Origin of the sequence: Kosakonia sp. MUSA4 (assembly GCF_013085925.1) — a bacterium.
Classification (GTDB): Bacteria; Pseudomonadota; Gammaproteobacteria; order Enterobacterales; family Enterobacteriaceae; genus Kosakonia; species Kosakonia sacchari_B.
Genome location: NZ_CP025697.1, coordinates 115,344 through 173,014 on the forward strand (window position 1 = coordinate 115,344; position 57,671 = coordinate 173,014).

Annotated in this window: 49 protein-coding genes and 1 pseudogene (1 of these 50 only partly in view); 16 read left to right on the plus strand and 34 right to left on the minus strand. The window is 56.6% G+C overall.

Annotated elements, in window-relative coordinates; all coding sequences use genetic code 11:
* Window positions 1-596: 596 nt before the first annotated feature.
* Window positions 597-1,910 (plus strand): glutamate/aspartate:proton symporter GltP, encoded by a 1,314-nt coding sequence (gltP, locus tag C0557_RS00520; RefSeq protein ID WP_035886913.1) that lies wholly within the window; start codon window positions 597-599, stop codon window positions 1,908-1,910.
* A gap of 33 nt (window positions 1,911-1,943) precedes the next feature.
* Here gltP and C0557_RS00525 read toward each other — a convergent pair whose 3' ends face one another.
* The 3 genes from C0557_RS00525 to fdhF all read right to left on the minus strand — a co-directional run bounded on the left by C0557_RS00525 (window position 1,944) and on the right by fdhF (window position 7,345).
* Window positions 1,944-3,140 (minus strand): MFS transporter, encoded by a 1,197-nt coding sequence (locus tag C0557_RS00525; protein WP_253073765.1) that lies wholly within the window; start codon window positions 3,138-3,140, stop codon window positions 1,944-1,946.
* 112 nt (window positions 3,141-3,252) lie between these two features.
* Complete coding sequence (locus tag C0557_RS00530) at window positions 3,253-4,983, minus strand: penicillin-binding transpeptidase domain-containing protein (RefSeq protein WP_208657133.1); 1,731 nt, start codon at window positions 4,981-4,983, stop codon at window positions 3,253-3,255.
* 214 nt (window positions 4,984-5,197) lie between these two features.
* Window positions 5,198-7,345, minus strand: coding sequence for a formate dehydrogenase subunit alpha (gene fdhF, locus C0557_RS00535; protein WP_081850744.1), 2,148 nt, complete (start codon window positions 7,343-7,345; stop codon window positions 5,198-5,200).
* A 256-nt stretch (window positions 7,346-7,601) separates the two neighbouring features.
* On the opposite strand from fdhF, the gene C0557_RS00540 reads away from it, so the two are divergent.
* Together C0557_RS00540 and fhuE are read left to right on the plus strand one after the other, a co-directional pair.
* Window positions 7,602-8,333 (plus strand): response regulator, encoded by a 732-nt coding sequence (locus tag C0557_RS00540; protein WP_208657134.1) that lies wholly within the window; start codon window positions 7,602-7,604, stop codon window positions 8,331-8,333.
* 130 nt (window positions 8,334-8,463) lie between these two features.
* Window positions 8,464-10,611, plus strand: coding sequence for a ferric-rhodotorulic acid/ferric-coprogen receptor FhuE (gene fhuE / locus C0557_RS00545; protein ID WP_208657135.1), 2,148 nt, complete (start codon window positions 8,464-8,466; stop codon window positions 10,609-10,611).
* Window positions 10,612-11,085: 474 nt separating this feature from the next.
* On the opposite strand, the gene C0557_RS00550 is transcribed toward fhuE, so the two are convergent.
* The 6 genes from C0557_RS00550 to C0557_RS00575 are packed head-to-tail and all read right to left on the minus strand — an operon-like array spanning window position 11,086 to window position 17,182.
* A complete protein-coding gene (locus C0557_RS00550; RefSeq protein WP_208657136.1) occupies window positions 11,086-12,090 on the minus strand; it encodes a carbohydrate kinase family protein in 1,005 nt (334 codons plus the stop codon).
* Complete coding sequence (locus C0557_RS00555; RefSeq protein ID WP_074780290.1) at window positions 12,090-12,950, minus strand: ketose 1,6-bisphosphate aldolase; 861 nt, start codon at window positions 12,948-12,950, stop codon at window positions 12,090-12,092. Before C0557_RS00555 ends, C0557_RS00550 begins: the two co-directional genes overlap by 1 nt.
* Before the next feature lie 11 nt (window positions 12,951-12,961).
* Entirely contained in the window at window positions 12,962-13,648 is a 687-nt protein-coding gene (locus tag C0557_RS00560; protein WP_208657137.1) for a D-lyxose/D-mannose family sugar isomerase, read from the minus strand.
* Window positions 13,649-13,694: 46 nt separating this feature from the next.
* Complete coding sequence (locus tag C0557_RS00565; protein ID WP_007372506.1) at window positions 13,695-14,636, minus strand: ABC transporter substrate-binding protein; 942 nt, start codon at window positions 14,634-14,636, stop codon at window positions 13,695-13,697.
* Window positions 14,637-14,676: 40 nt separating this feature from the next.
* On the minus strand, window positions 14,677-15,666 hold the full coding sequence (locus C0557_RS00570; RefSeq protein ID WP_208657138.1) for a ribose ABC transporter permease: 990 nt from the start codon (window positions 15,664-15,666) through the stop codon (window positions 14,677-14,679).
* Window positions 15,659-17,182, minus strand: coding sequence for a sugar ABC transporter ATP-binding protein (locus C0557_RS00575; RefSeq protein ID WP_208657139.1), 1,524 nt, complete (start codon window positions 17,180-17,182; stop codon window positions 15,659-15,661). Before C0557_RS00575 ends, C0557_RS00570 begins: the two co-directional genes overlap by 8 nt.
* Window positions 17,183-17,328: 146 nt before the next feature.
* Between C0557_RS00575 and C0557_RS00580 the strand changes: the two genes are divergently transcribed.
* The gene (locus C0557_RS00580; protein WP_208657140.1) at window positions 17,329-19,893 is read left to right on the plus strand and encodes an ATP-binding protein; all 2,565 of its coding nucleotides are present in this window, start codon (window positions 17,329-17,331) and stop codon (window positions 19,891-19,893) included.
* On the opposite strand, the gene alsK is transcribed toward C0557_RS00580, so the two are convergent.
* The 6 genes from alsK to alsR all read right to left on the minus strand — a co-directional run bounded on the left by alsK (window position 19,847) and on the right by alsR (window position 25,926).
* On the minus strand, window positions 19,847-20,794 hold the full coding sequence (gene alsK, locus C0557_RS00585) for an allose kinase (RefSeq protein ID WP_208657141.1): 948 nt from the start codon (window positions 20,792-20,794) through the stop codon (window positions 19,847-19,849). The genes C0557_RS00580 and alsK overlap by 47 nt on opposite strands.
* Window positions 20,778-21,473, minus strand: coding sequence for a D-allulose 6-phosphate 3-epimerase (alsE, locus tag C0557_RS00590; protein WP_043955589.1), 696 nt, complete (start codon window positions 21,471-21,473; stop codon window positions 20,778-20,780). Before alsE ends, alsK begins: the two co-directional genes overlap by 17 nt.
* Before the next feature lie 10 nt (window positions 21,474-21,483).
* Window positions 21,484-22,464 carry a D-allose ABC transporter permease gene (gene alsC, locus C0557_RS00595; RefSeq protein WP_208657142.1) on the minus strand — a complete coding sequence of 327 codons (981 nt, stop codon included), beginning with the start codon at window positions 22,462-22,464 and terminating at the stop codon, window positions 21,484-21,486.
* Complete coding sequence (alsA, locus tag C0557_RS00600) at window positions 22,443-23,975, minus strand: D-allose ABC transporter ATP-binding protein AlsA (protein WP_208657143.1); 1,533 nt, start codon at window positions 23,973-23,975, stop codon at window positions 22,443-22,445. Before alsA ends, alsC begins: the two co-directional genes overlap by 22 nt.
* Before the next feature lie 62 nt (window positions 23,976-24,037).
* Window positions 24,038-24,973: a D-allose transporter substrate-binding protein gene (gene alsB / locus C0557_RS00605; protein ID WP_208657144.1), complete on the minus strand. Its 936-nt coding sequence runs from the start codon at window positions 24,971-24,973 to the stop codon at window positions 24,038-24,040.
* 62 nt (window positions 24,974-25,035) lie between these two features.
* Window positions 25,036-25,926: a D-allose utilization transcriptional regulator AlsR gene (alsR, locus tag C0557_RS00610; RefSeq protein ID WP_064568752.1), complete on the minus strand. Its 891-nt coding sequence runs from the start codon at window positions 25,924-25,926 to the stop codon at window positions 25,036-25,038.
* 365 nt (window positions 25,927-26,291) lie between these two features.
* On the opposite strand from alsR, the gene rpiB reads away from it, so the two are divergent.
* Both rpiB and yjdP read left to right on the plus strand, forming a co-directional pair.
* Window positions 26,292-26,753, plus strand: a complete 462-nt coding sequence (gene rpiB, locus C0557_RS00615) for a bifunctional allose-6-phosphate isomerase/ribose-5-phosphate isomerase RpiB (RefSeq protein ID WP_208657145.1) — start codon at window positions 26,292-26,294, stop codon at window positions 26,751-26,753.
* A 71-nt stretch (window positions 26,754-26,824) separates the two neighbouring features.
* On the plus strand, window positions 26,825-27,133 hold the full coding sequence (gene yjdP, locus C0557_RS00620; protein WP_208657146.1) for a DDRRRQL repeat protein YjdP: 309 nt from the start codon (window positions 26,825-26,827) through the stop codon (window positions 27,131-27,133).
* On the opposite strand, the gene C0557_RS00625 is transcribed toward yjdP, so the two are convergent.
* The 13 genes from C0557_RS00625 to C0557_RS00685 all read right to left on the minus strand — a co-directional run bounded on the left by C0557_RS00625 (window position 27,130) and on the right by C0557_RS00685 (window position 36,336).
* Window positions 27,130-27,474 carry a low molecular weight protein tyrosine phosphatase family protein gene (locus C0557_RS00625; RefSeq protein WP_074780307.1) on the minus strand — a complete coding sequence of 115 codons (345 nt, stop codon included), beginning with the start codon at window positions 27,472-27,474 and terminating at the stop codon, window positions 27,130-27,132. The genes yjdP and C0557_RS00625 overlap by 4 nt on opposite strands.
* 196 nt (window positions 27,475-27,670) lie before the next feature.
* A complete protein-coding gene (gene phnP, locus C0557_RS00630) occupies window positions 27,671-28,429 on the minus strand; it encodes a phosphonate metabolism protein PhnP (RefSeq protein WP_208657147.1) in 759 nt (252 codons plus the stop codon).
* A gap of 60 nt (window positions 28,430-28,489) precedes the next feature.
* Window positions 28,490-29,041, minus strand: coding sequence for a ribose 1,5-bisphosphokinase (gene phnN / locus C0557_RS00635; protein WP_253073821.1), 552 nt, complete (start codon window positions 29,039-29,041; stop codon window positions 28,490-28,492).
* On the minus strand, window positions 29,038-30,174 hold the full coding sequence (phnM, locus tag C0557_RS00640; RefSeq protein WP_208657149.1) for an alpha-D-ribose 1-methylphosphonate 5-triphosphate diphosphatase: 1,137 nt from the start codon (window positions 30,172-30,174) through the stop codon (window positions 29,038-29,040). Before phnM ends, phnN begins: the two co-directional genes overlap by 4 nt.
* Window positions 30,171-30,857 (minus strand): phosphonate C-P lyase system protein PhnL, encoded by a 687-nt coding sequence (gene phnL, locus C0557_RS00645; protein WP_043955572.1) that lies wholly within the window; start codon window positions 30,855-30,857, stop codon window positions 30,171-30,173. Before phnL ends, phnM begins: the two co-directional genes overlap by 4 nt.
* A gap of 10 nt (window positions 30,858-30,867) precedes the next feature.
* A complete protein-coding gene (gene phnK / locus C0557_RS00650; protein ID WP_208657150.1) occupies window positions 30,868-31,626 on the minus strand; it encodes a phosphonate C-P lyase system protein PhnK in 759 nt (252 codons plus the stop codon).
* The gene (locus C0557_RS00655; RefSeq protein WP_007372524.1) at window positions 31,623-32,471 is read right to left on the minus strand and encodes an alpha-D-ribose 1-methylphosphonate 5-phosphate C-P-lyase PhnJ; all 849 of its coding nucleotides are present in this window, start codon (window positions 32,469-32,471) and stop codon (window positions 31,623-31,625) included. The genes phnK and C0557_RS00655 overlap by 4 nt, the downstream gene beginning before the upstream one ends.
* Window positions 32,464-33,528, minus strand: a complete 1,065-nt coding sequence (locus tag C0557_RS00660; protein ID WP_208657151.1) for a carbon-phosphorus lyase complex subunit PhnI — start codon at window positions 33,526-33,528, stop codon at window positions 32,464-32,466. Before C0557_RS00660 ends, C0557_RS00655 begins: the two co-directional genes overlap by 8 nt.
* Window positions 33,528-34,112: a phosphonate C-P lyase system protein PhnH gene (phnH, locus tag C0557_RS00665; protein WP_074780317.1), complete on the minus strand. Its 585-nt coding sequence runs from the start codon at window positions 34,110-34,112 to the stop codon at window positions 33,528-33,530. The genes C0557_RS00660 and phnH overlap by 1 nt, the downstream gene beginning before the upstream one ends.
* The gene (gene phnG / locus C0557_RS00670) at window positions 34,109-34,561 is read right to left on the minus strand and encodes a phosphonate C-P lyase system protein PhnG (protein ID WP_043955565.1); all 453 of its coding nucleotides are present in this window, start codon (window positions 34,559-34,561) and stop codon (window positions 34,109-34,111) included. The genes phnH and phnG overlap by 4 nt, the downstream gene beginning before the upstream one ends.
* 1 nt (window position 34,562) lies before the next feature.
* Window positions 34,563-35,288, minus strand: coding sequence for a phosphonate metabolism transcriptional regulator PhnF (gene phnF / locus C0557_RS00675; RefSeq protein WP_074780383.1), 726 nt, complete (start codon window positions 35,286-35,288; stop codon window positions 34,563-34,565).
* A gap of 181 nt (window positions 35,289-35,469) precedes the next feature.
* Window positions 35,470-35,907 (minus strand): VOC family metalloprotein YjdN, encoded by a 438-nt coding sequence (yjdN, locus tag C0557_RS00680; RefSeq protein ID WP_208657152.1) that lies wholly within the window; start codon window positions 35,905-35,907, stop codon window positions 35,470-35,472.
* A gap of 93 nt (window positions 35,908-36,000) precedes the next feature.
* Window positions 36,001-36,336: a zinc ribbon domain-containing protein YjdM gene (locus C0557_RS00685; RefSeq protein WP_007372530.1), complete on the minus strand. Its 336-nt coding sequence runs from the start codon at window positions 36,334-36,336 to the stop codon at window positions 36,001-36,003.
* Window positions 36,337-36,940: 604 nt separating this feature from the next.
* Here C0557_RS00685 and crfC point away from each other — a divergent pair.
* On the plus strand, window positions 36,941-39,295 hold the full coding sequence (gene crfC, locus C0557_RS00690; protein ID WP_208657153.1) for a clamp-binding protein CrfC: 2,355 nt from the start codon (window positions 36,941-36,943) through the stop codon (window positions 39,293-39,295).
* Window positions 39,292-40,164, plus strand: coding sequence for a diguanylate cyclase regulator RdcB family protein (locus tag C0557_RS00695; RefSeq protein WP_208657154.1), 873 nt, complete (start codon window positions 39,292-39,294; stop codon window positions 40,162-40,164). The genes crfC and C0557_RS00695 overlap by 4 nt, the downstream gene beginning before the upstream one ends.
* A 92-nt stretch (window positions 40,165-40,256) precedes the next feature.
* On the opposite strand, the gene kdgT is transcribed toward C0557_RS00695, so the two are convergent.
* Window positions 40,257-41,255 carry a 2-keto-3-deoxygluconate transporter gene (kdgT, locus tag C0557_RS00700; RefSeq protein WP_074780328.1) on the minus strand — a complete coding sequence of 333 codons (999 nt, stop codon included), beginning with the start codon at window positions 41,253-41,255 and terminating at the stop codon, window positions 40,257-40,259.
* A 657-nt stretch (window positions 41,256-41,912) separates the two neighbouring features.
* Here kdgT and proP point away from each other — a divergent pair.
* Window positions 41,913-43,415 (plus strand): glycine betaine/L-proline transporter ProP, encoded by a 1,503-nt coding sequence (gene proP / locus C0557_RS00705; protein ID WP_208657155.1) that lies wholly within the window; start codon window positions 41,913-41,915, stop codon window positions 43,413-43,415.
* Window positions 43,416-43,466: 51 nt separating this feature from the next.
* Here the strand turns inward: proP and C0557_RS00710 are convergent, their stop codons facing one another.
* From C0557_RS00710 to C0557_RS00720, 3 genes are all read right to left on the minus strand, one after another.
* Window positions 43,467-44,420 carry a nickel/cobalt transporter gene (locus tag C0557_RS00710; protein ID WP_208657156.1) on the minus strand — a complete coding sequence of 318 codons (954 nt, stop codon included), beginning with the start codon at window positions 44,418-44,420 and terminating at the stop codon, window positions 43,467-43,469.
* A 74-nt stretch (window positions 44,421-44,494) separates the two neighbouring features.
* Window positions 44,495-45,106, minus strand: coding sequence for a DUF2238 domain-containing protein (locus tag C0557_RS00715; protein ID WP_208657157.1), 612 nt, complete (start codon window positions 45,104-45,106; stop codon window positions 44,495-44,497).
* 62 nt (window positions 45,107-45,168) lie between these two features.
* A complete protein-coding gene (locus tag C0557_RS00720; RefSeq protein WP_217273277.1) occupies window positions 45,169-47,124 on the minus strand; it encodes a tetratricopeptide repeat protein in 1,956 nt (651 codons plus the stop codon).
* A gap of 358 nt (window positions 47,125-47,482) precedes the next feature.
* Between C0557_RS00720 and C0557_RS00725 the strand changes: the two genes are divergently transcribed.
* The gene (locus C0557_RS00725; protein ID WP_253073766.1) at window positions 47,483-48,283 is read left to right on the plus strand and encodes an alpha/beta hydrolase; all 801 of its coding nucleotides are present in this window, start codon (window positions 47,483-47,485) and stop codon (window positions 48,281-48,283) included.
* 245 nt (window positions 48,284-48,528) lie between these two features.
* Here the strand turns inward: C0557_RS00725 and C0557_RS00730 are convergent, their stop codons facing one another.
* A complete protein-coding gene (locus C0557_RS00730) occupies window positions 48,529-49,344 on the minus strand; it encodes a hypothetical protein (RefSeq protein WP_208657159.1) in 816 nt (271 codons plus the stop codon).
* Window positions 49,345-49,703: 359 nt separating this feature from the next.
* On the opposite strand from C0557_RS00730, the pseudogene tssB reads away from it, so the two are divergent.
* Window positions 49,704-50,120: pseudogene (gene tssB, locus C0557_RS00735) on the plus strand (type VI secretion system contractile sheath small subunit); the annotation flags it as partial.
* Between the two features lie 21 nt (window positions 50,121-50,141).
* Here tssB and C0557_RS00740 read toward each other — a convergent pair.
* Entirely contained in the window at window positions 50,142-52,085 is a 1,944-nt protein-coding gene (locus tag C0557_RS00740; protein ID WP_208657160.1) for a sigma-54-dependent Fis family transcriptional regulator, read from the minus strand.
* Window positions 52,086-52,356: 271 nt separating this feature from the next.
* On the opposite strand from C0557_RS00740, the gene ssuD reads away from it, so the two are divergent.
* The 5 genes from ssuD to C0557_RS00765 form a co-directional block, all read left to right on the plus strand.
* Window positions 52,357-53,529: an FMNH2-dependent alkanesulfonate monooxygenase gene (gene ssuD / locus C0557_RS00745; protein ID WP_208657161.1), complete on the plus strand. Its 1,173-nt coding sequence runs from the start codon at window positions 52,357-52,359 to the stop codon at window positions 53,527-53,529.
* 41 nt (window positions 53,530-53,570) lie between these two features.
* Window positions 53,571-54,968, plus strand: coding sequence for an FAD/NAD(P)-binding protein (locus C0557_RS00750; protein ID WP_208657162.1), 1,398 nt, complete (start codon window positions 53,571-53,573; stop codon window positions 54,966-54,968).
* 69 nt (window positions 54,969-55,037) lie between these two features.
* Window positions 55,038-56,444, plus strand: coding sequence for an LLM class flavin-dependent oxidoreductase (locus tag C0557_RS00755; protein ID WP_208657163.1), 1,407 nt, complete (start codon window positions 55,038-55,040; stop codon window positions 56,442-56,444).
* The gene (locus tag C0557_RS00760) at window positions 56,441-57,460 is read left to right on the plus strand and encodes a methionine ABC transporter ATP-binding protein (protein ID WP_208657164.1); all 1,020 of its coding nucleotides are present in this window, start codon (window positions 56,441-56,443) and stop codon (window positions 57,458-57,460) included. The genes C0557_RS00755 and C0557_RS00760 overlap by 4 nt, the downstream gene beginning before the upstream one ends.
* Window positions 57,457-57,671, plus strand: partial view of a methionine ABC transporter permease gene (locus C0557_RS00765; protein WP_208657165.1) — the start only. The gene runs 484 nt beyond the window's last position; only the first 215 of its 699 coding nucleotides appear in the window; its start codon is at window positions 57,457-57,459; its stop codon lies beyond the right edge, outside the window. The genes C0557_RS00760 and C0557_RS00765 overlap by 4 nt, the downstream gene beginning before the upstream one ends.

Genomic DNA, 57,671 nt, shown 5'->3' on the forward strand with positions numbered 1-57,671 from the left:
ATCACGCATTGATGAGATTCAGTAAAAAAGCAGCAAAATAAATGCGCTGGTGTAATGCAGAAATGAAAAATAGCGGCAGGGAGAAGAAAAATGACTCATAACAGCAGGTTATGGAATGTGACGGTTCGATTACACTTAATAGCGTTGCAGAATAACGCGCTGTGGCAAGCTGCTGAAAATACATCGCGGAACCAATAGCGTCATAATTATTTTTACCAGGTACTATTCACTGCGTTAATGACAAATGGCAGACGAAATTTCCGCTACGGAGCGACCTCTGCGACATTTCTAATGCTTAAAAAATACGCAAATGAACCAATTTTGTGGAATAATTTCCTGGCGGAAAGATTGGAATTCAGTGGATTGAAAATTTTTGTATAACAAATACTTATTATTAATAACTGAAATAAAAGACGGTTTTTAGTTAAAAAATCAGTCAAACCCCCTCCCGGTATAGGGTTGCACGTTACACCCTGCAAATGATACTGATAATGCGCGTTAAAAAACCCCGCAATACCGTGCGACGTTAATCATACCCTTTCAGTATGTGTCGTTCCCGAGCATGGAATGGCGCTTCATTGAGGAAGTCTGTAGTGATGAAAAACATGAAAATCAGCCTGGCCTGGCAGATTCTGCTAGCCCTTGTGCTGGGTATTCTTCTGGGTAGTTACCTGCATTATCAGAGCGACAGCCGCGAATGGCTGATTGCGAATCTCCTGTCTCCGGCGGGCGATATCTTTATTCACCTGATCAAAATGATCGTGGTGCCGATTGTTATCTCGACGCTGATTGTCGGGATTGCTGGCGTTGGCGACGCGAAACAGCTTGGCCGCATTGGCGCGAAAACCATCATCTATTTCGAAGTGATCACTACGGTTGCGATCGTGCTCGGTATTACGCTGGCGAATGTGTTCCAGCCGGGCGCGGGGATCGATATGTCGCAACTGGCGACGGTGGATATTTCGAAATACCAAAGCACCACCGCGGATGTGCAAAGCCACGCCCACGGCCTGATGGGGACGATTCTGTCGCTGGTGCCGACCAATATCATCGCGTCGATGGCGAAGGGCGATATGCTGCCGATCATCTTCTTCTCGGTGCTGTTTGGCCTGGGGCTTTCATCGCTGCCGGCATCGCACCGCGAGCCGCTGGTGACTGTGTTCCGTTCTATTTCCGAAACCATGTTTAAAGTCACCCATATGGTGATGCGCTATGCGCCGGTCGGCGTGTTCGCGCTGATCTCGGTAACGGTGGCGAACTTCGGTTTTGCCTCGCTGTGGCCGCTGGCGAAGCTGGTGATTTTGGTTTACTTCGCGATCCTGTTCTTCGCGCTGGTGGTGCTGGGCATTGTGGCGCGCATCTGCGGGCTGAGCATCTGGATCCTGATCCGCATCCTGAAAGATGAGTTGATTCTGGCCTACTCAACCGCCAGTTCAGAGAGCGTGCTGCCGCGTATTATTGAAAAAATGGAAGCCTACGGCGCGCCTGCCTCCATTACCAGCTTCGTGGTGCCGACCGGTTACTCCTTTAACCTCGACGGTTCAACGCTGTACCAGAGTATTGCCGCCATCTTTATTGCGCAGTTGTACGGTATCGATCTGTCGCTGTGGCAGGAGATTATCCTCGTGCTGACGCTGATGGTGACCTCAAAAGGCATCGCGGGCGTTCCGGGCGTCTCCTTCGTGGTATTGCTGGCGACGCTGGGCAGCGTCGGTATTCCGCTGGAAGGGCTGGCCTTTATCGCCGGTGTTGACCGTATCCTCGATATGGCGCGTACCGCGCTGAACGTGGTGGGGAATGCGCTGGCGGTGCTGGTTATTGCCAAGTGGGAACACAAATTCGACCGCAAAAAAGCGCTGGCCTACGAGCGCGAAATGCTGGGCAAATTTGATAAAACCGCCGGTCAGTAAACCGCTCAATCCCTCCTTCCCGGAGGGATTTTTTTATCTTCTTACCGTGTTGCCTTTGCCCATCATCGCCAGAAAACCCGCCACCACCGGCACCAGCGATCCCCACAGCACCGCATTCCAGCCAAAGGCATTGAGCAGCGCGCCGGAGGAGAAAGAGCCGACAATCATCACGCCAAAGACAATAAAGTCATTCAGCGACTGGACGCGGGTTTTCTCTTCCGGGCGGTGAAACTCAATGATCTTCGCCGAAGCGCCGGTAAAACCAAAGTTCCAGCCGATGCCAAGCAGGATCAGCGACAGCCAGTAATGCAGGATGTCAGTACCGAGCAGACCGGCGAGCACCGAAAGGGCGGTGATCAGCAATCCCGCTGCGCCAATGCGGCTGGCACCAAAGCGCTGAATCAATTTGCCGGTAAAAAAGCCCGGCCCGTACATCGCAATCACATGCCACTGAATGCCCAGATTCGCCGCCTGCTGAGAAAGACCGTGCTGATGCATCGACAGCGGCGCGGCGGTCATCAGGAAGTTCATCACCATATAGGCTACCGCGCCGCCAAATACGGTACGACGAAAGCCCGGCAGACGGGCGATCTCGTGAAGCGGGCGACCGCCGTGCTGCGCGTGACTGGTAACGGCAGGGGATTTGACGCCGAGCAGTACCGTTGCGGCCATCGCCGCGACCGCTGCCTGCGCGAGAAAGGTGACGGCAAAAGTATGCTCCGGCCAGGCGTTCATAGTGCCGGTGACCAGCATCGGGCCAAGTACGCCCGCTACGACGCCGCCGCCCATCACCAGCGACAACGCCCGCGCCCGTCGTTCGCTGCCCACACCATCGGTGGCGGCAAAGCGAAACGAGAGCGCAACAGCCGCGTATGCGCCGCCGAAAAAAGCCGCCAGGCAGAACAGGGAAAAGGAGCCGATCACGACCGCCAGCGAGGCCAGCAGCCCGGTCAACACGCCTGCGCCGGTGCCGGTCATAAAGGCCGCCCGTCTGCCCCGTCGGCGAGCCAGCGCGCCAAACGGCAGAATGCAGGCTGCCATCCCCAGAACAAAAACCGTGACGGGCAGCGTTGCCAGCGTACTGCTGGGCGCGAGGGTATTACCGACTATCGCGCCAGTGGCGTAAAAGACGACCGAGTTAGCGCCAGCCAGCGCCTGTGCTGTCGCGAGGCGCGCAATGTTATGGTTCTGCTGGCTGACCGGTAATTCTGCTTCTGTGGAGTTCAACAACGACGCTCTCATTATCAGGAGATGATGTTGATGACATTACACTACCGGGCGGTTTGTCACACCTGTCAGACGTTACGCCCCATCGTGACACCGCCGCGTGAGCCGCCCGGCATCAGGATGCATTGACGGAGGGTTTATTGCTGATGGCATCGGGCGCGATATTCATATGTTTCAGTACCGGGCCGATAATTTTGCCGAAAATCGGTGCCGCGACCGAGCCACCAAAGTGATCGCCCACTGTCGGATGGTTAACCATCACCACCAGCGCCACTTCCGGGTGGCTGGCCGGAGCAACGCCTGCGGTGTAGTTGACGTAGCCGCCATCGTACTTCCCGTCGGTACCCATTTTTTCCGCCGTACCGGTTTTCGTGGCGAGCTGATAGCCCGGTACCGCCGCGCGTAAACCTGAGCCGCCCGGTAAAACATCGCTTTCCATCATATAGACGACGGTTTTTGCGGTGACCGGATTCGCCACTCTGACGCCCATCACCGGCGGCGTGACTTTGGTGATGGAAAGAGGGCGATAGATCCCGAACGAGCCCAGCGTTGCATATTCCCGCGCGATCTGCAGCGGCGTTACGCGTAGGCCGTAGCCAAAAGAGAACGTTGCGCGTTCAATGTCGGCCCAGCGCTGGCGGTGTAAGGGAAAGTAGCCGACACTCTCGCCCGTTAAACCTAACCCGGTGGGTTTGCCGAGGCCAAACGCCTGGTAGGTATTGACCAGCGCCTGAGCCGGCATGGCAAGCGCAATGTGGGACGCGCCGGTATCGCTCGATTTCTGCAAAATGCCGGTTATCGTCAGGCGCGGCCAGTGCCCGACATCCCGTATCAAATGCCCGTTGACGACGTAAGGCGAGGTATCAAGAACCGAGTTCGGTTGGATTAAATGGCGCTCCAGCCCTTCGAGAACCACCAGCGGCTTCACGGTTGAACCCGGTTCATAGCTATCGTTAATCGCCGTGTTGCGCATTTGCATCGGGGTGGCGCTTTCGTAATTGTTGGGATTAAACGAAGGGTAAGACGCCATTCCCAGAATCTCGCCGGTGTCGATTTTTACCAGCACAGCCGCACCTGAATCCGCCTTGTTAAGCAGCACGCCATCACGTAATGCGCTGTAAAGCGTGTATTGATCGAACTTGTCGATACTGAGCTGAACGGTCGGTGGTTGCTGCGGCGGTTCGTAATTGACCACGGAAATCAGGTGGCCGTCACCGTCCTGGCGGTACTCTTCCTGACCCGGTTTGCCTTCAAGAATGGTGTTATAACTTTTTTCCAGCCCATTCAGCCCCGTGTTATCGGCGCCCACGATGCCCAAAAGCGGCGCGGCGGCTTCGCCCATGGGATAAAAACGGCTGTCGTCATATTCGGTCGTGATCCCTTTCAGATGCAGCGCGGCAATATCTTTGGCGATACCCAGTTCGATTTTTCGGCCCAGATAGAGGAAGTGCTTATTGGGATTCGCCGTAAGCTGCGCCCGCAGGGCTTGCGGGCTGACATTGAGCGCCGCAGCGAGGTAAGCCCACTTCGGGCTGGTAAAATCAGGATTCGCTTCGAGAATGCGTTTCGGATCGGCAATGATGTCGCGCGAGGGAACACTCAGGGCTAACGCCTGGCCGTCACGATCCACCAGCGTTCCGCGGTTGGTCGGTAGCGTAATGGTGCGTAATGAACGCTGATCGGCTTCATGCTCCAGCATCGGGTGATTGAGCAGTTGCAGGTCGGCAACGCGGGCCAGCAGGAGCGCCAAAAACACCAGAATCACAAGAGAAAGCAGGTGATACCTGTTCAGGTTAAATGAGGAACTGGGGTGATCTTCTCTGCGGTGTTTTTTTACAGGCGGCATGGGGTTTCGCGGCAATCGTCAATGAGCATATTCTCCTGTTAGTTATAGGTAAACATGGCAACAGATGACAGAAGAACTGTGTTTCAGTTCGTTAATAACGATGATTTTTCAGGAAGTTGATTGAGGCGCTGTTCACCCGGTGGTGTGACTAACGGAAGATAAATAAAAAAGCGGAGTGAAGATCACTCCGCTTTGGCTTCGACAAACGCGGCAATCAGCCCATCGCGCTTTCGCGCAACCGGGTTTTCAGCTTGTTATATTCGTCGATCACATACTGCTCGGCGGCGCGCTGATCGGCGATCGGCTCGATGCGCACGGCGCAGTACTTGTACTCCGGCGTTTTGGTTATTGGGCTCAGGTTCTCCGTCACCAGCTCGTTACAGGCACCAATCCACCACTGGTAAGTCATATACACCGCACCTTTGTTCGGGCGTTCGCTGACCTGCGCGCGGGTGATGATTTTGCCTTTACGCGAGTTAACCCACACCAGCGCTTCATCCTCAATGCCCAGCCTTGCGGCGTCGGCGGCGTTGATTTGCGCATAGCCTGGTTCGTCCGCCAGCGCGGCCAGCGCCGCACAGTTGCCGGTCATTGAGCGGCAAGAGTAGTGGCCCACTTCACGCACGGTGGAGAGCACCATCGGATACTCGTCGGTGAGTTTATCCATCGGCGCGACCCAGTCGCAGGTGAAGAATTTCGCCAGCCCGTTTGGTGTGTCGAACTTCTCTTTAAAGAGATAAGAGGTGCCCTGATCGGCCTCCGACGTATCGCGACACGGCCACTGGATGTAGCCCAGCTCACCCATTTTTTCGTAGGTGGCGCCGTAGAAATCGGGGCATAAATGACGCAACTCGTCCCAGATCTCCTGCGTGTTGTTGTAATGCATCGGATAACCCATACGGGTGGCGATTTCACTGATGATTTGCCAGTCCGTTTTCAGATCCCACTTCGGTTCAACCGCTTTAAAGAAGCGCTGGAAACCGCGATCTGCTGCGGTATAAACACCTTCGTGCTCGCCCCAGGAGGTGGAAGGCAGGATGACATCCGCCGCGGCTGCGGTTTTGGTCATGAAGATGTCCTGCACAATCACCAGTTCAAGCCCTTCGAATGCCTTGCGAACTGCCGACAGTTCGGCATCCGTTTGCAGCGGATCTTCACCCATAATGTACGCGGCGCGCACTTCGCCATGCTCAACGCGATGCGGCAGTTCGCTGATGCGATAACCGGTATGCGCTGGCAGGCTTTCCACGCCCCACGCTTTGGCGAATTTCTCGCGGTGCGCCTCTTCTTTCACATACTGATAGCCCGGGTACGTATCCGGCAGCGCGCCCATATCGCACGCGCCCTGCACGTTGTTCTGGCCGCGCACCGGGTTGACCCCAACATGCGGTTTACCCAGGTTGCCGGTCAGCATGGCAAGGCTGGTGAGCGAACGCACCGTTTCCACGCCCTGATAGAACTGGGTCACGCCCATGCCCCACAGGATGGCTGCGGTTTTCGCCCCGGCGTACATACGGGCGGCCTGGCGGATCTCCTGCGCGCTGACGCCGGTGATCTCCTCGACCGATTCCGGGGTGTAGCCCTCGACAATCTTCCGGTACTCTTCAAACCCTTCCGTCCGGCTGGCGACAAACGCCTGGTCGTAGAGGTTCTCTTCAATGATCACATGGCCCATGGCGTTAAGCAGGGCGATATTGGATCCGTTTTTCAGTGCGACGTGCATATCGGCAATGCGCGCGGTTTCAATTTTGCGCGGATCGCAGACGATGATTTTCGCCCCATTCTGTTTCGCCCGAATCACATGATTGGCGACGATAGGGTGAGAATCCGCCGGGTTGTAACCAAAGATAAACACTAAATCCGTGTTATCGATTTCATTAATGGCATTACTCATCGCGCCATTGCCGACCGATTGGTGCAGACCTGCAACCGAAGGGCCGTGTCAGACACGAGCGCAGCAGTCGACGTTATTGGTACCAATAACGGCGCGCGCGAATTTTTGCATTATGTAGTTGGTTTCATTACCCGTACCACGGGAAGAACCGGTGGTCTGAATGGCATCCGGGCCGTACTTCTCTTTAATGGCGCGCAAACGGCTGGCGACATAATCGAGCGCTTCATCCCAGGAGACCGACTCCAGTTTGCCGCCGCGCTGGCGACGGATCATCGGGCTTTTGAGCCGGGGCGTCAGGATCTGGGTATCGTTGATAAAATCCCAGCCGTAATAACCTTTCAGGCAGAGAGTGCCCTGATTGGTTTTGCCCTGTGCGGCTTCCGCCCGAACGATTTTGCCGTTATCGACCACCAGATGGATTTTGCATCCCGAGGCGCAATACGGGCAAACCGTGACGACTTTTTTCATCACTTTCGCTCCAGTTAACAGTGTCGCCCCCATTATGCATCTTCTATGCCATAACAATATTGGGGGTATTTACCGATATTACGCCGTAAATTTGGTCAAAATACTGACGAAAAACAGGCCATCGTCAAAAGTGACGTGACGAAGAGCGAGGGGGATGTGACCACGGTTAAAAATTCGGCATTTAGTCGCTGCATTTATAAATGACCGCCAACAGAATGGATCAGACTTACCCAAACGGGCCTGGCGGAAGCGGACGATGAAACCTGCAATTCTGGTGGTGGATGACGATAGCGCGGTGTGCGAACTGTTGAAAGAGGTGCTGAGCGAGCATGTCTTTACGGTTTACGTCTGCCATAACGGGCAGGATGCGCTAACGCTTAGCGCGCACCATGCGGATATCGCGCTGGTGCTGCTCGATATGATGCTGCCGGATATCAACGGTCTGCGGGTGCTGCAGCAGTTGCAAAAACAACGCCCGTCGCTGCCAGTGGTGATGCTCACCGGGCTTGGCAGCGAGTCGGATGTGGTGGTTGGCCTGGAGATGGGCGCGGACGACTATATCGGCAAACCGTTTAACGCCCGCGTGCTGGTGGCGCGCGTCAAGGCGGTACTGCGGCGCAGCGGCGTGCTGGCGGCGGAAATCTCAATGGAAAAGCTGCCCGGTTTTACTTTTAACGGCTGGCATCTTGACCCTGAACGCTGCGAACTGTTTAACCCGCAGCATCAGGTGGTTGGTCTGACGCAAGGCGAGTACAGCTTGCTGCTGGCGCTGGTGCAAAATGCGCGCCGGGTGCTGAACCGCGAACAGTTGCTGACCTTAACGCACAGCGAAAGCGTGGACGTGTTTGATCGCACCATTGATGTGTTAATCATGCGCTTACGCCGCAAAATCGAAGCCAATCCCCACCAACCGGCGCTGATCAAAACCTTGCGCGGCCTCGGCTATGTTTTTGCTGCCGACGTTGCGCACAGCGATAAAGCGGCGTAGCCGTACCGGCGAATTCCATCCCCTTTTACACTCTGTCCTCGCGTACCGTTACTTTTTATGGTAAATGATTATCGTTTGTATTCTCGTTAAATAAAAAATCAAATAATAACTTTCCTTACGGGGAACGCGTATGTCTTTTTATGGCAAAGAAAATGGCGCAGTGAATAACAAAATGCGGTTCGCGTTTTCACTGTTGGCGCTGGCGGTTGCATCAGCCATCCTCCCGGCACAAGCGGCGGAAGACGATATTATTGTTAACGGCAGTACGGCGGGTTCCGGCGATGCGACCTCACAGGATTACACGGTAAAAACCACCACCGCCGGGACGAAAATGAATCTCGCGCCGCGCGATGTACCACAATCCTTCAGTGTCATCACCGAACAGCGCATGAAGGATCAGAACCTGGAATCGGTGGGCGATGTGCTGGACAATACCACCGGCGTGGCAACGGAAATTATCGACAGCGAACGCTCGGCCTATTTCTCCCGCGGTTTTTACATCAACAACTACACCTTCGATGATATTCCCACCTCCGTCAGCGACACCTGGAACTTCGGCGATGCCAGCGAAGACACGGCCATTTATGACCGTATAGAAGTGGTGCGCGGCGCAACCGGTCTGATGACCGGCGCGGGCAACCCCGGCGCGTCGGTGAATATGGTGCGCAAGCATGCGGACAGCCGCGAGTTCACTGGCAACGTCAGCGTCAGTTACGGCAGCTGGAACAAGCAGCGCTATGTGGCCGATCTCTCTGCTCCGCTTAATGAAAGCGGCTCGGTGCGCGGACGCGTGATTGCCGGTTATCAGGATCAGGACAGTTGGCTCGATCGTTACCACAAGCGCAAAAAATTCCTTTATGGCGTGATTGATGCTGATGTGACGGATAACACCACCGTTTCGTTGGGATATGACTATCAGCAAAACGATACCGGCAACCCGACCTGGGGCGGCTTACCGACCTGGTATAGCAACGGTACGCGCACCCATTACGATCGCAGCACTAACGTCTCTGCCGACTGGAGTCGTTACAACATCAATTCCCGCAAGGTGTTTGCCAACGTGAAGCATGACTTCGACAACGGCTGGACGTTCCGCGTCAACGGCACTCACGGCGAGCAAACCTTCAACGATAAGCTGCTCTATATTATGGATTTCCCGGATGAAGCGACCGGGGAAGGCACCAGCGGGTTTGGCAGCCAGGATCGCGGCACCCGCAAGCTGGATTCTGTCGATACTTATGCCAGCGGGCCGTTTGCGCTGTTTGGCCGTCAACATGAACTGGTGGCCGGCGTCAGCTACAGCCGGCAGCACAATGCCACCTACAGCCAGGACGGTTCGCTGGACAGCTCGCAGATGGGTAGCTTCAGCAGTAGCTGGAACGGTAACGTCGCCGAGCCGGAGTGGGAAGGCTGGTATCAGAATGCTAACGATGTGGTGCGCCAGAAATCCGTTTACAGTGCGGCGCGTTTTTCGCTGGCCGATCCGCTGTCGCTGATCGTCGGTGCGCGTTACACCGAGTGGAGCACCACCGGCAGCAGCGGCGATATGCGTAAGAACAACATCACGCCTTATGGCGGCCTGGTGTATGACATCAATGATACCTGGTCGGCTTACGCCAGCTACACCTCTATCTTCCAGCCGCAAACCGAACGCGACAGCAGCGGTCAATATCTGTCGCCGATTACCGGTAAAAACTATGAAACCGGCCTGAAATCAGACTGGATGGATGGCCGCCTGACGGCAACGTTCGCCATCTTCCGTATCGAGCAGGAAAACGTTGGCCAGGAAGACGGCGACAATCATGTCAATGGCAGCAGTGAGCAGGCCTATTACGCGACGAAAGGGGCGGTCAGCAAAGGGGCGGAATTTGAACTGAACGGCGCACTGACCGATCGTCTGCAACTGACGTTTGGCGCGACGCGCTATGTTGCCACCGATTCTGACGGGCGTTTTAACAGCAACATGCCGCAAACTCAGTTAAAACTGTATACCCGTTATCAACTGCCGATGCTGCCGGATCTGACCGTCGGCGGCGGGGTGAACTGGCAAAACCGCACCTTCCAGGATGCTACCGGGCCGGACGGCGAAACGCAGCGCGTTTACCAGGGCAGTTATCCGCTGGCCAGCCTGTTCGCCCGCTATCAGATCAACAAGCATTTTGCCGTGCAGGCCAACGTCGATAACCTGTTTGATCGCACTTATTACTCATGGTTAAGCGATTACGGCGTTTACGGCGAACCGCGCAATTACTCGGTAAGTATGTCGTATCAGTTTTGATCGTACGCCGGAATAAGGCGAAGCCGGGCAATGCCCGGTGGCGCTGACGCTTACCGGGCCTACGTGTTTAGCGGGTTGACAAAGAGGTCTGAACCGTACGCCGGAATAAGGCGAAGCCGGACAATGCACGGTGGCGTTGACGCTTACCGGGCCTACGTGTTTAGCGGGTTGACAAAGAGGTCTGAACCGTAGGCCGGATAAGGCGAAGCCGGGCAATGCCCGGTGGCGCTGACGCTTACCGGGCCTACGTGTTTAGCGGGTTGACAAAGAGGTCTGAACCGTACGCCGGATAAGGCGCAGCCGGGCAATGCCCGGTGGCGCTGACGCTTACCGGGCCTACGTGTTTAGCGTGTCGACAAAGAGGTCTGAACCGTAGGCCGGATAAGGCGCAGCCGCCATCCGGCAAAATGCCCGACAATCAATATATGATCCGGCACTCGCCGAATAGCTCCTTATCCCCACAAACCCCTATTGCTACTGCGAATCCTCGATCTCCTGCTGCAACGCCTCCAGCGTCTTCGCGCCGTCGATCGCATTGGCGCACAGCAGGCTGGCGCGCGCGCAGGCATGCGCCAGTTGAATGCTCTTTTGCAGCGGCCACTCTTCGTGGCAGCCGTATAAAAAACCGGCGCAAAAAGCATCGCCCGCGCCGACACTGCCGATAATCTCCGACTGGCTTAACATGCGCGATGGGATCCACGCCCCGGCCCGATCTGCCGCTTCGCCCCATGCGCCTTCCGGGCAGTGGATCACCACCCGCTGGCGTACACCGGCGGCCAGCAGTTGCGCGGCGGCGGCAGCGATATGCTCAATATGCGGTTCATCGGTTTCGGTGCGCATGGGCAGCCCGCTAAATTCCCCGGCTTCCAGCTCGTTAATCACCAGAAAATCAAGGTGCTTCAGGCACGGCAGCACCAGCGGCTGGTAGCGAGGATCGCCCTTGCGCGACACCAAATCCAGCGAGGTGAGAAAACCCTGCTCGCGCATCTGCGCCAGCAGCCGCGCGCTGCGTGTTCCGTACTTTTCGTCCGGCAAATCGAGGCTATCAAGGAGCAAGAGGTAGCCGAGATGGAAAATCTTCATGCTGCCGTCCAGCTGCTCAAACGCCGATAAATCCAGCAGACGGTTCGCGCCGGGCGAGTGGAAAAAGGTGCGCTGCCCGGAAGGATCGGTCATCACCTGCGACATTGAGGTGGGCGCAGAAGAAGTGCGCTGCACCGCCTGACGATTGACGTGGTACTGATCCAGCATCGCCATAATGTAATCGCCGTCGTTGTCTTCGCCCACTAATCCCACCGCCTGCAACGGCATACCCACGTGCAACTTTGCCAGCGTCAGCAGCACATTCAGCGGCGCACCGCCCGTTGAGCGCTCGCTCTGGGTGATCTCCGCCAGCCAGCCGCGCTCCGGCCACTGCACGATCTGGTGAACATGATCGACCAGCATATTGCCAGCGGCGATAACGCCGTTGCGCGCCATCAGAGTTGCCCCGCGCTGCCGAAAATGCGCATCTGTGTGGCGACCGTATCGGTGATGGCTTCTTCGACGCTCAGCAGTAGCTGGGCGAACTCATCGTACAGCGGCTGGCGATCCGCCATGCGCTGCTCAATGGCGCCGAGCGCAGCCTGTGACATGCCAGTGTAGAAATTGATTTTATGGATACCCAGCGAAATGGCGCGGCGGAAATCCGCATCGCTGATGCCGGAACCGCCGTGCAGCACCAGCGGCAGCCCGGTCTGCTGGCGAATGGCGTCCAGGCGCTCAAAATCCAGCTTCGGTTCGCCTTTGTATTTGCCGTGGGCATTGCCGATGGCGACCGCCAGCGTGTCGATGCCGGTTCGGTCGACAAAATCCCGCGCCCGCGCCGGGTCGGTAAAGCAGGCTTCGTCGGCATGGCCATACAGCGCGCCGCCCTCATCGCCGCCAACCGCGCCCAGCTCCGCTTCCACCGACACGCCGACCGCATGGCACATCTTCACCACTTCCCGCGTCTGGCGAATATTGTCTTCATACTCCAGCACGGAACCGTCAAACATCACCGAGCTGAAACCGAGGCGCAGCGCGCGCACCACCGATTCAAAATGCAGCCCGTGATCGAGGTTCAACACCACCGGGATGTCATGGCGCGCGGCTTCGAACTTCACCGCTTCGACCAGCGACTCCAGCGAGACATATTTAAAATGGACTTCGGCGATGTTGATGATAAAGGGCGAGCGTTCCTGCTTTGCGGCGGCAAACAGCGCGCGTAAAAAGTGCGAGTCGAGCACGTTAAACGCACCCAGCGCATAGCGGTGTTCACGGGCGTGCGCCAGACCGTCGGCGAGTGAAATCAAAGGCATAGCATCCTCCTTTAGCCAAGAAACAGATGATATTCGTTACACAGCGCCAGCAGTGCCGGTTCGTCTTCCTGAATAGTGGTAAAGCGATCGACGGGGTGCAGGAAGTGGTTGTCGTGATCATCGTCATTCACCGACGACACTTCGCCAACCAGCACATCGCCAAAGCCCGGTTCGCCCCAGAAGCTGTGATACAGCCCCGGCGTCAGGCAAATACTTTCCCCTGGTGAGAGGCGCAACTGGCTGCCCGCCGCATGGGTCTGGAGGCAGCCATCAATGACCACGGTAACGTCGGAGGCAATCGTCTCTTCATGCGCGCCGGCGTTCCACAGTTCAATAATCAGATTACCGCCGCCGCGATTAATGATGTCCTCGCGCTTGCGCCAGTGAAAATGCATCGGCGTAAGCTGGCCATCGCGCACGTGCATGATCTTTTCCGCATAACATTTTTCATACGGCGTGCCGTTGGGCGAGCCGTTACGCAGAGTGAACAGCGTTAATCCCTGGGTAAAGAAATCGTCGCCGCCAAACGCGGTGACATCCCATCCCAGTTTCAGATCGAACACTTCACACCACGCCGCGCGATCGAGCTGTCGCCATTTGGTTGGCGGGAAGCTGGCGAAAGGGGGCAAATGGACATCGTGCATTGAGAAAAACTGCCGCGTGTGGCCGAGAATTTCATTAATGGCGGAGCGTTTCATTTCACCTCCAGAGAAGATCCCCCGCCGGATACAGCGGGGGAAAATTCTATTTCACCGTCCAGCCTTTGTAGCTGCCGACGTTCTGTTTATCGATCATCGTCACCGGGATCAGCACCGGCGCGGTTGGCGCAGGCTTGCCTTGCAGAATGTCGTAGCCGATCTCCACCGCGCGGGCGGCCATCACTTGCGGATCCTGCGCCGGAGTGGCGACAAACAGCGAGTTTTTGCGTTTTAACGCCTCTTCGCCATCCGGGCTTCCGTCGACGCCAACAATAAAGAACTCGTGACGCTGCGCCTGTTTGGCGGCCAGATCGGCACCGATAGCCGTCGGATCGTTAATCGCAAAGACACCGTCGATTTTCGGGTTGGCGGCAAGCAGCGAGGTCATCACTTCCAGCCCGCCTTCGCGGCTGCCTTTCGCGTTCTGGTTATCCGAGAGCACTTTGATATCCGGGTGGCGCTTAAACTCGGTCTGGCAGCCTTCGACACGGTTTTGCACCGCAGAGACCGGCGGTCCGTTGATGATCACCACATTGCCTTTGCCTTTCAGGCGGTCGGTAATGTACTTACAGGCCATTTCCCCCGCCTGGGTGTTATCGGAGGTAATGGTGGCGTCGGCGCCTTCTGCTGCCACGTCAACCGCCACCACCACAATCCCGGCCTCTTTTGCCCGTTTCACCGCCGGGCCGATGCCCTTGGAATCCGCGGCGTTGAGGATGATCATGTCCACTTTGGCGGCGATAAAGTTATCGATCTGCGCGACCTGCTGGCCCAGATCGTAACCGCTGGAGACCAGCGTCACTTTGACGTTATCGCCCGCCAGTTTGCGCGCTTCCAGCTCCGCGCCTTTGGTGATCTGCACGAAGAAGGGGTTCGCCAGATCGCCCACCGTAACGCCGATGGACTTCAGATCTTTGGCCTGCGCAAACGGCGCGCTGGTTAGCAGAGCAGCGGCGCAGAGCGCCGTGACAAGAGGTTTAAGACGCATGCTGTAATCCTCACTTATGTTACTGTTTTGTAGGGTATTGTTATGCTGCCTGATGATGCCGGGTACGGTATTTGTCGATCAGCACCGCTATGATGATCACCGCCCCTTTGATCACCAATTGCCAGAAGTAGGAGACGCCCATCAGCGTCATGCCGTTGTTAAGGGTGGCGATAATCAGTGCGCCAACCAGCGTGCCGGTAATGGTGCCTATACCGCCGACAAAACTGGTGCCGCCAAGGATCACCGCGGCAATGGCATCCAGCTCATAGCCGGTGCCGAGGTTGCCGTTGGCGCTGTAGAGCCGCGAGGCGCTCATCACGCCGCCAAGGCCGGATAGCAAGCCGCTCATGCCGTAGACGAACAGCAGCACCAGCCAGACTTTAATGCCGGTCAGGCGCGCCGCCTGCATATTGCCGCCCACCGCGTAGATATGAACGCCCAGCGTCGTGCGGCGCAGAATAAACCAGCACAGCACAATCACCGCCAGTGCAATCACCACCAGCCACGGTATCGGGCCAAGATAGTTGTTGCCGACCCACTCAAAACTGATATCGGAGTTAATCACCGTGGTGCCGTCCGCCAGCAGATAGGCCACGCCGCGCAGCGCGGTATAGGTGCCGAGCGTGACAATAAACGGCGGCAAACCGGCAAACGCCACCAGAGCGCCATTGAACAGGCCGAGCACCAGGCCGAGCATCAGCGCCGCCGGGACAGAGAGCAGGGCCAGTTCGGGCATCAGCGAAACCACCATCGCCGCGACCGCCGTGGTGCCGAGAATCGAACCCACAGAGAGATCAATGCCGCCGGTCAGAATGATGAAGGTCATTCCCGCCGCCAGCACGATGTTGATCGACGCCTGGCGGGTAATATTCAGCAGGTTGCTTTCGGTAAAAAAGTTTGGCGCGATAAAGCCAAAAACCGCGACGATCAGGATGAGAATCGGCAAAATGCCGACGGTTTGCATCAGATCGCCCATCAACATCTTTTTGGCGGAAGGGCTTTTCGCTGCGTTCTCTTTAGCATCAGTCATGGTGTACCGCCTGGTGGTGGGATTCGTTAACGCCGGTGGCCAGCGTCATAATGTTTTCCTGGGTGATTTCATGCTGTTGCAACTCGCCGACAATGCTGCCTTCGCGCATCACATACACGCGATCGCTCATGCCGACCACTTCCGGCAGCTCGCTGGAGATCATCAGGATCGCCACGCCTTTGCGCGCCATCTGGTTCATGATCCGGTAGATCTCGCTTTTGGCGCCGACATCCACGCCGCGCGTGGGCTCATCGAGGATCAGAATGCGCGGGCCGATCGCCACCCAGCGGGAGATCAGTAACTTTTGCTGGTTGCCGCCGGATAAGCCGCCTGCCCGCACCTGTGCGTGCGGCACGCGGATATTGAGTAATTTGATGGCGTCATCGGAGATCGACTGCGCTTTTTTACGATCCAGCATCCCCCAGGCCGCATCGCGCTCCAGCGTCGCCATGGTGATGTTTTCCTGCGCCGCCAGCTCCAGAAACAGGCCCTGCTCTTTGCGGTTTTCGGTCAGGAAACCGATGCCCAAATCGATGGCGGCGCGCGGCGAGTGGATCACCACCGGTTCGCCGTCCACTTCGATCATGCCGCCGGTGGCTTTGCGTACGCCGAAGATCAGCTGCGCCAGTTCGGATCGCCCGGCACCGACCAGCCCGGCAAGGCCGACGATCTCCCCGGCACGCACCTGCAAGCTGACCGGCTGGATTTTCTCGCCGTCCGTCAGGTGGTGAACGCTCAGACGCGGGTTGCCAAGCGGGATATCGCGCTCTTTGTTAAACAGGTCGCTTAACGGCCGCCCGACCATCATGCGCACCAGTTCAGAGGCATTGAGTTTGTCGCGCGTCAGGCTGCCGACATACTGGCCGTCGCGCAGGACGCTGACGCGATCGGAGAGTTCATACACTTCCGCCATGCGGTGGCTAATGTAGATAATCGCCATTCCTTCATCGCGCAGGCGCAGGATCAGTTCGAACAGGCGGTGCGTTTCGCGTGAGGAGAGGGCGGCGGTGGGTTCATCCATTACCAGAATGCGGCTGTTGCGGTGTAAAGCGCGGGCGATCTCCACCTGCTGCTGCTCGGCGATCGTCAGTTTCATCACCCGATCGGTGGCGTTGAAATTGGCGCCAAGACGGTCAATCACCGCCTGCGCCTGCGCCACCATCTCTTTGCGCTGCACCAGCCCGCCGCGGGCGATTTCGCTGCCAAGAAAGATGTTTTCCGCTACGGTCAGGTTCGGCGCTAACTGCATCTCCTGGTAAATCAGCGTGATACCGGCGGCGAGCGCATCTTTGGGGCTTTTGATGGCGTAAGGCTGGCCGTCAATCAGGATCTCGCCGCTGGTGGCGCTATAGGCACCGGCAAGGATCTTCATCAGTGTGCTTTTCCCCGCGCCGTTTTCCCCCATCAGCGCATGGATCTCGCCGGGCCAGACCGTCAGATCGACCCCTTTGAGGGCGTAAAATTTGCCAAACGCTTTGGCAATGTTGCGCATCTCCAGTACGGGCGTGTTGCTCATCAGCGGGCTTCCTCGGAGGAACGATATCCGCACTTCATCACACGTTAGTAAATGCACAATGTCAGGTTCTGTTCATATTTGTCATAGTTACCTGGAAACCGTTTCCTGCCGCCCTGCGTCAGGGTCAACATTGCACCGGAGCCACTATGTCGTATCGCGCGAACCCGTTTTTCACCAGCGCTCGCGGGCGTCTGCTGTTCTTCAATTTACTGGTGGTGGCGGTCACTTTAATGGTCTGCGGCGTCGCGGTGCTGGGATTTCGTCACGCCAGCCAGATTCAGGAACTGGCGCAGCAGCAGACGCTGGACGACATGACCGGCAGCATGAATCTGGCGCGCGATACCGCCAGCGTCGCCACGGCGGCCGTGCGGTTGTCGCAAGTGGTGGGAGCACTGGAGTATCAGGGCGAAGCCGAACGCCTGAAAGCGACGCAGAGCGCGTTGCAACACTCGCTCAGCCAGCTTGCCCGCGCGCCGCTGGCGCAGCAGGAACCGCAACTGGTGGCGCAGATCACCCGCCGCAGCCACGAATTGCAGCAAAGCGTCACCGTGATGCTGCAACGCGGACAACAGCGGCATCTGGAGCGTAATGCGCTGCTCAGTTCGCTGTACCAGAACCAAAGTTATTTGCGCCATTTACAGGCGATCACCGCCCGGGAAGCGAGCAACATTCCGGATAACCGCCTGCTCGCCGAGATGGACCGGCTGATCATCGCCGCCATTCAGACGCCGTCTCCCCGGCCGACAATCAAACAGATCTCCGACATCATGGGGCAGTTGCCGCTGCGCGCCGCCAGCCCGACGGTGGATTTTATCCTGCCGGATTTCAGCGCCGAGCTGCGCAAGCTGGGGCCGCTGTCGCTCCGGCTGGAAGAGAGCGATCTGGCGATTAGCTGGTCGATGTTTCATATCAAAGCGCTGGTGGCGCTGCTCAACAGCGACATCAACCAGTACGTCGCGCAGGTGGCGCAGGCATCGGAATTGCGCACGGCGCAAAGCCATGAGGAAATGCGCTCGATCATTCTGTTTATCAGCGTCTTCGCCTTGCTGGCGCTGGTGATCACCGGCTTTGCCGGGTGGTATATCTACCGCAATCTGGGCTCGAATCTGACGGCCATTTCGCGCGCCATGTCGCGGCTGGCGCGCGGCGAGCAGGACGTGTCGGTTCCGGCGCTGCAACGGCGCGATGAGCTGGGCGAACTGGCGCGTGCGTTTAACGTGTTTGCCCGCAATACCGCTTCGCTGGAACACACCTCTAAATTGCTGAAAGAGAAAAGCACACAGCTGGAAACCACCTTCCACGCGATGCGCGACGGCTTTGCGCTGTTCGATAACCGGGGTTGCCTGGTGGTGTGGAACCCGCAATATCCGTTGCTGCTGGGGCTGACGGCAGAGTCATTGCAGCGCGGCCAGCACTATCAGAGCCTGTTGCAGCAGGTGAGCGATCTCCCCGGCCACGTGCAGGAGAATCTGGCCCGCCCGCTGCCCAAACCGCAGGAATTACGGCTGGCGGACAACCGCACCATTGAACTGCGTTTTAGCCCTGTGCCGGGGCGCGGCATGGTTAACGTGGTGCTGGATCGCACGGAGCGTAAAGGTCTGGAAGAGGCGCTGCTGCATAGCCAGAAGATGAAAGCCGTCGGCCAACTGACCGGCGGGCTGGCGCACGATTTCAATAATTTGCTGGCGGTGATTATCGGCAGCCTTGAGCTGGTGACGCCCGGCTCGCCGGATGCGCCGCGTATCTCGCGGGCGCTGAAAGCCGCCGAGCGCGGCGCGTTGCTGACCCAGCGGCTGCTGGCCTTTTCCCGCAAGCAGTCGCTGCATCCCCATGCTGTGGAAATGCAGCCGCTGCTGGAGAATCTCGGCGAACTTATGCGCCACTCGTTACCCGGCACGCTGACGCTGGAGATCGAAGCGCAAAGCCCGGCATGGCCCGCGTGGATAGATGTTGGGCAACTGGAAAATGCCATCATCAATCTGGTGATGAATGCCCGCGATGCGATGGAGGGCGAGAGCGGTACCATTAAAATCCGCACCTGGAACCAGCGCGTCACCCGCAGCGATGGACGCCGCCAGGATATGGTGGCGCTGGAGGTGATCGATCGCGGCTGCGGTATGTCGCAGGAGGTCAAAGCGCAGGTGTTCGAACCCTTTTTCACCACCAAACAGACCGGCAGCGGCAGCGGGCTGGGCTTGTCGATGGTGTATGGTTTTGTTCGCCAGTCCGGTGGACGGGTAGAGATTGAGAGCGCGCCGGGACAGGGCACCACCGTGCGTCTGCAACTGCCGCGCGCAGCGGTGCAAGCGGTGGAAAGCCGCGCGCCGGATGCCGCGCAGGCGCGCGATAGCAGCGACACGCTGATTCTGGTGCTGGAAGATGAGGCCGATGTGCGCCAGACATTATGCGAACAGTTGCACGAGCTGGGCTATCTGACGCTGGAAGCGGAAACCGGTGAGCAGGCGTTGCAGTTACTGGCTGCTTCGACGGAGATTGGCGCGCTGGTCAGTGATTTAATGCTGCCGGGTGCGCTCAGCGGTGCGGAAGTGATTCACCAGGCGCGCCAGCACCATCCGCATCTGCCGATGCTGCTCATCAGCGGCCAGGATCTGCGCCCGGCGCACAACCCTGCGCTGCCGGACGTGGAACTGCTGCGTAAACCCTTTACCCGTGCAGAACTTGCGCAGGCGCTGCGACGGATTGCGGCGTAAAACGGCTGCGGGCGAGCGTTGCCGCGCCCTGTGCACCATTAAACGCCGATGATGAGGCAGCCAGAAAACGCACCGCTTCCCACGGTAATGGTTTACGCAGATACGTGCGGATCGCCGCGATCAACGCTTCGCGCGGAAACGCGGGCATATCCATGACGCCGCCGCCGAGGATCACCGCATCGGGATCGAACAGGTTAATGCTGGTGGCGATGGCGCGCGCGGCGTGATCCAGCAGATCGATGACAAAAGGATCCTGTGCCGCATGGATAAACAGGTCGCCAAGATCGTAATCGCGCGGCTGCTGTTCATACCAGCGGCGCAGCGCAAGGCCGGAGCAGACCGTTTCCAGACAACCCGCATTCCCGCAGCCGCAGCGCAGTTGCCTGTCGCCCTGCGGAATATGCCCCAGTTCGCCCGCCACGCCGTGCGCGCCTGTCCACGGCGCACCGTTCAGCCAGATGGCGAAACCCATGCCGGTGCCGAGATAGGCCGCTAACACCTGCTGCTGCGTGAGGTGATGCTCCTGCACATCAAAAGAGAGCTGCAGGTTCACATCACGGGAAAACTCCACCGGGCAGCCCAGCGCCTTTTCCAGTTGCCCGGCCAGCCCGCTCAGTTCACCCGGTGTCAGCGGTAAATTGGGCGTGGAGATAATGGTGCGTTTATCTTTGCCGACCAGCGCAGGGAAGCCCATGACCAGCCCGTAACAGCGGGCATTACGCGCGTCGAGCTGCGCCTGGATAAGTGCAGTAATGCCGTTTACCACGCCGTGTGCAATGACTTCCGCGGTGCGCTGCTTTTCACAATGCAGCACCTCGCCTGCGGCGTTTTGCAGGCAAAAGCGAATATGGGTCGCGCCCATATCAACGCCTGCCACCAGTTGATTATGCGGTTCGTGCATGAGGCAGTACCTCGTTTTTGGCCGCCAGAATCTGTTCGGTCATCACCGTCCAGGCGTCGTCGATGTTTTCCGCATGGTTGAATAACCCGGAGGTGCCGACGATAAAGACATCCGCGCCTGCGGTCATCAAACGCTGATAAGTGGCCTGGTTGCAGGAGCCGTCGATCTCGATTTCATAACTCAGCCCTTCGCGTTCGCGCCAGGCTTTCAGTTCGGCGACCTTGTCGAGCATTTCCGGAATGAACGGCTGCCCGGCAAAGCCTGGATCCACCGTCATCACCGTCACTTTGTCCGCCTTATGAATATAGTATTTCATCGTTTCGACGGAGGTTTCCGGGTTGAGGATCAGCCCGACTTTCATGCCGTGGCGGCGGATCTCATCGATCAGGCGAAACGCCTGGCCGTTGATCGTTTCCGGGTGCAGGGTGATAAAGTCTGCGCCTGCGCGCGCCAGTTGGCCGATATAGTCCTGCGGGCGCGTCACCATAAGATGGCAATCCAGCGGTTTGCTGGCCAGCTTCTTCACCTGGCTGACAAAGAATGGCGACAGCGTCAGGTTCGGCACAAAGTGGCCGTCCATAATGTCGATATGGAAATAGTCCGCGTGGCTGTCGATAAACTCGATCTGTTCTTTAAACTTGAGCAGATCCATACACATCAGGGAGGGGGAGATTTTCATCATTTATTCCTTACTTGCTGATAAGCCGGTCAAGCGCAACAGCGGCAATAATCAGCCCGCCCATTACCACCAGCTGGTAATACGTTTGAACTTGCAGGATATTCAGGCCGTTATTGATGGTGCCGATAATCAACCCGCCAATCACGACCGAGAAAATACGCCCCTTACCGCCGAAGAAGCTGGTGCCGCCGATAATGGCGCTGGCGATGGCGTAAGTTTCAAACCCCATTCCCGCCAGCGGCTCCGCCGCACCGAGACGCGCGGTGGAGACCACGCCCGCCAGCCCGGCGCAAACACCGGAGATAATGAACACCACCAGCACGTGAAACTTCACATCGATACCGGAGTAGAAAGCGGAGTTTTTATTGCCGCCCAGCGCGTAAATATTGCGCCCCAGCCGCATGCGTGTGGTGAGGAACCAGAGCAGCAGCGCCACCAGCAGTGAGAAGATCACCGGCACCGGAATGCCTGCCACGCTGGCGGCAAAGAAATTCACAAAGTCGAAAGAGAAGCCGTACACCGAGTTGGCGTCGGAAATAACCAGCGTAATGCCGCGGAAAATCGCGTTGGTGCCGAGGGTAATAATGAACGGGTGCAGGCCGGTCCAGTTGACCAGACAGCCGTTAATCGCCCCCAGCACGCCGCCCACCAACACGCCGCCGATCAGCGCCGCCAGCACGGGATCGACGCCCGCCAGCATCAGTTTGGCGGTGACCATGCCGGAGAGGGCAAGGATCGCGCCGACGGAGAGATCAATCCCGGCGATCAGAATGGCGAAGAACTCGCCCATGCCGATCAACACCGTCACCGAACTCTGGACAAAAATCTGCGTGATATTGTTGGTGTTGAGGAAGTACTGCGGCGACATCGTGCCGAAGATGGCGACGATGATCGCGAGGATAAAAAAGGTGCCGTATTTGTCCCAGAACAGCGCGAAGTTGAAGGGCTTTTTCTCGCTCATTTCGTTTTTTACTCGTGTGGTAATGCCCATGCCATAATCTCCTCTTCGCTCATGTCGTCGCGATTGGTCAGGATTTGCGTCAGCCGCCCTTCGCAGAACACGGCAATGCGGTCGCAGACGGCAATAATTTCGGGAAGCTCGGATGACACCATCAGGATGACTTTTCCGTCATCCGATAGCTGGCGCATCACTTTGTAGATCTCGGCCTTCGCGCCGACGTCGATACCGCGGGTCGGTTCATCGAAAATGATCACCTCGGGTTCGCAGCACAGCCATTTGGAGATCAACACCTTCTGTTGATTACCGCCGGAAAGCTCGGTGATGCTCTGCTCCACCGAGTGGCACTTCAGCGCCAGCAGCTCGCGCTGCGCTTCAGCAATCCGTCGCTCTTCGTGTTCGTTAAACAGCCCCATTGCGCCTTTATAACCACCGCGCTTAAGGCTTGTGCTGATCGCCATGTTTTGCGCAATCGAGAAATTGGGGAAGAAGCCATTGTCGCGGCGGCTTTCGGTGATATACGCCATGCCTTTTTTCAGCGCATCCAGCGGCGAGCGTGGGGAAATGGCGCGGCCATTGAGGCGGATTTCACCGCTGCTGCGCTTATCGACGCCGAACAGGCAGTTCATCAGTTCGGTGCGGCCGGAGCCGACCAGCCCGGCGAAACCAAGGATCTCGCCGCGGTTCACGCTAAAAGAGATATCACGGACTTTTTTCTTGTCGCGGCTGGTGACGTTTTTCACCTCAAACACCGTATCGCGCTCGATATTGCCGGTGCTCTCTTTCATCGCATTAAAGCGGTTTTGCAGTTCGCGCCCGACCATCAACCGCACGATGTCGTCATTGGTCACGTCGCTGACCATACCGCTGCAGACGCTGCTGCCGTCTTTCATCACCGTATAGCGATCGCAGATCCGGCGAATTTCCGCCAGCTTATGCGAGATATAAACAATGGCGGTGCCTTCTTTGCGCAACTGATTCATGATCAGGAAAAGATAATCCACCTCTTTATTCGTCAGCGAAGAGGTGGGTTCATCCATAATAATAACTTTGGCATCCAGCATTAATGTTTTGGCAATTTCCAGCATCTGCTTGTGGCTAATCGATAAATTTGCCACTTTGGTGTCGAGATCGACTTTTAAACCAACGCGCAATAACATCATTGCCGCCCGCACGCGCATTTCTCGCCAGTCGATAATATTGACGCCGCACACCTTTTTAGTGATATGGCGGCCAATATATAAATTCTCCAGCACGGTTAATTCATCAATAACGCTGAGTTCCTGATAAATAATACCGATGCCAAGTTGCGCCGCCAGTTTATGATCAAGTTTGTCGTAATTAACGTTATTAATAGTGATGGTGCCTTTGGTCGGGTCGTGAATCCCTGAGAGAACTTTCATTAACGTTGATTTACCGGCACCATTCTCTCCTAATAACGCATGAATTTCATAAGGATAAATAGTTAAATCAACGGACTTTAATGCGTGGACCGGGCCAAAGGATTTGCCGATACCCGCCATCGAGATATATGGCGTGACCATAAGTAACCTCTTTGCACACTCTTCAGTCCGGATGCGCGCAAGCGTCACCCGGCGTTGATGGCTTACTTAGTGACCAGAATCGAATCGACCAGCTTGAATTCCGGGGCTTTATCCAGCGGAATAACGTTGCCGGTTTTTGCCGCATCAACCATCATTTTCAGACCCGAAGCGCCAATATCCGCCGGGTTTTGCGCGACGGTGGCGGTCATCTGCCCGGCTTCTACCATTTTGCGCGCTTCCGGAATGCCGTCGGTGCCGACGACCAGCACTTTGCCGGTTTTACCCGCATTCGCCACCGCCTGGGCGACACCCATCGCCATGGTGTCGTTGGCGCAGTAGAAGGCTTTCAGGTTCGGGTTGCGTTGCAGCACGTTGGTGGCGACATCCAGCGCTTTAATACGGTCCCAGTCGGCGGGCTGGCTGGCAACGAGCTTAATCTGGCTGGCTTTCTTAAACGCCTCGCTGGCGCCGTTGCGGCGCGCTTCGCCCGAGGCGTTGCCTGCTTTACCTTCGATAATCGCCACTTCGCCGCCCTGTGCGCCAAGTTGTTCAATGATAAAGCTTGCGCCTTTTGCGCCGACCGCAACGTTATCGGTGGTAATAAAACCTTCGACATTCCCGCCGGCTTTTTTCAGGTTATCCATATCGATTTTTTCATCGAGGTTCACCAGATAAATGCCTTTTTTCCAGGCGCGGGCGACCGGCATCACCAGGTTAACGGAAGAGAGTGGGGCAAAGGCAATGCCTTTATAATTTTTATTGCTCAGATCTTCGAATAATTGTAATTGCGACTGAAAATCACCTTCCGACGGCGAGGCAAAAATATCCACACTGACACCCAAAGTTTTCGCTTCGTCTTCGATACCTTTTTTCATATCCACCCAGAACGGGTTGGATAATGTTTTTAAGACGACGGCGTATTCGGCAGCGGCAAATGCGCTGGTGCTCATCATCAGGCCGATAGCAGCCCCGCTGAATAATTTCAGATATTTATTCATAGTGGTCTTCTCATTGTAGGGTAATTTTACTCATCCCGTTGCGGCGGGATGAGTATTTGTTTTTACTTCAATGCGCCCGGTGAGAAAAAATCAACGATGGCACCGGTTTTTTGCATATTCTGTGTGGCCAGTTCAATGTTCTGTTGTGCAACCGAAACAAAAAAAGCATCAAGTAATGTTAATTGTAATATTCGTGCTGAGGCATTTCGCCCTAATAAAGGGGTCTCTGGTGCTGGCGAGCAAATAATAAAGTCGGCCATTTTGGCAATCGGCGAATGGTAGCTGTGAGTAATACAAATAATTTTTGCCCCATTTTTTTTCGCCAGCTCAACGGCCGCTTTTAAATCACTGGTGCGTCCGGAATGCGACACTACCAGTACGACATCGCCCTCTTTAAGCAGCGATGCGGACATCATCATAATGTGCGCGTCCTGGTAAGCGTGGCAGCGAACCCCGATGCGCAACAGCTTGTGTTCAATATCGGCGCAGATGGCGTTAGAGCCGCCAACGCCGTAGAGATCGCGCTGTTTGGCCTGATAGAAGAAGCGCGCCGCGCGGTGGATTTCATCCACATTGACGATCGACTGGCCTTCCATAATGGTGCGCAGCGTAATATTGAACACTTTGTTCACCACATCCTGCGGCGCTTCGTCAAACGACAGCTCGGCGGGCAGCACCTGCTGCGAGTGGGAGAAGTACTCCACCAGCGCGCTGCGCAGATTGCGGAAACCGCTAAAACCCAGCAGTTTCGACACTTTCACGATCATGGCTTCCGACACCGTCAGCATCTCCGCGACATCTTTAATGGCGGAGGCATCGCTGATATTGCCCGGGGTTAATAGCCAATCCACGATGCGGCTTTCGTTCTCCGTCATCCCTTCCTGCTTCATGCGCAGGTAAGGGGCAAGGCCGATGCCGTTGGGAAGACCGTGGTCGAATTCTGTCTGACTCATCGCTTTCTCTTGTCCTTGAAATGAAGACGACACTATATCACCACATCCGGAACCATAAATATGTCGACAACTTCACAGAATTAATTAATTCATAAAGTTTTATCTATTGTGAAGTTTTCTGTAATGTTTTTGTTGGTTGTTATTTTAATTTTTCCTTTAAAAATATCATGTTAGTTGAATTCGTGAAATGTGAGATGTCTGAAGTGTATGGGGTTTTATGCACATGAAGCTATTGATTTGTGAATTCAAGCCGTGTAGAACAGGCGCTGTTCCCGGTGGTTTTGCGGTTTTATTCAGCAGTGAACCGGTCAAAAATCACAAAACTCACCGGGTTCGTAAAGTTTGCACACTAACCAGGCGGATATATGAAGAAGATTGCGTTCGGCTGCGATCATGTCGGGTTTATCCTGAAGGCGGATATCCTGGCGCATTTGTCAGCAAAAGGTATTGAAATCATTGATAAAGGCACATGGTCGACGACACGCACCGATTATCCCCGCTTCGCCAGCGAGGTAGCACAGGCGGTACTGAATGGCGAGGCAGACGGCGGTATTTTGATTTGCGGTACCGGCGTTGGCATTTCCATCACCGCCAATAAATTTCCCGGTATCCGCGCGGTGGTGTGTAGCGAACCTTATTCCGCACAGCTTTCGCGCCAGCATAACGACACCAATGTGCTGGCGTTCGGTTCGCGCGTGGTTGGGCTTGAGCTGGCGAAAATGATTGTCGATAGCTGGCTGGGCGCAGAGTTTGAAGGCGGCCGCCATCAGCTACGCGTGGATGCGATTGCGCAAATTGAGAAGCAGCCACCTTCCGCCCGCAATTGAGATTCCTCCGCTACCCGCTAAGGCAGGCTCTGCACTAACGTACAGCCAGTCAACCCTTTGAGACTGGCTTTATGAAACGTTACGCGACCGCGCTGTTATTCGGCGCTCTTTCACTCAGTGGTCAGATGGCGCACGCCGATATTATCGACGACGCGATTGGCAATATTCAGCGGGCAATCGGCGACGCGTACAGCTCTGACAGCAGTCGCGACGATGAAAGCAGCAGCCGCAACGACGAGCAGTACCGGAATTACGACAACCGCTACCGGCAGCTTGAAGACAGGCGACGTCAGCTTGATGAACGCCAGCGTCAGCTCGATCGGGAGCGACGCCAGCTGGATGACGAAGAACGCAGGCTGGAAGAGGACGACGATCGCTAACGCGCCAGCGCCGGGACGCGCAAACCCAGGCGTTCCGGAACGATATCCTCAAGCAGCGTAACTAATTGCGGGTCCATAAAATGGTATTGATCCGGAATATCAAGCACATAAACAGGTTTATGCTGCACCAGGCGGCTAAAGTCGGCAAGGATGCTGTTTTTGTGTTTTTCTTCCATCACGCAGATGACGTCTGCCCAGGAGAGAATGGCGGGCGAGACAGTTTTTCTCGCATGGCGTTGTGTGCCAGCAGAGCGAGCATTTACCCCGGGGTAGCGACGAAACACCTGCTCAGCGGTCGGGCTGCGCCATTGGTTGCGGCTACAAATAAAAAGCACATTCATGGCAAGTCATACTCTGTAAGCCGCGATGTGCTAATTATTTATTGGTCACACGCGGGTATTTAAGACCCGGTTGCGTTATCCACAACCCTATCGGTGCGAGTCTGTACGCTTTATCCCTCAAACGACCTCTTTACAGGCTGCGTCTGCTTAACCCATGCCGGTAAGCAACGGGACGAATATATCCATATTGTGCGGTCTAATCCAGTACAATCCGCATGCCATCAAAACCCGCCTCAAACCCCGTCGGCAGCGCGTTATTCATCAACCAGACGTCAAAGCGATGCCCGATATGGGTTAGCACGACGCGCGGGCAGCCAATCACCTCATTCAGGGCGATAACGGTGCGCAGATCGTTATGATTTTTCGGCGTCTCTGCGCAGGGCGGTTCACTGCAATCGATGATCACCACCTGCGGGCGATTATTGAGTAAAAACTTAAGCGTCTTATCCGGCAGACCGGCAGTATCCGAAAGCCACGCTATCCGGCTGTGCGCCGATTCCAACAGATAACCAAAGGTGAGTTTCGAGTGGTTCAGCGGCAGCGGCGTGACCTGCAATCCTTGCAGATCGAACACCACAAACGGCTCAACGGTATGGCTGAAATCAAGCAGACCGGGATGTTTAAACAGATCGTCACAGCCCTGTTCATCCGGCGGGCCGTAAACCGGGATTTTCGCGCCTAAGCCCCAGCGCAGCGGAAACAGCCCCTGCACATGATCCATATGGTAATGCGTCAACAGAATCTGCTGAAACTGACCCGCCGGGAAACGCTCCATCAAATCGGCAAGCCCGGCATCCAGCAGCGTCACCGCGTCGTTAAACTGCACCACGCCGCTGCAAGGCTGGCGACGATATTGCGGCTGCTGGCGAGCACGTAAGCAGGCTGCGCAGTGGCAGCCGAATACCGGAACCAGTTGCGCACCGCCGGTGCCGGTCAGGGTGAGAGTCAGGCTCATAGCGCCTCGCTTTAACGGTTGAGTTAACGTAAACGGCGCACGATGAATGCGCCGGCAGCATTACGCACTTTTCCCTTGTTGCGCGCGTATCAACGAGATCAATCCTTCTACTGACTGTAGCAGACTCCCGTCGTTGTTCAGCGTCAGGCAGTCTCCCGGCGAGTAACGGGCCGCGCGTTCCAGCCGAGCGGTAATTTCCGCGCTGCTTTCGCGCCCGCGTTTTTCCAGGCGCTGGCGCAAAATCTCTGGCGATACCTGCACATACACCGGCATCAGCACCTTGCCGTATTGCGCCTGCGCCTGCGGCAGATGCCCGCGCGAGCCGTTGACCACCACATCAAACCCCGCCTGTAACCAGAGATCGACCTCCGCGCCGATACCGTAGTAGAGATCGTTGGCGTGCCAGCTCAGGGTAAACAGATGCTGCCTGGCGCGGGTAAAAAACTCCTTTTCGCTCAGTTCGATATGGTTCTCGCTGCCGGAACCTGCCGGGCGCGTGATATAGCGGTGCGCCACCAGCAACTGGGGATGCTCGCGGCTGCGCAGCGCGGCCAGCAGCGTATCTTTTCCGGCACCGGATGGCCCCATCAACCAGATCAGTCTGCCCATCAGAACACCCGTTTCCCCTCGCGCCAGACGTGATCGACGCGGACGTGGTCGCCTTTGTTGTGCACCAGCACCAGATCGGCCCGTTTCCCTTCTCCGAGGGTGCCGCGATCGTCAAGCTTGAGCGCCTGCGCCGGATTTTTCGTTACCAGCTGAATAGCGCGCGGCAGGGTGAAATCATTCTGCTCATCCGCCGCGATGCGGAAGGCGGCATCCAGCAGGCTGGCGGGATAATAATCCGATGAGAGAATGTCCAGCATGCCGAGCTGCGCCAGTTTATGCGCCGCCACATTGCCGGAGTGCGAGCCGCCGCGCACGATATTCGGCGCACCCATCAGCACGCTGAGGCCGTGCTCGCGCGAGGCTTCCGCGGCGGCAAAGGTGGTAGGGAATTCGGCGATCACGCTGCCTAACTGATGGGATTCCACCACATGCTCGCGCGTGGCGTCATCATGGCTGGCCAGCGGCAGGTTACGTGTCCGGCAGAGCGCGGCAATCGCCAGCCGGTTAGGCTGCGACCACTCGGCGGCCAGCGCCAGTTGCTCCTGTTCAAACGCATCCATTTGCTCGTTGGTCAGGTGATATTTGCCCTGATAGTAGTCGCGATACTTTTCATAGCTGGCGTACTGGCGCTGGCCTGGCGAGTGATCCATCAGCGATACCAGCGTGACCGGTTCGCGGCCGACCAGCTTTTCAAACAGCGGCAGCGTGGTGTGGTGCGGCAGTTCGCAGCGTAAATGCAGGCGATGTTCCGCGCGGTTCAGCCCGCGTTTTTGCGAATCTTCCACCGCGTTGATCATCTTCTCCAGATTCTCCAGCCGATCGCCGCCGTCGCGCACATCGCCAATGGCGACCGCATCCAGCACCGTGGTGATGCCGTTGGCGACCATCAGCGCGTCGTGGCTGCTCATCGCGGAGTGGGCGGGCCAGTCCACTTTCGGGCGCGGGGTGAAGAATTTGTCGAGGTTGTCCGTATGCAGTTCGATAAGTCCCGGCAGCAACCAGCCACCGTCGCCATCATGAGCGCCTGGCTGACGGCTTTGGGTTTCGGCGAAGGCGCGGATCACGCCGTCGCGCACTTCCAGTGAACCGTCGACCACTTCGTCTTCAAGGATCAGTTTTACGTTGTTGATAATCATGCGGAGATTCCCATCGGAAACAGACGGTCGGCGACGTTTTCGCGCACGGCCTCGTCATGGAAGATGCCGACAATCGCTGCGCCGCGCGCTTTGGCCTGCGCGATCAGTTCAACGACGGCGGCGCTGTTTTTCGCATCCAGCGAGGCGGTCGGTTCATCAAGCAGTAGAATCGGGTAGTCAACAATAAAGCCGCGGGCGATGTTGACGCGCTGCTGCTCGCCGCCGGAGAACGTGGCCGGCGCAAGGTGCCACAAGCGTTCCGGCACATTCAGCCGCGTCAGCAACTGGCTGGCTTTGCCGATGCAGACATCGCGGGGAAGCCCCAGCTCCAGCAGCGGCTGCATCACCACGTCCAGCGCGCTGACGCGTGGAATGACGCGTAAAAACTGGCTGACCCAGCCGATAGTATGACGACGCACGTCCAGTACTTTTCGCGCCGGAGCCTGCACCAAATCGACCCATTCATCGCCATGTTTGACATGAATATGCCCGGCATCCGGCAAATAGTTGGCATACAGCGAGCGCAGCAGCGTCGATTTTCCACTGCCGGAGTGGCCGTGCAGCACCACGCATTCCCCGGCGTTCACCTCCAGCGAGGTGTCGCGCAGCACCGGCAGACGCACGCCGTTCTGATGGTGCAGGACAAAGGTTTTGCTGACATTTTCCACACGCAAAACAGACATCGCAGACTCCTTAATTTTGCAATACTGAGGAAACCAGCAACTGGGTATAGGGGTGATGCGGATCGTCGAGCACGCGATCGGTTAACCCACTTTCCACCACCAGGCCCTGTTTCATGACCAGCAGACGGTTTGCCAGCAGGCGCGCGACGCCCAAATCATGGGTCACCATCACCACGGCAAGGTTCATCTCCACCACCAGGCTGCGCAGCAGATCCAGCAAACGCGCCTGTACCGACACATCCAGCCCGCCGGTGGGTTCATCCATAAACACCAGTTTTGGCTGCGTCACGAGGTTGCGGGCGATTTGCAATCGCTGCTGCATCCCGCCGGAAAAGGTGGTTGGCAAATCGTCAATGCGTGACGGTGGGATTTCGACGTCCGTCAGCCACTGTTGTGCGCAGGCGCGGATATCACCGTAATGCCGCGCGCCGGTCGCCATCAGCCGTTCGCCGATGTTGCCTCCGGCGGAGACCTGGCGGCGCAGGCCATCCAGCGGATGCTGATGTACCACGCCCCATTCGGTTCGCAGCAGGCGGCGACGCTCGGCTTCGCTGATGGCGTACAGATCGCGGTCGTTATAGATAACCTGCCCTTGCTGCGGCGCCAGCCGTGCTGAAATGGCATTCAGCAGGGTGGTTTTACCGGAGCCGGATTCGCCGACAATGCCCAGCACTTCACCCGGCCACAGATCGAACGAGACGTCCTGAAACCCTTTACCTGGCGCGTAAAGATGGGAGAGTTGATTCACCGAAAGCAGCGGTTGGGTCATTTGCGTAAAGCCTCGCTCTGTTGGCGGCAGTAGTCGGTATCGGAACAGACGAACATGCGCGTGCCGGTATCATCCAGCACCACTTCATCCAGATAACTGTGGGTGGAACCGCAGATGGCGCAGGGCTGATCCCACTTTTGCGGCGCAAAGGGGTAATCCTCAAAGTCGAGGCTCTCGACCTGGGTATACGGCGGAACGGCGTAAATGCGTTTTTCACGCCCGGCGCCAAACAGTTGCAGCGCGGGCATGAAGTGCATTTTCGGGTTATCAAACGCCGGGATCGGCGACGGGTCCATCACGTAGCGGCCATTCACTTTCACCGGCCAGGCGTAGCGGGTGGTGAAGTTGCCGAAGCGCGCAATGTCTTCATACAGTTTCACCTGCATCACGCCGTACTCTTCCAGCGCGTGCATGGTGCGGGTTTCGGTTTCGCGCGGTTCAATAAAGCGCAGCGGCTCCGGGATCGGCACTTGGTAAATCAGGATCTGATCTTCAACCAGCGGCGTTTCAGGAATGCGGTGACGGGTCTGAATCAGCGTCGCGTCGGCGGTGCGTTCGGTAGTTTCCACGCCGGTAACGCGGGTGAAGAACTGGCGGATCGAGACGGCGTTGGTGGTGTCATCCGCGCCCTGATCGATCACTTTCAGCACATCGTCTTCGCCAATGACGCTGGCGGTTAACTGAATACCGCCAGTACCCCAACCGTAGGGCATCGGCATTTCGCGCCCGCCAAACGGCACCTGGTAACCGGGAATGGCAACCGCTTTCAGCAGCGCCCGGCGGATCATGCGTTTGGTTTGCTCATCAAGAAAGGCAAAGTTGTAACCGGTCAGCGCGTTAGCCACGGGAGCTCTCCTGTTGCAGCTGTCTGAGCAAGTCCAGTTCGGCCTGGAAATCGACGTAGTGGGGAAGTTTGAGGTGCGAGACAAAACCCGCCGCCTCGACGTTATCAGCATGCGCCAGCACAAACTCTTCATCCTGCGCCGGGCTTTTAATCATTTCGCCGTAGTCGGCGGCTTGCAGGGCGCGATCCATCAGCGCCATCGCCATCGCTTTGCGTTCGCCCATGCCGAACACCAGCCCGTAGCCACGGGTGAAGTGCGGCGCGTCCTCTTCCGGGGCGATAAAGCCGTTGACCATTTCACATTCGGTGATCAGCAATTCGCCGACGTTCACCGCAAAACCCAGCTCTTCGGGCACAATTTCCACGTCGATATAACCGCTGCGGATCTCCCCGGCGAAGGGGTGATTGCGCCCGTAACCGCGCTGGGTGGAGTAGGCCAGCGCCAGCAGATAACCTTCGTCGCCGCGTGCCAGTTGCTGCAGGCGTGCAGAGCGGGAACAGGGGTAAACCGGCGGCTGGCGGGTGATATCGTCCGGCACGGCGCCGCTCTCCTGTTCGGTTTTCGCCAGCCCCTCTTGTTCCAGAAGAGCAAAGACGTGCGGCGTGGTTTCCGGCTGTACTTCGCGTTTCGGCAATGATGTCGTTTCGCCCTCGGCCAGCAGGGCAAAATCGAGTAAACGGTGGGTGTAATCGTAAGTCGGGCCAAGCAACTGGCCGCCGGGAATGTCTTTATACACGGCCGAAATGCGGCGCTCTAAACGCATCTTCGCGCTGTCAATGGGTTCGCTGACGGCCAGGCGCGGCAGCGTTGTGCGGTAGGCGCGCAGCAGAAAGATGGCTTCGACGTTATCGCCGCTTGCCTGTTTCAGCGCCAGCGCCGCCAGTTCCCGATCGGCAATACCGCCTTCGGTCATCACGCGATCGACGGCCAGATGCATCTGTTCAGCAATTTGTGCAACGCTCAGCTCCGCAAGCTCGCTGTCGCCGCGACGCTTATGTTCTTGTAGCGCGTGGGCTGCGGCTATCGCCTTTTCACCCCCTTTGACAGCAACGTACATCAGAACACCTCCACCAGTGTGGTTCGTGGTATCGCCAGCGCGCGTTCACCGCAGGTCAGGATCACATCGATGCCTGTGGGGAACGAGTGCGGACGGTCGGTAAATTCGTCGGTGATGCACTCCGGCAGCAGCGGCGCAATCATGCGCTCCTCCAGAATGCCGGGGCCGGTCAGGCGCAGCATGCGGCCGCCGCTCAGTGACGGCAGTTGTAAAATCAAGGTGGCGCTGGTTTCCGGGCTGATATCCGTGCCGCAGGGCAGGGCGCTGAGCTGTTCGGCGCTCAGGGTGTGATCGGCGACGGCAAACAGCGACTGTTGCGGCTGGTCAACCAGCGGCGCATTGGTGTGAAAACGCAGGTTCTGGCGCACCAGATCGTTGTCGACGGCAGCAGAAAGCCAGATCGGCGTGTCGTTATCGGCCAGCGTCAGTAATACGCTGGTGGATGCAGGGTTAAGCGGCGGCCAGCCATGTTTCAGATGCGGCAACGAGACGATGACGCCCGGCTCGCTCATGGCTTTTAACAGACGGCGAAAACAGTGTTGAGCATCGTGAACCGCCGATGCGAAAGCGGGTTGTAAGGTCATGCGTTATCTCCGCGAACCAGGGTGAAAAAGTCGACCCGGCTGGCGTTGACTTCGGCCAGACGCGCTGCAATGCGCGCGGCGCGGTCCGCTTCCAGCGGGGTTATCAGGGTTTCCATCAGCGTCTGGAAATGGGTTGGCTCCTGCAATAACGCGTCGCACACGGCGCAGCGTTCGGCATGGCCTTTGTCGCGCCCGAGCACCCAGCTAAAGCCGAGCTGGCCGCTGCTCAGGCGCACGACGGCGCGGGTCAGCGTGGTGTCGCCGGGGAAGAAGCGATCGCCGGTGCCGCCCATGCGCGCCTGCACCTGTACCAGCCCGGTTTGCGGCTCGCGGACATGTTCGTAGTCGGGCGCCAGGCCCAGCGTACGCATCCGCGCCCGCAGCATCTCCGGGGTGGACTGGGCAAGTGCTGCCATCCAGCGTTGACGAGTTGGCGTATCAAAGTGCATCTCAGTGCTCCATGGTGAATTCGATCATGTCGGCGCGGGTCAGGCTGACGGAGTACTCCGTCGCGTTGACGTCGCCTTCGCGATGGTTAAGGGTGCGCACGCAGAGCAGAGGCGCCATATTGGGAATCTCCAGCCAGCGGCTCTCTTTCACCTGCGCACGACGCGCGCTGATGCGCGTCTGGGTACGTTTCAGGCTGATCCCCGCGCGTTCACGCAAAAAGTCATGCAGCGAACCGTGGTCGAACTGCTGCAGCAGCGGCCACAGCGTGAGATCGGCGAAGTAGTGATCAATGAGACAGAGGGCCACGCCATTCACCCGGCGGCGGGTGCGTAAATGCACCACGTTGTCGCCTTCGCTGATGCCCAACGCATCGGCGATATGCTCGGAGGCCGGGCGCAGCACCGCCAGCAGGCGTTCGCTGGTGGGATGGCTGCCCTGATCGAGCAGGTTCTGGCTAAAGCGCGCCTGGGCGTTGAGTGGGTAATCAAACGGGCGCATCAGCACCAGCACGCCGATGCCCTGGCGGCGCTGCACCCAGCCTTTCTCCACCAGTTGATCGATGGCGCGGCGTAAAGTGTGGCGATTTACCTCAAAACGTGCGGCCAGTTGCTGTTCCGCTGGCAGCCAGTCGCCGCAGTGATAGTTATTTCGCAACTCCTGCTCCAGCCTGGCGGCAATTTCCTGATAGCGCGTGGGATAGCTGGTCGGATGTCTGGACAAGTGCATGGTCATCTGAACCTCACGGGTAAAAAACGGCTGCCTTATGGCAGTCATCACAGCGTGAGTCCATGCTGGCGGACTAATGTTTCATTTGGGTTATGCAATCGTTGCTGAGAGATGAATAGTGATGCGCAATGGGCAAAAAAAGGGAGCCGCCGACGGCTCCCGTTGGGGAATATGTGGTGAATCAGGTTTGCGGTGGTTTGGCGACGTTGACCATCCACGGGATGCCGAATTTATCCGTCACCATGCCAAAACCCTGCGCCCAGAAGGTTTCCTGCCAGGGCATCGTGATGTGGCCTTCGGCGGCCAGGGCGTCAAACCAGGCTTTGCCCTGCGCGATATCCTGGGTGGCGAGGCTTAAGGTAAAACCTGCGTACGCCGCAGCGCCTTGTTTGCCGTCGCTCATCATGATCTCACTACCGGCGATGTGCAGGCTGGCGTGAGCAATATCGCTTTCGGCAAACGCATACCCGGCGGCACAGCCGTCATCATTCGCTTCCGGGGGGTTGGGCATTTCGCCGAAGGTGATTTTATAGAGTAATTCAGCCTGTAAAGCCTGCTGGTAGAACTGAATGGCGTCGTTGCACTGGCCTGAAAAAGAGATGTAGGGACTGAGCGGCATAATCATTACCTCTGGTAACGAAATCTGCCATTGAGTGTAGCGGGGGAAAGTGAAAGAAAGCCAGGCGGGAAGTATGCGCTTCCCGCCGAATCATCAGTTCTTTTTAACGAATTCTGATTTCAGTTTCATCGGACCGAAGCCGTCGATTTTACAATCGATATTATGATCGCCTTCGACCAGACGAATATTTTTAACTTTGGTGCCGATCTTCAACATTGAAGAACTGCCTTTTACTTTCAAATCTTTAATTACCGTTACGCTATCGCCGTCGGCCAGCAGATTGCCATTGGCATCCTTGACGATTAATTCATCGGCGTCGTGTGCCGGTTCAGCATTGTTCCACTCGTGAGCGCATTCCGGGCAAATGAACATGCCATTATCTTCATAGGTGTATTCGGAATTACATTTTGGACAGTGGGGGAGTTGCATAGGGATTTCCTCAAAAGAACATACAACGCTGGCAGTGGCCAGCACAAAAGGCACAATGCCTGAAAGACTGCAATTATACAGCAAAACCGCACAATTGCCGTTGTTATTATTTTCCAGACGTGAGGATAAAAAAAGCCCAGGCGGTGACATAACCTGTCATTCGCTTAAGCGATGCTTATCGCAGAAAGGCCGGAAGCAAACTTCCTGAGATAATATTTAGAATATTTTATGGCGGAAATTGCCACCATTTAGTAATTCAGATATGGTGGCGTGTAGTATACGGTGCCATTAGATAACTAAACTGTCATGCCTACTATGTCTGTTTCAGCGACAGATAATTTCCTCTCAAATCGGGTGGGTAAATAATGACGATATATCCTGTTTGTTCCTGAAAATGAGCTACGCTCTAACTCTCTGGTCTTTAAAAGCCGGAGGTGTGACGCTGCCATTTTTTGAGATAAAAATTATATTTTCCTGATTATCATCAGGTGTTTATCTTTTCGAAGATATTTTCCACACGTAATTATAAAAGCCGAAACTTCACTAATAAAACATTCCGGCTAAATAAAAGTAAGAAAATTTGCGTTAAGGAAAGACTTTTGTCATGCACACACAAACAATTTTTGAATTAAGCCAGGAAGCAGAAAGGTTGTTACAACTTTCACTGCATAATCTCCAGGCACTGAAAAAAATACCGGCAGCGACGTTTGATGAGACGAACGCGGTCGGTAAGGCAGAAAATGCCAATGTGCTGCCTTTGCATTTCAGCGCTCGCGGCGTAGAGGCGCAACAGGCGACGCTGCATAACGAATTACGGAAAATCACCCGACTGGAGATGGTGCTGGCGATCGTCGGTACCATGAAAGCCGGCAAATCCACCACCATTAATGCGATCGTGGGGACGGAAGTATTGCCCAACCGCAACCGGCCGATGACCGCGTTGCCGACGCTGATTCGCCATACGCCGGGTCAGAAAGAGCCGATCCTGCATTTCTCCCATGTCGGCCCGATTGACGCGCTTGCGCAGCAACTGCAAACCCGGCTGTTCAACTATGACCGGGAAAAGCTGGCGCAGCAGCTTGAGATCGATAAAGACATGGCTGCGCTGCTGGATCGTATTGCGCAAGGCGATGCATTTGATAAGCACTATCTCGGTGCGCAACCCATTTTCCACTGCCTAAAAAGCCTCAACGACCTGGTGCGCCTGTCGAAAGCGCTGGATGTGGATTTTCCTTTCTCTGCTTACGCGGCGATTGAACATATCCCGGTGATTGAAGTGGAGTTTGTGCATCTGGCCGGGCTGGAGAACCAACTCGGCCAGCTCACGTTGCTGGATACCCCCGGGCCGAATGAAGCCGGGCAGCCGCATCTGCAAAAAATGCTCAACGAACAGCTGGCGCGCGCCTCCGCCGTGTTAGCGGTGATGGATTACACACAACTTAAATCTATCTCCGATGAAGAGGTACGCCGCGCGATTTCAGCGGTGGGGCGTTCGGTGCCGCTGTACGCGTTAGTGAATAAATTCGATCAGAAAGATCGTAACAGCGATGACGAAGAGCAGGTGCGGGCGCTGATTTCCGGAACACTGATGAAAGGCAATATCAACCCAACGCAGATCTTTCCGGTCTCTTCGATGTGGGGATATCTGGCTAACCGTGCGCGCCATGAGCTAAAACATCGCGGTCAGTTGCCGGATCCGCAGGAGCAGCGCTGGGTGCAGGATTTTGCCGAAGCGGCGCTGGGCCGCCGCTGGCGCACCGCCGATCTGGACGATATTGAGCATATTCACCACGCGGCAGAGCTGCTGTGGGAAGATTCGCTGTTTGAGAAACCGATCCGTAAGTTACTGCACGCCGCGCATGCCAATGCCTCGCTGTACGCGCTGCGTTCTGCATCGCATAAGTTGCTCAATTACACCCAGAGCGCGCGCGAATATCTCGATTTTCGCTATCAGGGGCTGACGGTGGCTTACGAGCAACTGGAGCAAAATATTACCCGGCTGGAAGAGGATATGGCGCTGCTGCGCACCAGCCAGGCATCCGTCAGCGACGAGATCGAACATGAAGTCGAAGAGGCGCTGGCGGCGGCGGAGATCTTTATCCACGGCCAGCAGTTCGAAATTGTTGAGGCCATTGATGCCTGGTTCCACGATGGGCAGATGATGGAGACGTTTGGCGACGGTAAGGCTGATTTGCGCCTTGATGAAGGTTTTAACCCCGGTCAACTGGTGCTGGAAAACGAAGGCCAGGCGCAAATTGCCCTCAGCAAGATCCGTTCGGCCTGTGAAACCATTCTGCTGGCGGCGCAGGAGCGCATCAGCCGTGAACTGGCGCTGCGCTTTGATGAGCTGGAAAACACGCTGACGCGTTCGCTGAACGATGCCATGCGCCCGATTGAAACGCGTATTAAAGAAGAGCTTAACCATGCTGGTTTCCGCGCGCGTATCAGTTTCCCGGCGTTCCAGCCCAGCGCGCTCAACTTTAATACCCGTTCCCTGTTCACCAACGTGATCGCCCCGGAAGATACGCCAGCCGGGCAGGCACCGCGTTCCGGCAGTATGCGGGAAACGGTGTCGCGCTGGTTAAATAATCCCGGTTGGGGTTGGGATGATTATGTTGCTACCCGCACCCGTTACGTGATCGATATTGCCGCGCTGCATAAAAAGCTGATCGGCCATGTGGCTCATTTTTGTGAACAAATTCATAAAGCTTTGGCAGCGCAGGTCGATGTTTCTGTTACGGCAGGGATGGCGACATTTTTCGCCGAATTCTCGTTAAGTCTTGCGGGACTACAGGAAAGTTTGCGTGACAGCCTGGCGATACGTCAGCAAAACGAATCATCAGTGCTGATGTTGCGTCAGCAACTGCAACAGAGCATCAGGACGGCTAACTGGATCCATGAAGATGCCCGGCTGTTACGCGATGATATACAAACCTTATTCGCAGCAGAGCAGCCATGAAAAATCAACTTCTGGATGGCCCCGGACGGGTACTTGAGTGTATTCATCCAAAATTTATCGTTGATCTGGTACAGGGCGCAGACGCGGCGCGCCAGTCGCCGATTGTGCCGCAGCAGCAGTTATTTCGTGAACGCCTGACGCAAGAGATCATGGCGCAAACTCAACTGCGGCCGTGGGCGATGTCCGGCGTATTAAATGAAAACGATACCTTACGTTTAGGGCTGGCGGAGAAGCTGGCGAGCATGCTCGATCCCGGACATTTGGCACTCACGCGTATTACCCAGCGGCTTAGCACATTGCAGCAGGCGGAACGGCGTTCGGTAAATCCCGGCAGCGTGCAACAGTATGAAGAGTTGTTGAGCCACTTCAGCCAGCGCGCCGCCTGGAAAGAGAAAGCGCTGACGCAACGTGGGCTGGCGGTACAGGCCGGACATCACAGCGAACAGGTTTTTGCCCACTGGCGCGCCGGAAACTACAACGGCTGGTCGATGGCCGGGCGCTGTTATGTGGCGCTGGAGGAGCTGCGTTGGGGCGCTTTCGGCGATGCCTGTCGTCTGGGCAACGAAGATGTGGCGCAGATGCTGAAAGACAATTTATGCGCCATGGCCGCCGATTTTCTGGCGCAGGGGATCAATGCCGCGCCGACGACCCGCCATTTTTATCATCAGTGGCTGGCAACGCCTTCCACGCCGGGGCTGATGGATTATAAGGATTTACTCGGCTGGCTTGGTGACTGGTGCGATGCCGAACGCCATCCTATTTGCTGGTCGGTCACACAGAGCTGGCAGACTGTAGCCCTCGGAATGCCGCGTCTCTGTTCGGCATCACGTATCGCCACGGCAATGGTGGAAGAGATCTTCGGTGAGTAAACGGTGTGCCCTGCAATTGTCTGGCCGGTCTGGCTGGTAATCGCAGGACATAGCGAAGCAAAAAGCCCGGTCAGGGCTTTTTTTATAGAGGATTAATGGCCGGTGGATTCGACCGGTTTTTCCGCGCGGTTTGCCGCTTGCGCTGGATTGCCAAAGCGTTTGGCATACAGGGCGGTGATAATCGGCACCAGAATCGCCGTCACAATCACACTCGCAGCGACTAACGCCGTTGCGGAGGCGGCAACCGGTTCAAACGCCGGGTTGATCTGCGCAATAATCACCGGGTTCGCCACGGCCGCACCGGCGGCTGAAGAGGCTGCGACGCCCGCCGTACCGTTACCGCCGCCGATCACGCGGTCGGCAATAATCAGCGGAATACCGGTGATGATGATGACCGCAACGCCGAGGAAAATGCCCAGCAGACCGGTCTGCATAATCACGCTCAGGTTGATGGTGTTACCCAGCGCGAAGCCGAAGAACGGGATCAGTACCGGCGTTGCTTTGCTGAAGAAAGCACGCAGATCGTGATCGAGGTTGCCCAGCGCAAAACCAATCAGGAACGGCAGAACCGCGCCAACAAAGTGGTGGGGTTCAAAGGAAGCGAGGCCAGCGGAACCGAGGATCACCATGGTCATCAGCGGGCCGGATTCCAGCGACATCAGAACGAAAGCGCCCGATTCTTCTTTGCTGCCGTACTGGTTCATCAGGCTGGCATACAGACCGCCGTTAGTCATATCCATGGCGGAAACCAGCGCCAGCACCGACAGCCCGGCAAAGAAACCGGTCTGAATTCCGCTGTCCGGAATAAATGACGCGGCGATCATCGCCACGAGCCAGGCCACAGCGATTTTGGTCAGCACCAGTGTGCCGGATTTACGTAATACGGTGCCGGTTGCACGCAAATCAATGGAGGCGCCAATACAGAAGAACCAGACTGCAAGAATCGGCACCGTACCGCTAATCATGCCCTTGGTGAAAGAGCCGAAATAAGCCCCGGTATCCGGCGCCAGTGTATTCAGAATTGCCCCCAGCAACAGCGGAACCAGCATCATCCCGCCAGGGATACGTTCAATCGTGGCCTTGATTTTCATAGAGAATCCTCACTGCTCGTCATTATCATGAACGAGGAAAACTGGAAGTTAATAGCTTTCAATTCAGGTGGTTAAATAGCGTTGCTCATTAAATATTCACTATCGACTTTCGCGGAACGCCCTAAAATTGACGGGCAATCCTTGCAAGACATTTCTTAGCTCCGCTTTTTATGGGCGTATCATGCTTTCTTGGGAATATTGATTCAATAAGAATAAAACAATGTTTTAGTTATATTGATCACATATTCCGTATAAAAACTTGTTGGTGTTGTTTCTGTTATTAGAGATGTAATTAGGTTGTGACGGAAATAGAGTAATGAGGACACTAGCAAAGTAATAATCACGACCGTGATAAAACCTGGGTGTTTGCGTGGATATAAGCTGCGTTGTGCTGTGGAAAAAGGCGTGCAGGGGATGAAAAGGAGAGGCTGAATATCAGTGGGTAAAACTGTGTGAATTTGATCACACTTTTAAACCCTGCTAGGGTAAATAAGTCATTCACTGCCCAACAGGCGTCAACAGGTTCGGTTGTACGGCGGAAAAAGCCCGTGTAAGTAAACCTGCTACGCTTGAACAGGAAGGCTGAAAAGCTGTAAAAACGCCCGGCAGGGATAAGCGTCGGGTGGTTCAGGGCGCAAGCTAAAGAGGAAAACATGCATGTTAAAAAGGAAAAAAGTTAAACCCATTACATTGCGCGATGTGACCATCATTGACGATGCGAAATTGCGCAAAGCGATTACCGCCGCTTCACTCGGTAATGCGATGGAGTGGTTTGATTTCGGCGTCTACGGCTTTGTCGCCTACGCCCTTGGTAAGGTGTTCTTCCCCGATGCAAACCCCAGCGTACAGATGATTGCTGCGCTCGGGACATTCTCCGTTCCCTTCTTGATTCGCCCGCTGGGCGGTCTGTTCTTCGGTATGTTGGGTGATAAGTACGGGCGACAGAAAATCCTCGCCATCACCATTGTCATCATGTCGATCAGTACTTTCTGTATCGGGTTGATCCCCTCCTACGCCACGATAGGCATCTGGGCGCCGATTCTGTTGCTGCTGTGTAAGATGGCGCAGGGCTTCTCCGTTGGCGGCGAGTATACCGGCGCGTCGATCTTTGTTGCGGAGTACTCCCCGGACCGTAAACGCGGTTTTATGGGAAGCTGGCTGGACTTTGGTTCGATTGCTGGTTTTGTGCTTGGCGCAGGCGTGGTCGTGCTGCTCTCCACCGTGGTGGGCGAGGAGAACTTCCTTGACTGGGGCTGGCGTATTCCGTTCTTCCTGGCGCTGCCGCTCGGCCTTATCGGCCTCTATTTGCGCCACGCGCTGGAAGAGACCCCGGCGTTCCAGCAGCATGTCGATAAGCTGGAGCAGGGCGATCGTCAGGGGCTGCAAGAGGGGCCGAAAGTCTCGTTTAAAGAGATCGCTACCAAACACTGGCGCGCGCTGTTGACCTGTATTGGCCTGGTGATTTCCACCAACGTCACCTACTACATGCTGCTGACCTATATGCCGAGCTACCTGTCGCATAACCTGCACTACTCGGAAGATCACGGCGTGTTGATCATCATCGCTATCATGATTGGTATGCTGTTTGTCCAGCCGGTGATGGGGCTGCTGAGTGACCGTTTTGGCCGCCGCCCGTTCGTGCTGCTGGGCAGCGTGGCGCTGTTTGCCCTCGCCGTTCCGTGCTTTATTCTGATTAACAGCAATGTGATTGGCTTGATTTTCGCGGGCCTGCTGCTGCTGGCGGTGATCCTCAACTGCTTTACCGGCGTGATGGCTTCTACGCTGCCCGCCATGTTCCCGACGCATATTCGCTACAGTGCGCTGGCGAGCGCCTTTAACATCTCGATTCTGGTTGCTGGTCTGACGCCGACCCTGACGGCCTGGCTGGTAGAAAGCTCAGAAAATCTGTTAATGCCCGCTTACTACCTGATGATTGTGGCGGTGATTGGCCTGATTACCGGCCTGACGATGAAAGAGACCGCGAACCGCCCGTTGAAAGGCGCGACGCCCGCCGCATCGGATATTCAGGAAGCGAAAGAGATCCTGCGTGAGCACCACGACAATATCGAACAGAAAATCGAAGATATCGACGCGGAGATCGCTGAGTTGCAGGCAAAGCGCACGCGTCTGGTGGATCAACATCCGCGCATCAACGAGTAAGCGTTACTGCCAGGCAAAAAGACCCGTAAGGGTCTTTTTTTTGGGCGCGGCTTAACAACCTGCCGCAATAAAATCGCCGTTCGCACTGACCGGAATCACCGTCAGGAACAGCACCACGGCAAACAGCATCAGCGCCACGCCACCGGCAATTTTTAGCACGGGGACCAGCCAGCGCATCTGGCTTGCCTCGTCGCCAAAAAAGGTGGCTGCCCGGTTGCGCGCATAGCGCACGGCCAGCGACAGGCCGAGGATGGACAGCGCGGTGCCAATCGCCATGGTCATCACCGCTGCAATCCCCCAGCTCACAATGCCGAGCGCGTTCGAGAACAGTAAAATCATGATTGCCCCGCTGCATGGCCGCGCGCCAATGGCGAGGATCACGCCGAGGCGAGTTTTCCAGTCGCCCTGCGTACTGGCACCGACGCCATGATGGCCGCAGCCGCAATCGGCACCATGTTGATGTAGCGGGGAAAATGCGTTGAATTTCAGCTTGCGCGGCCGCAGGCTTTTCGCGGCATTCCACGCCACATACGCGCCGAAGCCGCCGATCATTACGGCGCTGACTTTCTCCACGTACCAGCGGCTTTCACTGAGATCGCCGGAGGCGAGGTTAAAACCGACCGCCAGCACGAAGACAAACAGAATGGCGCTGACGCCCTGCATCAGGCTGCCCAGCACCGGGATGACGCGCGCGGCGGTCTGGCTTTCGTTATTCGTACTGAGATAGGTTGTCACAATAAATTTGCCGTGGCCTGGCCCGACAGCATGCAGTACGCCATAAAAAAACGCGCCGACCAGCAGCCATACTCCGCCGCTATATTGGTGGTTGTTGAGCTGAAGCAGATACATGACCAGGTAACGGTGCAGGGTGATTTGCGTTGCCAGGCACCATTGCAGAAATGCAGCCCAGTGGGCGTGCAGCGTGAACAAAGCCGCTACCGCTACCGCCAGCACGGCGAATGCGACCGGCCAGCGCCAGTCGCGGGTCAGAGTTTGCGTGGTCATAGAATTCAGGGGATGGGGGATGATTTGCGCAGTATAGGCGGCGGCGATATCCGCCTCCACCCTCACCGCACGTTTTATTTTTTAAGCAAGCGCGTATGCCAGCGCCCCAGCAGCAGCACGGTAGTCAGCGAACCGAGCAGGGCGCAGAACATATCTGACTGCGTATCCCAGGGATCGCCCTGCGTACCGAGAAACTCATCGGCACCCTGGCCCATCGCCAGCGCCGCCCACCATTCGATCAGTTCATAGGTGGCGCTGATGGCCAGCGCGATGCAGCAGACAATAAAGTCGAGCATCTTGCCGCCGCGCACGTACTGCCCGCGCAGCAGGATCTCCCGCGCCGCAAGCGCAGGCACCAGCCCCTGAAAGAAGTGGCCGAGCTTATCGTACGGGTTGCGGCTCAGGCCGAATAAATGCTGCACATCAAAGCCAATGGGCACTTTGGCGTAGGTGTACAGACCGCCAACCATCAGGATGATGGCGTGGAAGAAAATCAGCACGTAGAGCAGTGAAGTGAGCGGATAGCGCCGCCAGGTGGCGAGCAGCAGGGGTACCACAATCAGCACGGGAACCACTTCCATCAGCCAGGTGGTACGATCTTTGGCAAAGAGTCCGGTATAGAGAAGGATCAACAGCAGCAGAAACGCTGCCGTGTTAAGCGCAGTACGATTTACAGGCTTCATCATCGAAATGTCCGTTTCGGCAAAAAGGTCACTATCGTCGGAAAACCATTAGAAAACAATCAGACTCATCCTGCGCGCGGCGTTTCTATCCCTGTCTGCAAGGCGCTGGCGGCATTCTCCAGCGTGGTTGCCCAGTCGTCGATGGCGGGCTGGCGGAACAGCCGCATGCCGGGATACCACGGTGAATCGTCCCGCTGCATCAGCCAGCGCCAGTCCGGAATAAATGGCAGCAGCGTCCAGCAGGGGCGCTGTAACGCCCCGGCCAGATGTACCGGCGAGGAATCGACGGAAATCAGAAGATCCGCCAGCGACAGAATGGCCGCCGTGTCATCGAAATCCTCAATTTCTGCGCTGAGCGCTTCTGCACGCATCCCTTGCGGCGGCGTCTGCTGGCTGGCGTCGCCTTTCTGGATCAGGAGAAATGTGGCATCCGTTCGGGCGAACGGCGCAAATTGCGCCAGTGACAGCGAGCGGCGGCGATCATTGACGTGCGTCGGGCGTCCGGCCCATACCAGCGCCACCCACGGGCGCGGCAACCCGGCAAGACGCGCCTGCCAGTGTGCCAGCCGCTGCGGATCGGCATGCAGATAACCCGTCGCGGCCGGTAAATCCTCCAGTTGAATATTTAGCAAGCCGGGCAGATCCATCAGTTCGCAATAGGCGTCAAACGCCGGGGGCAACTCGCCGCGGCCGAGCACCTGGTCATCGGGAAAGGCGCGGCGTATCAGCGCCAGCAACTGCGGATGCACATCCAGCACAATGCGCGCCAGGCTCTGGCGTTTTGCCTGCTGTACAAAGCGGATGAATTGCAGCGTATCGCCGAACCCTTGTTCATCGAAAATCAGCAGTGTTTTGCCGGGCAGCGGCTGGCCTTGCCAGCGTGGCGCTTGCTGAACCCGCCGCGACATGTCACGGGTATGCGGCATCTGATAGCGGTGGCGGTATTCACGCCAGCCGTTTGGCAGATCGCCGGTCAGCAGCAGGGTTTCGGCCAGATCAAAACGCGCTACCGCATCGCCGGGCAGATGATCGACCAGCATTTTCTGGATCGCCAGCGTCTCTTCCAGCTTGCCCTGCGCCCGCAACGCCAGCGCCAGCCGTTGCCAGATGGCCAGCGGCCCATTCCCGCCGCTGACAAACGGGCGCAGCAGTGTTTCGGCGGCAAGATAGTGGCCTTCATCAAGTAACGGCTGAACCTGTTGCAACACGCCGCTGAAGTCAGCCGGGGCGGCCTGGCGATGACGGCCCTGCAACTGCCGTAACTGCGCCTGTTTTTGCTGGGTTGCCGGGTGCTGCGGTGCCAGACCCTGCAAACGTACCAGCGCCTGCTCTGCGGCTGTGAGATCGCCACGCGCAAGGTAAATATTGACCAGGGTCATCCAGCCACCGACCAGCCGGGGATCCCGTTGCAAGGCGCGCTGGCAGTGGGCCAACGCCTGTTCTGTATTTCCGCTATCAAGCAGCAGCCCGGCAACGTTGTTATGGATTGACGGCTCATCCGGCGCGAGCGCCAGCGCGCGTTGATAATGGGCCAGCGCATCCTCAACGCGGCCGAGACGACGCAAGGTGTTGGCCAGGTTCCCGTGCGCCTGCGCGGCTCCCGGCGTCAGCGCCACGACTTTTTCCAGGCACAGCACGCTCTCAACCAGTTTTTCCTGCTCCTGCAACAAAATACCGAGGTTGTTCCAGCCGTTCACCTGCGTGGGATCGAGGCTGATGGCTTTTCGCGCCCACTGTTCGCCTTCGGCGCGCTCGCCCTTTTGCCGGTACATTTCCGCCAGATTGCTGGCGTAGAGCGCGGAAAATTGCGGGGCTGAACAGGCTTCGCGCAGATGAGCGATGGCGCGATCAAGATGACCACAGGCGTGGGCGATAAGACCGAGCAGATGCAGCGCATCCGGCTGGCCGGCGTGTTGTGCGAGGATCTGGCGGCAGTAGTGTTCGGCCTGCGGCGCTTGTCCCGCATTCCAGTGTTGCCACGCAAGGCGTAGTGCTTCCTGCAATGTCATCTGTGTTGTCATAAGAAACCATCAAAGCAAAAACGGGAGCCGCTGTGGCGGGTTATGGTTATGCAGAACCTATTTATTAGCACGGGCTGTAGGTCTGCGCTGATAGCGCTCGCCCGGTCATTAGCATCTTACACATACTTTATCAGGGCTGACGATGCTGGCATAACGGGTACAGAAGTGAAGCTGCGTTTTGATTGTGCCGATAGTATTACGAGAATCGACGGCGCCAGGCCCGCGTGTCGCACTCGTTTCAAAAACCTTGTACGGTTTCCCTTGCCGCCTGATTGCACACGGTATAACCGACCTACGCTGATTAAGTGAAAAACGCATGATAAGTGTCTGTAAAAATGTGCTGCCCGGAATAGTGATAATGCTGGTTTTTCTGGCCTGCGGATGCGCCGATCGGGATGCGCGAATGTCCGCCAGCGAGTTAGCGAAACGAGCAGGCATGAGCAGCGAAAATGTGCAAACAAGCCGCTTTCTGCTGCGTACTTTCAGTAAAACGACGCCGTCAGCAACGGTGTTGCGTGTCTATATCGAAGGGGATGGTTTTGCCTGGGTAAGCCGGACACAACCGTCAAGCGATCCCACGCCGCGTAACCCGGTCGGATTACAGCTGGCTGCGGCGGATCCTTCGCCTGCTGTGCTCTATCTGGCGCGCCCGTGCCAGTATATCGGCCCGCCGTTACCCGCCGAATGCACGGTGGAGTGGTGGACGGACAAACGCTTCGCGCCGCAAGTGATTGCCGCTATGGATGAGGCGCTGAGCCGTTTTGTCAGCCGCATGCCGGGTGTACAACTGGAACTGATTGGCTACTCCGGCGGCGCAACCATTGCGGCGCAGCTGGCGGCGCGTCGGCACGATGTGCGATCGCTACGCACGGTGGCCGGGAACCTCGATGTGGCGAGGGTGAACCAGATTCATCATGTTTCGGCCATGCCGGATGCCGCCAGCGCGATAGATGTCGCGCCGCAGCTTGCCACCTTGCCGCAGATCCATTTCAGCGGCACGGAAGACAGCACGGTGCCGCTATCGGTGGCGCAGCGTTTCCAGCAGGCGACAGGGACGCGCTGTGCGCAGGTGATACCGATTCCCGGCATGCGCCACGGCAGTGACTGGGCCGCACAGTGGCCGGATTTGCTGACCAAAGTGCCGACCTGTCGCAAGTAAGTCAAAGCATGAAATGCGTGCTGCTGGTGGTGTTTACCTTAATGGCGTTGTCGTCATCCACCGCCAGCACATTGCAGCTCAGCGTGCCTTGCATTGCGACCGCAGGCGGGGATCGCCGTGGTGATTATGGCCGACCGTGTGACGCCGCGTTAATCGCGTTAAAAGGAAAGAAATTCAAATGTTATTGTTGTGTTTAGACCAGAAAATTAATTATCCCGTATCTTAAATTATACGGGACAATGAATTTACAATTTACAGTTTTCCATTTCAATGATCGAGCCGGTAGGATCAATTACCGGAAGATGGAAACCATTTGCCGTGCGAAGCCTCAGGAGATTTCTTTTTATAATATCTGCTTCAGAGCCAACTGCTTGTAATTTCCCATCATAAAAATCCATTTTTTCATAACCAACATAGATTGCAGTCACTTTAATTGATCTTGTTGCAGGAAAACCTGTATAGATATTTATGCCTGGTTTCCCAATGGCAAGGACTTCATTATATTTGTATATGTCTCTGGATAACTCATAAGCGGGTTTTATTTGATTAAAGCCGCCTTCAATGAAACCTGTTTTTTGTGTATCTTCAATAAACTGTTCACCGCTGAAAATGTAACTCGATAATTTTGACGTTCTGGCTAACCCTTTACCATACCTGTCATCGAATCTATTCGGAAACCATGCATCGTCGTCGAAGGTTCCGAGGATGTTTTGTTCCGGGACATCAAGCACCAGTCCAATTGAGCAAAATTTATATAGTCCATTTCCTAACAGCTCCCAGCTATGGCCTTTTGTATTTTTATTTTTATTTATCATGTTATTTACCTGGTTTTTAACTTCACCAATATTGACAAGTGACATGGAAATAACATCCCAGGTATCAAATAATTTTTCAGCGGGTTTATTGTAGAGTTCGCTCTCCGTAAACAATATTGCGTGAATCAGTCTGCATCCCTGTGGCAAACTTTGTGTTTTCCATGTGGTTAAATGTTTGCTTGAAAATTTATAACCATGTGTAAGGCTATCTCGTGCAGGAATATTACTTTTTCTTAATTTAGCCATTGTGGTTTCCTCTGGTTTAAAATTCTAAGATTAAACATTTTTCTGAGATGCATCAAATTAATAAGATTTTTTTAGGATATTTTACAAATTGAGTTTAAATTAAAAGATGCAAATTTGGTCATGCATTTAAATTGCATTTTACAGTGTATTTCTTTGGCTTTTATTTAAAAATATTAAACTGAGCAAAATGAAATCAGAACCCTCAGGCGATATTTCTTTTGTTTGATGCAAGATATTTTCCATAAAGTTGTTTAATATCAAACAAGAATTATATTTTTAATGATGTTCTCTTTGTTTCTGATAATGCTTTCTCTTTTTTATCTTAATAATATATTATTTGCTGTCATTACCAGAATAAGATGCCCAAAGCACGTGTTGATTTAAAACGCGATCTGCATACGGGCGGCGCGGGTAAAAAAACAGAATTACCGTTGAAATGAGTGGTTGCCGGTGATTTCAGTAACGGGCAGGAAATCGCGCCGTTATCAGAGCGGGAGAAAACGGCAATTAATAAAATAATTTTGACAGCGTTCTTTCTGAATATTCCCAAAAGTTAATCTGACCGTTAAAACACGCTTGCTGATGACGGTAGCGAAGGCAACATCAGCCTGACCTTCCGGAGCATGAAGGATTTCTCCCCGGAACAGGTGGTCCGCCAGATCCTTCAGCTTAAGGCCATGCTCGCCATGCGCAATCTTCTCCATGACCTCAGGGCCAACCTGCTCGATAACCAGGCTTTCCGGAAAGAGCTGGAAAAAATTCTGCTCGACCCGGCGCGACAGACCTTGTCACAGGGGTTAATCCACTCCCAGCAGTATGCTGGTTCCGCCATTTATCGGCTGTGCGTACCAGACGGCTTCCCGTACCAAAATGGCTTTACTGATGAGTCCGAGGGCGTAAAAACGGTCGGCTATCGCCTGCTGGGCGCGTATCACCTTAAGATCCATTGGCCGCGGGCGATGGCTGCGGCGAGCCAGCGCCCGTTTGAGCGACGCTACGTTAATTCCCAGTTCCGCAGAGAGCATGCTGGCGGCATCGTCACGGTGGCGATCGATAAACTGTCCGGTTTGCGCCAGCTCTTCCATCAACCGGTGCATGATGTCGCCGTTGCGCGTGGCATAGTCGCGACGTGACAGATAAAACTGGTGGTTGTGCACCCGGCCTTCACCGCTGGCGACGACCCGCAATTCTGCAGCGCCTTCGGCCTCGCTCAATAGCGGGTCCCACATCATCCAGGCATCTACTGCCAGATAATCGCTGGCGGTGAGCGGGTATTTTGGCGGTGTGTAAACCACTTTGACATCTTGCAGCCCCAGTCCGGCTTCTTCCAGTATTTGCAATAATAACCAGTGGACGTTTGATCCCTTATTGAGCGCAATACGCTTACCGCGTAAATCACTAATGGAGGCGATCTCGCTTTGCTGCGGCACTACCATTGCGACGCTTTGCGGCGCAGGCGGCTCCCAGGCTACATACACCAGTTCATTATTACTGGCCTGCGCGAAGACCGGTGGCGCTTCGCCGGTGGTGCCGAAATCGATTTCATTGCAGGCGAGGGCGTGCAGCAATTGCGGCCCGGCCGGGAATTCGCTCCACAGCACACTCACACCGAGGCTGGCAAAGGCGCTTTCCAGGCACTGACGCGCCTTTAAGATCCCCAGATTACCGAAACGCTGATAGCCAATCCGTAACTCACGATCCGCAGAGACAATTCCGGAGGATGGTCGGATTGAGGTCGTTCCCCGACGACGGCTTTTAATCACCCCGAGATTCGCCAACTGGGTGCGTAATGTATGGCGGCTAATCCCCAGCAACGCCGCCGCCTGGCTTTGATTATCGTCGCAGCGCGCCATCGCGCCGCGAATCAGCGCTCCGGTGAAACGTTCCCATAGCGGTTCGCCGGGCTGATCGAACTGTTGGCGGATTAACTCATCCAGAGCATTGTCCGTCGCGGGCGGTGGGGCATCGTTCAGCGTGGTCAGGCGGAGCTGCGCGGGAGTAATTTCCTCCTCTTTACTCAGCAGAACTGCATTGTGCAGCGTATTTTCCAGTTCGCGGATGTTGCCGGGCCAGGAATAATCCATCAGCTTCGCCAGCGTTTCCGGCGCCAGACGGCGGGTCGGACGCCCTAACCTGCGTGCGTAAAGTGTTAAGAAATGATTTGCCAGCAGCGGAATATCTTGCCGTCGCTGGCGCAAGGGCGGAAGCGGCACGATAGCGATATTTAGCCGGTAGTAGAGATCTTCACGAAAGCGGCGCTCGCGAATAGCCTGCGCTAAATCGACATGCGTCGCCGCGAGCACGCGCACGTTGACTTTGGTCGCTTTTCGCGAGCCGACGCGGGTGATTTCACGCTCCTGTAACACGCGCAACAGCTTAACCTGTAAAGGCAGACTAAGTTCACCGATCTCATCGAGTAGCAGGGTGCCGCCTTCTGCCGCTTCAAACCAGCCGGGATGACCTTGCAGCGCTCCGGTAAAGGCACCTTTTTCATGTCCGAACAACTCTGCTTCCGCCAGGCTTTCGCTCAGTGCGCCGCAGTTAACGGCGAGAAAAGGTTGATGACGACGCGCGCTATGGTGATGCAGATAACGGGCGACCACCTCTTTACCCGTACCGGTTTCGCCGACAATTAACACAGTGGCTTCGGTAGGGGCCAGTTTATCCAGCAGGCTCTGAAACGCTTTTGACGCCGGGTCGACCAGTACGGGCGTGGCGGATGGGGATTCAGGATTCAGCATGATGGACCTCCGGTAAATGACACGTTGAACTTATCGTTAGCTGGCGGCAGAAACCAGAGGGGCGCCTCGCCCCGCTGTTGCCAATGCAACAGGCTGTGCGCATCAGCTGGCGCATTCGCAACAGCCCTTGCGGAAGATTATTTATTTAATTCGTTGATTACTATGAATTAAATAATGCGTAGCTTTTGGCATGATTATCGCTAACACCCATATAACAAAATTAAAACAACTCTTCGATAAATACCGAATATGGTTATATAGGAAATGGATAATGACGCAGAAAGCTGACGACAATATCAACGTGTTCTGGTTCTTACCGACCCATGGCGACGGGCGTTATCTGGGCACCACCGAGGGCGGACGTCCTGTTGATCTCCCCTACCTGCAGCAGGTCGCGCTGGCGGCGGACAGCCTCGGCTATTACGGCGTGCTGATCCCAACCGGAAAAAGCTGTGAAGATTCCTGGCTGGTGGCTTCGGCGTTGGTTCCATTGACCCGCCGTTTGCGCTATCTGGTCGCGGTTCGTCCCGGTTTGCAGCCGCCGACGCTGGCAGCGCGTATGGCGGCAACGCTGGATCGCCTGTCGGAAGGGAGACTGCTAATTAACGTAGTGACTGGCGGCGATCCGGTGGAAAACAAAGGTGACGGCATCTTTCTGAACCATAGCGAACGTTATCAGGTAACCAGAGAGTTTCTCGACGTCTATACGCAGCTGCTGCGGGGCGAAAAAGTGGATTACCAGGGAGAGCATATTCACGTAGAAGGGGCGGAAGTGCTGTTCCCCCCGGTGCAGGAGGACGGCCCGCCGCTCTATTTTGGCGGATCCTCCCCGGAAGCGATCGACGTTGCCGCCGGGCAAATCGACACCTATCTGACCTGGGGCGAGCCGCCGGAGCTGGTGGCCGAGAAGCTGGCTATCGTCCGCGAACGCGCTGCGGCTCGCGGTCGTACCCTGCAATACGGTATTCGTTTACATGTCATCGTTCGCGAAACGGAAGAGGAGGCCTGGGCTGCCGCTGACCGCCTGATCTCTCATCTTGATGATGATGTCATCGCCGAGGCGCAAAAGATTTTCGCCCGGATGGATTCCGCAGGCCAGGCGCGAATGAGCGCTCTGCACAAAGGCTCCCGCGATAACCTGCGCATTGCGCCGAACCTGTGGGCGGGCGTTGGCCTGGTCCGCGGTGGTGCGGGAACCGCCCTGGTGGGTAACCCGCAACAGGTTGTGGAGCGCATCCGTGAATATCAGGCGCTGGGCATTACGAATTTTATTTTTTCCGGCTATCCGCATCTGGAAGAGGCGCACCGCTTCGCCGATTTGGTCATGCCGCTACTGCCGCTGGGTAACGCTGCCCAGTCTAAGGTGCGCGGCGTCAACACCGGCCCGTTTGGCGAAACGATCGGTGGCGATAAACGTCCGGTTAAACAGGTCAGCGCCAGCTGAAGGGGGATTTATGCTTTATCTCTTCGTTAAGGCATCAGGCGATGAACGCTGAGCCGCAGGTGGTCATTGTCGGCGGCGGTTTTAGCGGCGCAGCCGTGGCCATCGAATTGCTGCGCCTGGCGCCTGAAGGCGTGCGGGTCATTTTGCTGGAGCCCCGCGCTGTCCCCGGCGCCGGGGTGGCCTATTCCACAACGGAACCTTCTCACCGCATAAACGTGCCCGCCGCGCGGATGCAACTGGCTGATGAGGAAGAGGGCGCGTTTGATCGCTGGTACCGCAGACAGCCCGCCTTCGCCGACGATCCGCAGGCATTGCGCGAGGAGGGGACGGTTTACCCGCAGCGTGCGCAGTTTGGGCTCTATGTCGCACAGCGTTTCGCCAACGCGGCGCGAAACAGCGGCGGACGGCTGACGCATTTACGCGAGCAGGCGCTGACCTTTGACGAACGGGGCGTGACAACCGATAGCGGCCGCCTTCTGGAGGCCGATCTGCTGGTGCTGGCGATAAGCCATCCGCCGCCGTCGCTGCCGCGGCTGGCCGCGCCTTTTCGCGATCATCCCGCGCTGATTGCCAATCCCTGGCGGTCTGAGGCGCTGACGGCTATTGCGTCGGATGCGCGGGTGGCCGTGATGGGAACCGGGCTGACAATGGCGGATACCCTCGCCGCAATAACCCGGCTCGGACATCGGGGACCGGTAACGGCGTTCTCCCGCCGTGGGTTGCTCTCGCGGAGCAACCTTAGCGGAGAAAGCGAGGCGTGGCCGGGCGACTATCGGCAGGGAACGCTGCGCCAGCGTTTACGGCGCATCCGGGAAGATATCTCCCGGGCGGCTGAACAGGGGTTGCCCTGGCAGGTCGTGCTGGATGCGGTACGCAATCAGGGGCAGACCCTCTGGCAAGGTTTAACCTTCGCCGATCGCCAGCGCTTCCTGCGTCATCTGCGTAGCTACTGGGATGTGCATCGTTATCGGATCGCGCCGCAGGTGGCGGATGTTCTTTCACAGCGTAGCAATGACGGGAGCCTGAAGGTGCTGGCCGCAAGATTGACGGCGCTGGATAGCGATACGCGAACGCTCACGCTGACCCTGAATCCGCGGCGCGGGCAGCCTTATACGCTGACCGTCGATCATCTGATCCTGACCACCGGACCCGCGCACAATGCCTTAACCGAAAGCCAACCGTTGTTGCAGGAACTGACGCGGCGCGGGCTGATTCGCGCGGATGCGCTGGGGTTAGGGCTGGATGTCGATGCCCGTTCCCACGCGATAGGACGCGAAGGGCAGTCGACGCCGAAAATCCTCGTTTGCGGTCCGGCGGCGAGGGGGCGCTTCGGTGAACTGATGGGGCTACCGCAGGTGGCCGATCATGCTGCCGCCATTGCCGGAGAAACGCTGGCGACGCTGGGTTTCAGCCTGCCCGCCCGATGTCCCGTGTCCTGATTTTATTCCCTTTTTATCCTTTTAATTAATAAGCGTGCGCCAGTATCTGGACGCACCGTGGAGAGCGCTATGCCATCGCAACGAGAGATTCGCCTTAACGCGTTTGATATGAACTGTGTCGGTCACCAGTCGCCGGGCCTGTGGGCCCATCCGCGCGACCGTTCCTGGCAGTATAAAGATCTGGAATATTGGGTCGATCTGGCGCGCCTTCTGGAGCGCGGCAAATTTGACGGCTTGTTTATTGCCGATGTGCTTGGCGTTTACGATGTATTAAACGGGAACGGCGATGCGGCGATCCGTCAGGCGACGCAGGTGCCGGTAAACGATCCGCTGGCGCTGATAACCCCGATGGCGCTGGTGACGGAACACCTTGGCTTTGGTCTGACCGCATCGCTGTCATTTGAGCATCCCTATCCATTTGCCCGTCGGCTGTCGACGCTCGATCATCTGACTAAAGGCCGGGTGGGCTGGAATATTGTTACCTCGTATCTGGAAAGCGGCGCGCGCAATATTGGGCATCAGGCGCAGACCGACCATGATGCGCGCTACGACTACGCCGATGAATACCTCGACGTCGTGTATAAGCTGCTGGAAGGCAGCTGGGAAGACGGCGCGGTTTTGCGCGATCGCGAACGGGGAATTTTTAGCGATCCGCAGAAAATCCATCCGATTAACCATCAGGGCAACTTTTTCTCCGTTCCGGGCATCCATCTGTGCGAGCCGTCGCCGCAGCGCACACCGGTGCTCTATCAGGCGGGAGCCTCCAGCCGTGGAAAACAGTTTGCCGCCACGCATGCCGAGTGCGTTTTTGTCGCTGCGCCGTCGAAAGTCCTGTTGAAGAAGACGGTCGCGGATATTCGTCGTCGCGCCGCGGAAGCCGGGCGCGATCCGCGCAGCATTCTGATTTTCAATCTGCAAACGGTGATCGTGGGCGAAACCGATCGCGAGGCGCAGGCCAAATGGCAGGAATACAAATCATACGTTAGCTATGAGGGCGCGCTGGCGCTGATCTCCGGCTGGACCGGCATTGACTTTGGTCAGTATCGGCCGGACCAGGTGCTGAAATACCTGCATACCAACGCCATCCAGTCGGCGGTTGAGGCGTTTTCCACCGCCGACCCGAATCGTCAATGGACGGTAGAAGCGCTGGCGGACTGGGTGGGCATCGGCGGCTTTGGCCCGCTGCTCGTCGGCAGCGCGGAAACGGTGGCCGATGAACTGCAATCCTGGGTCGAGGAGACCGATGTCGATGGCTTCAATCTGGCCTATGCCGTTACACATGAAACCTTCCGCGAAGTGGTGGAGCTATTAATACCAGAGCTGCAAAAACGCGGCGTCTTTAAGCAGGATTACCGGGAAGGCACGCTGCGCGAAAAACTGTTTGGCGCCGGGCCGCGCCTGACTGCGCCGCATCCGGGGGCAGACTACCGTCGCGGCGTGCGAAACGATGCCGGGGCGAAGGAGACGGCGGCATGATTGATATCGATAATCTGCATAAACGCTACCGCACGGCGGATGGCCGCGTCAGCGAGGTGCTGAAGGGATTATCGCTCAGGGTGCCCACCAGCTCCATCACCGCGGTGGTAGGGCCGAGCGGTGCGGGGAAATCGACCCTGGCGCGCTGCATCAGCCTGCTGGAACGCCCCGATAGCGGCAGTATCAAAGTTAACGGCAAAGACTTGTCCTTACTGTCAGGGGAGGCGCTGCGGCGTGAACGGCGCGCGATCGGCACCGTTTTTCAATCCTCGGCGCTGCTGAATCGCAAAACGGCGTGGCAAAACATCTCGTTGCCGCTGGAGTATCTGGGCGTGGTGGAACGCGACATTAAGGCGCGGGTCGGTGAATTACTGGAGAGCGTAGGGCTGAGTCACAAAGCGGAGGCGTATCCGTCCCAGCTTTCCGGCGGACAGCGTCAGCGCATTGGGATTGCTCGCGCACTGGCATTACGTCCGTCGGTACTGCTGGCGGACGAGGCCACGTCTGGACTGGATCCCCAGGCGACCGCCACGGTGCTGGGTTTGCTCCGACAGCTACGTGATGAGTACCGGCTGGCGATAGTCCTGATTACGCATGAAATGGATGCGGTACGCGCTGCGGCGGATGCGGTGGCGGAAATCCGCGATGGCGCGATAGTCCAGTACGGGCAGGTGAAAGAGCTGTTGGCCCGTCCGGATTCCCTGCTTGGTCAGCAGCTCTTGCCACTGTCACCCGTCGCCGTTCACAGCGATCTGCTGCTGCGCCTGAGCTATCGCTGGGATGTTCCGGTGGCGACTGACTGGATCAGCCGCCTGAGTCAACAGTATGCGCTACAGATAGATTTGCTCGGCGGCCATGTGGAGGTGATCAACGGTCAACTGGCGGGGCGTTTACAGGTCGGCGTCCGATTTCAGGGAGAACGATTGTCGGTGGATCGAATGACCGCCCTTTTAGCGCAACTGGGTATTGCGGCGGAAATCCTTGCACATGCCCCCGAGCTACAGGAGGCGGTATGAAACCGACAGTGATAAGCCAGGATACGCCGTGGCATGAAATCCATACCTTGCTGCTGCCTGCTTATGGGGAAACCTGGCTGATGGTTGCCATTGTGATGCTGTTTGTGGTGACCCTCGGCGGCGTGGTGGGCGTGGTGTTATTCAACGCCTCGCCGCGGGGATTATTTCCGCATTCCGCGCTTTACCAGGTGCTTAACTGGGGCGTCAACAT

Coding starts and splice junctions, on each gene's coding strand:
- C0557_RS00730 (WP_208657159.1), bottom strand. CDS start 49,344: ATGGCTAAATTAAGAAAAAGTAATATTCCTGCACGAGATAGCCTTACA.
- crfC (WP_208657153.1), top strand. CDS start 36,941: ATGCACACACAAACAATTTTTGAATTAAGCCAGGAAGCAGAAAGGTTG.
- alsB (WP_208657144.1), bottom strand. CDS start 24,973: ATGAATAAATATCTGAAATTATTCAGCGGGGCTGCTATCGGCCTGATG.
- alsK (WP_208657141.1), bottom strand. CDS start 20,794: ATGCACGAACCGCATAATCAACTGGTGGCAGGCGTTGATATGGGCGCG.
- C0557_RS00660 (WP_208657151.1), bottom strand. CDS start 33,528: ATGTACGTTGCTGTCAAAGGGGGTGAAAAGGCGATAGCCGCAGCCCAC.
- phnP (WP_208657147.1), bottom strand. CDS start 28,429: ATGAGCCTGACTCTCACCCTGACCGGCACCGGCGGTGCGCAACTGGTT.
- C0557_RS00740 (WP_208657160.1), bottom strand. CDS start 52,085: ATGCTGAATCCTGAATCCCCATCCGCCACGCCCGTACTGGTCGACCCG.
- alsE (WP_043955589.1), bottom strand. CDS start 21,473: ATGAAAATCTCCCCCTCCCTGATGTGTATGGATCTGCTCAAGTTTAAA.
- C0557_RS00755 (WP_208657163.1), top strand. CDS start 55,038: ATGCCATCGCAACGAGAGATTCGCCTTAACGCGTTTGATATGAACTGT.
- phnG (WP_043955565.1), bottom strand. CDS start 34,561: ATGCACTTTGATACGCCAACTCGTCAACGCTGGATGGCAGCACTTGCC.
- alsA (WP_208657143.1), bottom strand. CDS start 23,975: ATGGTCACGCCATATATCTCGATGGCGGGTATCGGCAAATCCTTTGGC.
- phnM (WP_208657149.1), bottom strand. CDS start 30,174: ATGATTATCAACAACGTAAAACTGATCCTTGAAGACGAAGTGGTCGAC.
- C0557_RS00530 (WP_208657133.1), bottom strand. CDS start 4,983: ATGCCGCCTGTAAAAAAACACCGCAGAGAAGATCACCCCAGTTCCTCA.
- C0557_RS00570 (WP_208657138.1), bottom strand. CDS start 15,666: ATGACTGATGCTAAAGAGAACGCAGCGAAAAGCCCTTCCGCCAAAAAG.
- yjdP (WP_208657146.1), top strand. CDS start 26,825: ATGAAACGTTACGCGACCGCGCTGTTATTCGGCGCTCTTTCACTCAGT.
- C0557_RS00720 (WP_217273277.1), bottom strand. CDS start 47,124: ATGACAACACAGATGACATTGCAGGAAGCACTACGCCTTGCGTGGCAA.
- phnL (WP_043955572.1), bottom strand. CDS start 30,857: ATGTCTGTTTTGCGTGTGGAAAATGTCAGCAAAACCTTTGTCCTGCAC.
- C0557_RS00760 (WP_208657164.1), top strand. CDS start 56,441: ATGATTGATATCGATAATCTGCATAAACGCTACCGCACGGCGGATGGC.
- ssuD (WP_208657161.1), top strand. CDS start 52,357: ATGACGCAGAAAGCTGACGACAATATCAACGTGTTCTGGTTCTTACCG.
- alsC (WP_208657142.1), bottom strand. CDS start 22,464: ATGGGCATTACCACACGAGTAAAAAACGAAATGAGCGAGAAAAAGCCC.
- C0557_RS00580 (WP_208657140.1), top strand. CDS start 17,329: ATGTCGTATCGCGCGAACCCGTTTTTCACCAGCGCTCGCGGGCGTCTG.
- C0557_RS00550 (WP_208657136.1), bottom strand. CDS start 12,090: ATGGCGCGCAACGGCGTTATCGCCGCTGGCAATATGCTGGTCGATCAT.
- C0557_RS00695 (WP_208657154.1), top strand. CDS start 39,292: ATGAAAAATCAACTTCTGGATGGCCCCGGACGGGTACTTGAGTGTATT.
- alsR (WP_064568752.1), bottom strand. CDS start 25,926: ATGAGTCAGACAGAATTCGACCACGGTCTTCCCAACGGCATCGGCCTT.
- C0557_RS00625 (WP_074780307.1), bottom strand. CDS start 27,474: ATGAATGTGCTTTTTATTTGTAGCCGCAACCAATGGCGCAGCCCGACC.
- C0557_RS00715 (WP_208657157.1), bottom strand. CDS start 45,106: ATGATGAAGCCTGTAAATCGTACTGCGCTTAACACGGCAGCGTTTCTG.
- C0557_RS00555 (WP_074780290.1), bottom strand. CDS start 12,950: ATGCCTTTGATTTCACTCGCCGACGGTCTGGCGCACGCCCGTGAACAC.
- proP (WP_208657155.1), top strand. CDS start 41,913: ATGTTAAAAAGGAAAAAAGTTAAACCCATTACATTGCGCGATGTGACC.
- C0557_RS00575 (WP_208657139.1), bottom strand. CDS start 17,182: ATGAGCAACACGCCCGTACTGGAGATGCGCAACATTGCCAAAGCGTTT.
- C0557_RS00685 (WP_007372530.1), bottom strand. CDS start 36,336: ATGCAACTCCCCCACTGTCCAAAATGTAATTCCGAATACACCTATGAA.
- phnH (WP_074780317.1), bottom strand. CDS start 34,112: ATGACCTTACAACCCGCTTTCGCATCGGCGGTTCACGATGCTCAACAC.
- phnK (WP_208657150.1), bottom strand. CDS start 31,626: ATGACCCAACCGCTGCTTTCGGTGAATCAACTCTCCCATCTTTACGCG.
- C0557_RS00725 (WP_253073766.1), top strand. CDS start 47,483: ATGCTGGTTTTTCTGGCCTGCGGATGCGCCGATCGGGATGCGCGAATG.
- rpiB (WP_208657145.1), top strand. CDS start 26,292: ATGAAGAAGATTGCGTTCGGCTGCGATCATGTCGGGTTTATCCTGAAG.
- yjdN (WP_208657152.1), bottom strand. CDS start 35,907: ATGCCGCTCAGTCCCTACATCTCTTTTTCAGGCCAGTGCAACGACGCC.
- C0557_RS00565 (WP_007372506.1), bottom strand. CDS start 14,636: ATGCGTCTTAAACCTCTTGTCACGGCGCTCTGCGCCGCTGCTCTGCTA.
- C0557_RS00540 (WP_208657134.1), top strand. CDS start 7,602: ATGAAACCTGCAATTCTGGTGGTGGATGACGATAGCGCGGTGTGCGAA.
- C0557_RS00710 (WP_208657156.1), bottom strand. CDS start 44,420: ATGACCACGCAAACTCTGACCCGCGACTGGCGCTGGCCGGTCGCATTC.
- C0557_RS00750 (WP_208657162.1), top strand. CDS start 53,571: ATGAACGCTGAGCCGCAGGTGGTCATTGTCGGCGGCGGTTTTAGCGGC.
- C0557_RS00560 (WP_208657137.1), bottom strand. CDS start 13,648: ATGAAACGCTCCGCCATTAATGAAATTCTCGGCCACACGCGGCAGTTT.
- phnF (WP_074780383.1), bottom strand. CDS start 35,288: ATGCACTTGTCCAGACATCCGACCAGCTATCCCACGCGCTATCAGGAA.
- fhuE (WP_208657135.1), top strand. CDS start 8,464: ATGTCTTTTTATGGCAAAGAAAATGGCGCAGTGAATAACAAAATGCGG.
- kdgT (WP_074780328.1), bottom strand. CDS start 41,255: ATGAAAATCAAGGCCACGATTGAACGTATCCCTGGCGGGATGATGCTG.
- gltP (WP_035886913.1), top strand. CDS start 597: ATGAAAAACATGAAAATCAGCCTGGCCTGGCAGATTCTGCTAGCCCTT.